This is a genomic window from Fibrobacter sp. UWH4 (assembly GCF_900142475.1).
Classification (GTDB): Bacteria; Fibrobacterota; Fibrobacteria; order Fibrobacterales; family Fibrobacteraceae; genus Fibrobacter.
On the sequence record NZ_FRAY01000008.1, the window covers coordinates 1 to 57,671 of the forward strand.

The following is a 57,671-nucleotide window of genomic DNA, read 5'->3' on the forward strand; positions in this document are numbered from 1 at the left end:
TTAAAGTCTTGGTCCCGTTAATCACGTTCGTATCATTGACTTTCCAAGAATCCTCTTGGACCCGTCACTAAGCACATCTCCGATTCCTTCAATCTTCCCGGAAGCCTCTCGTGCTTCCGTCCCGCGTCCGTTTCAGCTCTTCAGCCCTCTCGTTCGCGGGTGAGGCCAATTATAGAACTTTCCGCGACCGTTGTCAAGGGTTTTGGGCGAAAAATTTCAACTTTTTTCACTTTTTTGCGAAATAACGGGATTCATTCCACATTACATCCACTTTATCAACATATTATTCACAAAAATCTTTTTGCGGGAGGGATAGTGACCCGGACGGGCGGACCATTGGTCCGTTACAAGAGCCGCGTGCGGGGGCAAACGCCCCCGCAGACGGCCTTGTAATATAGCCCGACCCCGCCATTTAGTGCAATTTAGGCAGGTCCAGCGGACCTGCCTGCTTATTTATTGGCGGGGGCCCGCCCTTTTCCTATATAGTTTCCTAGATCTCCACCGTCATTCCGGTATACATTTGCTCGGCACGATCGCCCAGGACTTCGCGCAGAATTTCAAACGCGCGGTTTCCGGTACAATGGCCGGTGTAGATTTTCTGGACATCAAGTTCGCGCAGGCGCGCCGCAAAGGCCCGCACCACCTCGTCCTTGTAGCGGAACAGGTGGAATCCGCCGAGAAGCGCGTAGATCTTTTTGCCGGGAAAGGTCGCCTCGATTTCTTTGACAATGTTGTCTGCACCGCCGTGACTGCAGCTGTTCATGACAAACAGGCCCTGGGGTGTGTCGAACACGAGACTTTGTTCGTGATCAAAACTGTCGTAGCGGTACTTGCCGTTTTCCTTGACCGAAAGGTGCGCGCGTTCGCCGATCGAGGAGAGGCCGGGCGTCTTGTGCGGAACCAGGTACACGTTGGGCGCAATCTGCATGTCGCCTTCGCCAAAGCGGATGCGGTCGGCAAAGCGTTTCAGGAACCCCTTGTGGATTCCGATGTATTCGTGGTACGTGAAGCGACCAATTAATTTGTGCGCATGGTAGCAGTTCTCGCCAGCGCCTTTTCGCAGATAGAAGGGAGCAGTCCTGTTGAGCGCGAAGAACTTGGCCATGCCGTCGCTGTGGTCAAAATGCGCGTGGCTCAAAATGCCGATGTCCACTTTCGAAAGGTCCACGCCCATCACGCCAGCGTTCTTGGCGAACAGGTGCGACGCCCCCGTGTCGAGCAGGTAGCGCACGCCCTCGAATTCCACGTACACCGAGAGGCCCCACTCGCCAAAGAGCTTGCGGGAACCGCTTGTGCCAGCGACATTGTCGATGAGGACCTGGACTTTCATTTCGCAGATTCGCTAAAGCGTCTTGCCGTCGCTGAAGGCGTTGCCGACACGGCGTTCCATTACATAATAGCCGTGACCAGCGGAGTCGTAGCAGACCGGGGCGAGCTTTTCGACCGAGAGTTTTCCGTTCTCGTCGAGTACCGATTCGTCGGCGGTCACGTTCACGATTTCGCCGAGCAAAAGTTCGGAATTTTCATCGTAGCTCACGAGCTTGCATTCCAGCGCGAGCGGAAGTTCCGCAATCAGCGGAGCATCGACATGGGCGCTCTTGACAGACGTCAGGCCGGAATGGACAAACTTGTCGGCCACCTTGTTGCCACTGGTGACACCCAGATAGTCGATGGCCTTGATGTTCTTCTCGTTCGCCATACTCACGGTAAACGCCTTGCGCGCAAGAATGTTCGGCATGGTCTTATGGCTGTGCGCCACGTAAATGGCCACCTGGTTCGTGTCGCTGATGGAACCCCATGCGGCCACCATCGCATTCGTGGAACCGTCCTCGTTATAGGTCGCAATGACCAATGTCGGCTGCGGGTAGAGATAAGCCTTGACTCCAAGATCCTTACGCATGGGAAAACTCCTTTTTTTAGAGATGAACTCGGTTATGCCTCTTGACAAGATACAAAAATTTTCGATAGCATCGCACTGCAGCCCGCATTCACGTCGTCCCAGGTCGCCTGAAAGTCGCCGGTGTACCAGGGGTCCGCCACGTCGCGGCGCTCGCCTACCCAATCCATGAGGAGGGAAACTTTACGGCTTGTGGAGTTTTTAGCGGGACAATGCGTCAAGTTATTAGCAGGAGAGCCCGCGCCACCTGTTTCACGCGTGTACACGTCGGCAGGCAAAATCCAGCGGAGGTTGCGCAAATTGTTACGGTCCATGAGCACAATGTAATCGTAATACTCGTAGTCGCGAACCGTCATCTGGCGTGCCGTTTTCCCAGAGCAATCGATTCCGTGCATAGCAAGCATGCGGCGTGCCGGCGGGTAAACCGGGTTCCCGATTTCTTCGGTGCTTGTCGCGGCACTTGCAATTTCGAATTCTACATCCACTAACGATTCAGCAGGTAAATCCCGCACCAACTTTTTCATCACGAATTCAGCCATCGGGCTTCGGCAAATGTTCCCGTGGCACACAAACAGAATCTTGATCTTCATGCAGACGAACTATTCCAATTAATTTATTTAAGCCGAACCATTTGCAAGTTGCTACCGATACGCACCAAGTAGTTTCCTGCACGTTCGACCATCACGGCAAAATTCGACGATTCAACCTGCCCCTGTTTCACGATGCGGCCCTGCAGATCGAGCACCGCATAGGCAGCTCCCACACGGGCGTTTACCACCTGAATTTCGCGACCGGCGACCATGAGAGAGAACTGCGGAACAAAGCCATCGGCGACAATCGCATCCTTGCCCATGCTGGAGCTGGACTTGGCACCTGCAGAACTGCTAGAGGACTTGGCGGTACTGCTAGAAGATTTTGCGTTGCTTGAGCTGGACTTTGCTTCGCTGGAACTGGATTTAGCCGTGCTGCTGGAAGAAGCCGCTACACTGGAGCTGCTCGGGATAGACTTCCATTGCGCCGATAGGATCAAATTCCCGGATGCCGTGGCAGGAATTTCTGTCACCAGCGCATCACCAAATTCCCAACCCAAGAATGTTTGGTCACTCAGAGAGGGTGTGGGCAAGGGCATCTCCTGTCCGGGCGTATAGAAAAGAACATAACCATACGGTTCCTGCGTTTTGGACACATATAACCAAGCAACATTGCGCGTTTCGCTGTTGGTCAATACGGGATATTCGTCGCCCTGAATCCAGTTCGCGCCATAAGCACTGCCCGCTATCTCATTACCGAGAGCATCCTTTTGCACATAGTCGTGCAACGCCTTTGTAACAGTTCCATCTTCAAACGCCAAAGCTTCGACCGGAGTCCCGATGCTGTCGCGAGACAACGTTCCATCCAGATAGAAGTTGTTATCGAATATCACTACCCAATAATAATCCAGCTCCGAAGGCACACCGCTGATAATCGAGCCCTTGCTATGGTTATTAAGAACAAAGGATTGCTCGGGCCTGACTGGAGCCCTTGCATGAATACGTTGATCGGTTTCAACATAATAGCCCCCTATCAAGCCATTAACATAACAATCATGACAATCAAAGTCGGCAGCATTGTAGTTATTCACTATGAAAAAGTGCGTCGAAACTTCTCCAACAAGGCCTCCAACATATCCTCTGGTGGGGAATTGGGTTTCTTTTTCCTCATCGCCGACAAAGCGACCTTCATTGGAGTTCTGTATAAGGAACGTATAGTAGTCGGAGAGTCCCACAAGGCCTCCGGCCGCACCGTCACCTGCCCCAACATCGATGAGTCCACGATGGCTGCTATTTCTTATAATCAACAGATTGTGGGCTTCTGCAACCAATCCACCGACATGAGCATTCAAGTAACCACCGGGTACCACTATGGTTCCGTCAAAATGCGTATTCTCAATTTCTATATGGGCATAGGCATTGGAATGGCTGCCAATAATTCCACCCACACTGACACTGAGATGCCTCGAAACGAAGGAATCCCGTACTTTCAAGTTATGGATAACGACTTTGGTTGCAGCATACTTATATGGTTGCCCCGTGTAGAACATTCCATCGGCATCTCCCATATAAAGCCCCGAAATCGTGTGACCCTGCCCATCAAAAAATCCATTATATAGAACAATCTCCTTCCAGGGGATAAATTCGTTTATCCGCGAACTATCGAGCGTACCATCACGCTTCAAGACATTCTCGTTGACCACGATATCCTTCGTAAGCTTGCCACAAACATTAGCCAGACGCTCATCCTCATTGTATTTTCCTGTGGTAAACGATCCGTCTACGAGTGCCGAAAATCCATAAAGTTCCGCAGCATTCGAAATGATGTAGCAGCCGTCCGCAGTATCTATCGCCGGTCTCTTGTATTCGTACCACTTCGCATAGAAATCCTTGTCGCCCTTGTCACTCGTTGTAATAGAGTCGACAGGATCGCCCTCCAATTCCTCGTTGTCGTACCAGCCGAGAAACATGCTGCTGTCACGATAATAACTATCACGCAGATTGCTCCCAATACCTCCCAGATAGCAGGAAACATCGCCAGTCAGTATGAGTGCATCTTGATAACTCTTGTTTGGATTGCCACAACCAATATAAGGCCCAAGATTTTCCATCTTACCGCCATTGGGATGGTAGGTTACCTTGTAACGGTCATACATCTTAGCCCAGTATTCAAGATCGCCCGTTGTCGTATTGGAAATTGCCGTATCGTTTTCTCCGCTGAATTCGGCATCCCTATACCAGCCGCCAAAAACCAGGTTTTCCTTGGACGTTCCCTTAGGAAGCATCGTAATAAGGCCGGCAACATAATTGTCAAGATATCTAGCCGTATCACTATCGAAAGTATGGAATGTGACATTGTACCTATCCGCAATGGAATTCTTGAGTGTCCCAGTAAAAATCGGATAGGGATCACGGTCGACATCCTGCCCCCAAATGGAGCCTTCTGCATTTTCTCTCAATAGAAATGTCAACGCACCATTAAACAATGCAGCCGTATCCACCAATGTTCCATAATCGATATTTTTAGAGGAACTCAGCTTTACCGCATAACTGTTGATGACATTGAGGGATTCATTACTACTCCTTGTATAACCCAGCAATCTGGAATCATAGTTATTCCCATTATCTACAAGGTTTGCTACACTATAGCAGTTTGTCAAGGTCAATGATGCATTGCCGCTTACATAACCCACGACACCTGCGATATAGGGATTGCTTTTCGTGGACTCGATAGTGGAGAATGTATAGAAATTGGTTATCTGGGTCTTTCCAGGCCCGTAGACAGAATTTACAAGAACGCCAAGATAAGTCGTCGATGAAAAGTACGAATCAAGTATTCCCAGATCCCGGACAACGACAACGGAATTCTCCGGAGATGTGATCGACTCAAAAAGACCCGCACTGTCAGGTGAATACAGCCCCGAAATCGTATGACCATTCCCGTCGAATTTTCCCGCAAAGTCAACCATCGGTTTCCATACGGCTAAGGTCTCGGCGCTGTCACTATTGAGCCGGTTCCACTCATTCAGGACGTTTTTGTTTACAACGATATCCTTCGTGAGTTCACCGCAGGCGGAAGTATTTGCCGCGGTAGAATCGTGTCCGTTTACAATTTCGGCAAAACCGTAAAGTTCCTCTGCGGTTGAAATCTGGTAGCATCCGCCAGAAAGCTCCGGAACCTCGGAAGTGATCTCCTTGGCAGAAACCGCTGCAGCACCTGCAATAAAGGCAAGCGCCATAATAGCAAAGGAAAAAGGCCCTAATTTCATGATTTGTGTTCCTCTCCTGAAAAATCTTTTTTGCCTAATAAAAATAATAACTAATTTTCAACACATGCCAACCCGTACCCATGTAACGCACGAATTTCCGGCCCTATACGACCGCGAATCCCGCGTGCTGTTGCTCGGCTCCATACCCTCGCCCAAGTCGCGCGAAATGGCATTCTACTACGGGCACCCGCAAAACCGCTTTTGGAAAGTCATGGCTGCCGTACTCGGCGAGGCGACCTTGAGCGAAATCGCAGCGGGCAAAGGCGCACCCGAAACCATCGCCCAAAAGAAGGCCATGCTTAAAAAGCATCACGTGGCGCTATGGGACGTTCTGGACAGCTGCACCATCGTGGGTGCAAGCGACACAAGCATCGGAGACCCAGTTGTGAACAACATAAAAGAGCTCGTTGAAAAATCCAAAGTCACGCGCATCTTTTGCACCGGCGCCACCGCTCACAAACTGTACCAGAAACTCTGCGCCAAAGACGTCGGAATAGACGCCGTCAAGCTCCCCTCCACCTCGCCCGCCAACTGCGCCGTATCGTTGGAAAGGCTAGTTGAGGAATACAAGGCGATATTGGGGTAGGAAAACGGTTTAAACCTTATAGTCATTCGGCGAATCTTCTGCAACCTGTCCGTATTCTTGAGATTCCTCACCCGGAGCAAAGTATAGCAGGTTGTTGGCCGCGGTATTTTCTACACTCGCTTCGAAATCATCCATATTGTCCGTCCACATCTCGCATTGGCTGATGACAGTTTTTAGTGCGTCTTCTTGGCCTTCGGGCGGATACTTGTATTTCTTGAGCAGGCGTTTGATGAGCCTGCGCATGTTGGCGCGGGCGCTTTCTTTACGCTGCCAGTCGATCGTCCTATTTTTGCGGAGGAGCTCCGTTAGTTCGCGGGTCATGGCGACCAACTGATCGTTGCTATAGAAATCTTTTGCGGCTTCGGGCTTGGTGAGCGCATCGTAAAACGCGACTTCTTCTTTTGTCAAGCCTAGCTTTTCGCCTGAGAATGCGGCTTCCTTAATTTGCTGTGCCAAATTGAGCATTTCTTGAATGACTTGCTCGTTGGTCAGCATTCCGTTCAAGTAACGGTTCATCGCCCCTTGGAAAAGTTCAGAGAATTTCTGCGCGTTTACCACATTCGTGCGCGAATAAACCTTAACCTGTTCCGCAATCAACTTTTTCAGGATTTCAACCGCGATGTTCTTCTGCTTCATCTTGGCGATGTCTTCAAGGAATTTCGGGTCAAACAGCGAAAACTTTTCACCGACATCGCTAAACAGGTTCAATACGCCATCTGATTTAACGCTCTGTTTCAAGAGTTCGTTAATGCGCTCGTTGACTTCCTTTAGGCTGAACTTTTTGTCGCCGCGACCGTAGAGAAAACGCATAATTTGCACGCGGACCGCTTCGAAAAAGTTCGCCTCGGCCTGCATGTTCTTCGGCACAATCGAAGAACACAGCGAAAGTGATTGATGCAACATCAATCCTTCCTTGATAAACGATTTTTTCTGTTCTTCGCGGCTCGGGTCCAGAATAAAGTTCAGTGCATCGGTAATGCACATGCCAATTTGCAATGCAGAACCCGTAAAGAATTTGGAGTAATCGAATCCGTGGAACAGACTGCGGCAAATTTCCAGTTTTTCTTGGAACTTGGGGAACGCTTCCTTAGCAATATCCATATCACCGTAGCGTTTTCTGTCGCGAACGGTATAGTCGTTCATTGCGCGTTTGAGCGCACTTGCAATTCCGATGTAGTCAACAACGAGACCGCCTTCCTTGTCTTGGTAAACGCGATTCACGCGGGCAATGGCCTGCATCAGGTTGTGGCTTTCCATCGGCTTGAAAACGTACATCGTGGCAAGCGACGGAACATCGAATCCAGTAAGCCACATGTCAACGACAATCACAATCTTCAAGGGGCTTTCATTATCCTTGAAACGAACAGCAAGTTCTTGGCGGTGAGTTTTGTTGCCTACAATCGGTCGCCATTCTTCCGGATCCTTGTTGCTTTCCGTCATGACCACGGCAACCTTTGCATCATCACCGGGAACTGCAACCACCTTTGAGCCGATTGTCACTTGCGATGTTGTCCCCGCCCATTCAGGGCGAAGTTCCAAAATTCGCTCGTAAATTTTCATTGCGATGTTGCGGGAGTATGCAACAATCATCGCCTTGCCCGTATAAAGGTGTTCGCGATGTTCTTCGTAATGTTCAAGAATATCATCCACCAGCGAAGCAATCGTCTTGTCGTTCCCGAGGACACTTTCTAGCTGGCCCAATTCTCGCTTGCTCTTTTCGATGACTTCCGGGTCCGCATTACCGGCGAGCAAATCGTATTCATCGTCAATTTGCTTGAGGACCTTGTCGTCCAAATTGAGTTTGACAACGCGGCTTTCGTAATAGACAGGGCGAGTCGCACCATCTTCGACCGCCTGCGTCATATCGTAAATGTCGATATAGTTGCCGAACACTTCGGTGGTGTTGCGGTCGTCGCGGCTGATGGGCGTCCCCGTGAATCCGATAAAACTAGCGTGCGGAAGGCTATCGCGGATAATTCGTGCCGTACCCTTGACCCTGTGCGCAATCAAATTGCCCTGGTCATCCTTCGTTGTCTTGATTTTTTCAGTCAAGCCGTATTGACCACGGTGCGCTTCGTCTGCAATCACGATGATGTTGCGGCGGTCAGAAAGCGGCTCGTTCGATTCTTCAAACTTTTGCATCGTTGTAAAGATGATGCCGTTCGCCTTGCGCCCGTTCAGCAGCGATTTCAGATGCTCGCGCGATTCCGCCTGAACAGGAACCTGCCGCAGAAAATCCTTGCAGTTGGCGAATTGCGTATAAAGCTGATTGTCAAGGTCATTGCGGTCAGTAATCACCACAATCGTCGGGCTTTCGATCGTCGATTGTAGCAAGTGCGCATAAAACACCATACTGAGCGATTTACCCGAGCCTTGCGTATGCCAGAAGACGCCGATTTTACCGTCGCCCTGCACGGCCTGTTTCGTGCGGACAATCGCCTTGCGGACTGCAAAATACTGATGGTACCCCGCCAGAATCTTATAACTTTTCAGCCCTTCGTTGTTGAAGCAGATGAAGTTCTTGATGATGTCCAGCAGCCGTTCTTTCTGGAAAATTCCTTCGAAGAAAGTCGTGAAATCGGCAAGCGCAGTCGTTTCCTTGTTACCGTCCTTCGTCTTCCATTCCATAAAGCGGTCGTCACCGCTCGTAATCGTACCCGCCTTGGAAACAAGCTGGTCCGACATCACGCAAATGCAGTTGTATATGAACAGGCTCGGGACTTCTTGCATGTAATTACGAATCTGCAAGTAGGCTTCGCTTGCATCAGTCTCTTCGCGGCTTGGAGACTTGAGCTCAAACAGACAAATCGGCAGCCCGTTCAAAAACAGCAGAACATCGGGTCGCTTGTTGGACTTCTCGATAACCGTCCACTGGTTCGCAAAAATGAAGGAATTGTTCTCGACATTCTTGTAATCGACCAGGTAAATAATATCGGCCTTTGTTTCGCCATTCTTTGAATAAGTGACCTCGACACCGTTCTGGATATAATCCATGAACAAGGCGTTCTGTTTTACAAGGTCGTTATTTTCAAAATGACGAATCTTGTTCAACGCCTCTGCGATGGCATGCGAATCCGCCTTCGGGTTAATTCGGCAAATCGCTTCTTCAAGCACCGGCTCGTAAAGCGGGTCTCGAAAATCCCTCTCTACATCGGGCCCATAGCAATAATCCCAGCCCAGGGTATCCCTGAACAGCTCAATAAGGCATTGCTCGTAGGCGTTCTCGTTGTAGAAAGACATTGACTAAATTCCTTTGTGAGAAATTTAATCAAAAAAGGCGACAATAGCTCAATTTTGCGTTTCTGAAAGGCTTTTTTCGATGGATTCCAGGAGCTTATAGACTCCCGTAGAGGGATTTCTGCTTTCAGTCAGCGATTTTGCCCTCTGGATTGCCGTAGAACGGTTGCTCCAAAGCAGGTTCTTTTGAGTGGCACTCAATTCGCCCTTTCGGTAGTGACCCCATTCGCTTGCAGAATTTTGCAATGCCTTGACGCATTCTTCAGAACCGAGACTTGCCTTCTGGTCACGAGAATGCAGAAGAAACCACAATTCAACACAAGGATTGGAACAAATCATTGTTCCGTCGCATTTATCCAATTTGACATTTACTTCAGGAACGTCACGGTCGTACATCAAGAACGCTTGGATGCGGTCAGTTGGCGACACTTTCTCTTTCTTTATTTCACGGCAAACAAGTGCGTTCGAAATGGATTGGCCCTCGCAAATAGGCACAATCCTAATCGGAGATCTATAGCGTTGACGCAGTTCCTGAACGTAGCATTCTTCCGTTGGACCCTCGCAAAAAACGAGGAACGCCTGCTTCATCTTTTTAGGGGTTCTTTCTTCTCTACCTCTTGGCATGGACTACCCCTCCGCAAGCATTCTTTTCAGGCTTTCGACAGTAGACGTGACAATGGGTATCGCATCGAAGCGGCCCTGCCTGTAAGCCTTCTCTGCATCCATGTTTTCTCGGAAGTCCTTGTAATCGTACAGTGACTGGACCTCGGTAGCGCCATTTTCGTTCTTGGTCACAAAAACAATCTGGTCTTTCCGGAACCGATTCATATTAATCAGGCTCAAATTGTGCGAAGAGAACAAAAGCTGCGACTGCGACGATGCGTGAATCAAGTCAAGCAAAAACTCAGAAATACTGGCGTGCAGGCTCGTGTCAAATTCATCCAGCATAACAGACTTCTTGTTTTTCACGACATCAATCATGCGCAAGAGAATACTGAACAATCTTTTTGTGCCTCCGGATTCTTCGTCAATATCAAACGGAACATTCGGGGCAATTTTGTGGTAAGTCACAAATCTCACGAACTCACGATTCATAACGCGACCGGGAGCACCGAACGGATTTCCAGGAACGGGCATGGGCATAGCCACCGTTTCAATCTTTTTTTCAATATCGCAAATGTCGCTATCGCATTGTTGCAATGCGGCAAGAATCAAAGGCTTGTTCGTATCAAAATACGACTCGATATTCATGTCTTGCAACGGAATCAATCCGAGCATAAAAGTCGACAAGAAATAACGGTAAAGCTTTTGCGCCAACTCGCGGTTCATTGAGCTTGCACGGCTAAGGAAAAGATTCTTGTCGCTGGTATTCACGGCAATATCATTGGGCCTAGCAAGAACGCCTTCTGCAAACTTGTATTCGGAACCGTCCCTTTCAAAAACACGGGCACGGCGATCATTGGGATAATAGAAAAGACTTTCCGAAATAATCTTGGACTTCAACAACGAAAAAGAATATTCGTATTCCACATCGTCGCAAATGAAATCAATCAAAAAACAACTTGGCTTTTCCGGATAGCCTTCGAACTTGAACGGGGCGTAATTGAAGACGGAATTCTCGTTGTGCAGGTGCGATTCAAGAACCATGCGACAGCAGAAATTTATCGCCTTCAAAATGTTGGACTTGCCAGACGCATTTGCGCCGAAAAGGCCTATCGATTTGAGGAGCTTTAAGCCGTTCCATTCAATAACATTGTCAGCCAATTTCTTGGATTTGGCTGTTTTGGTGTTCCCGGCCCTAAAATCGATACAAATCCGATCTCTTATGGAGAAAAAGTTCTCTAATTCGATTTTAACCAGCATTAAGCCCTCGTTTTTGTAGAATTTCTACAAAAATACAATATAAAACCGAAAAAAGCAAGGGGTAGGGGAAGGAATTACCCAAACCGTTCAAAAAATGGAGATCTTTAACGAAAAAAAGACTTGCGGACGCATTTTTTACATAATCAAACACATAATCGACATTTTCTATATCGATTTTGTGTTTGGATGATGAATTTTCTGGAACAACGGAAGAATCGTGTTAGTTTCCGGGGATCTTTTTATTTTCCTAACGGATTAAATTTTCCGGCATTAAGAGCCTTGATTTTCTTTATTCCCTCATCAGCAAAACGCTGTATTGCAGTTCTGTCGGCAAAATGCTTTTTATGTTCATCCAAAGCAAAGAATAAGCTTCTTTCTTCAGCATATGACGAAATAAATCTCTTAATTGTATCCTGAATAAATTCAGCATTGAATAGTTTCTGCATGGATACCGCACGATCCCAGAAAGTTGGCAAGAGAAGAAGCATATACTTCAAACCCGCTGTTTTTACAGCAACCCCAGCATTCGGTTTGAATTTTCCATTTGCATCTGGGGCGAATGTGAAATCAACTACGTCTTCCCACGCTATTAAATACGTGCAAATAACATGGATAATTTCATCTTCAGTCAATGGTTCGGAATCGATGGCCAAATCTCTAATTTTTATCTGCTTCAGGAATCCCATTAATTCCTTTGCTTTAACCCCATTCTTGACCTTTTCTGCATTCATAATAATGTGTCCCTTTAGGGGATATTCATTACTTAATTTGGACACAATGCTATAAAGAAAGATTTCATCATCTCTAAGCATGCCTAATTTTTCCTTGAGCCACATCAGCAGATTGCTGCTAACTTTTTCCTGCTTTTCGTTGCAACTGATAAAAATTTGTCTTCGATCGCTTAAAGACGGACGGATAAACAAAGTGAATCCTATTTCAAATTTTTCATCATCTTGAATGAGTCTTTGTTTCTCAGCGAAAGAATACAATCTATGTTGCCCGTCCATCACATCAATAGATTCTGCATACTGTTTAAATTCATCTTCAGAATCAGGAAATTCAATGTAATAGAGTTCCTTAAATGATGAATGTTGACGTATCTGATAGAACTTATCCTTGGTTGCCAGGGTCAATGTATTAGGAAGAATCCCTTTTTTCTCACTTACATATGAAGCAATTTCCTTTATACGTTTTCCGTTTAAAGGTCGTTGTGCGTCCTGAACCTTTGCAATTTCAATCTTTGTCGCAACGCGGACTAGATCACGAGGATCAATGCAACCGATATAGCATTCGATATCATGCTGGGTAATCTTTTGTAGGTAAATTTTGCGCATCGAAAAAGCCTTTTATTTAGATAAGTTTCATGATTCTTTTAAAAATATAGTCTGTTTTTGCACTTTTACACTCGTTACAGGTTTCGCAAAGCGCTTGGAAATTGTTTTTAAGTTCGTCCCCAACCAATTTCCAGGGAACTATATGATCGATATGAATTTTTGAAGGGTCGTTTCCGAACAATTCCCCACAGACCGCACAACAATTTTTCTGTTTTAAGACAAGGTCTTTTCTTATCTCATTAGAAATAGGCTTTCTTCTGGATAATTTATGGAAATTTGCTTCAAACCATTCTAGCATAGCTATTGAATCCTTTTGAGACAAATCACAATCTGTATGCTTTTTCACAATGACTCGTGTTGTTTCTACTTTATCAAAGGATTCTCTATAAATTTTACGGATATGAAGCTTAAATTTTTCATCCTTATCCATCTTTGAGCAGATTTTTTGAAAAAGATTCAAAAGGAAGGCTTTGCGATATTCCATTCTTACTTCTTCATTATCAAACAAATTTTCCAAAGAATCCATATACAATCCTTTTTTGAAAAAAATTACATTTTTAAGCTATTCAAATACCAATCAAGGGTGTGCAGATGAGCTACAAACCTAGGCCCATCTTCAATTAGATGACTACCGTCTTCACTGACGGTCCCGTCATCATTACCAAAAATTACTTTTTCTCCAGTTTCTTCAATTATCCTTTTGACGGTTTCGGTCCCGATGCCATAATGTGTATAGCCGGAATCTATTTCCATATGCGTTATTAAGTGGCTATTAGAACCATCAGCTTCTTCTATGTCACGCCACAAAAAATATCCAATTTTCTCACCGTCGTACAAAATATCAACGCCAGAAATATTGAAATCAAATGACACTTCGCTTAAATCAATTGGCATGACTAACCTCTTTTATTTGTTTTTCCGTCAGTTCTTCCGGCAATTAAAATGACTGAGGGAGAATTAGATGCTCTTACATGATATTCTTTTCCGCATTCGGGACAATAATATTCCTCAGACTCTTCATGTCCTTTTTGCCCAGGAACTGTTACCCTGAAAACTGCTCCGCAATTGTCACAGGTTTGTTCAAAATCATCTTTTAAGTAGCCATGGGCTGCTTCGTAGGCGTTGCTCATAATTAATTTCCTTTGTTTGTTATTTATGATGTAAACTAAAATAAATTATAAATAGAATAAGAAAAATTATTTTGTTCTTACATTTTCAAACAAAGACGTTGTACTATAAACAGGAATTTAGAGGAGCAAGCTCAGGCTCTATTCAAGAATTGGTTCATCGATTTTGAACCATTTGGTGGAGTGATACCAAGTGATTGGGAAAATGGAAAGTTATCAGATTTAGGAACTATTGTCGCCGGAGGAACACCATCTAAAGCTCGTAGCACATATTACACTGATAACGGAATTGCATGGATTACACCAAAAGATTTGTCTTTACACCCAAATAAGTTCACATCAAAGGGTGAAATTGACATCTCGCAAGAAGGTTATGATAATAGTAGTGCCAAAATCATGCCGAAAGGAACAGTTCTTTTTAGTTCAAGAGCTCCCATTGGCTATATATCCATTGCACAAAACGAATTGTGCACCAATCAGGGATTCAAATCTGTCATTCCCAAAGTAAATGTTGGTACTCCGTATGTTTACTTTTACTTGAAAAATCATACTGAAGAAATTGAAAACAAAGCGTCAGGTTCTACATTCAAGGAGGCTTCTGGCTCGCTTATGAACGGCTTAGAGGCTATAATCCCATCCAATCAAATACTCTCTAAATTCAATTCGCTTTGCAATCCTATTTTTGAACAACAGGAATCTTTAGAATTAGAAAATCAGCGACTTGTCTCATTACGAGATAATCTTCTCCCAAAACTTATGTCCGGAGAAATAGATGTTGCTGATGTAAGAATTTAGGCCGCTAAATTCCTGTTTATGGTGCTATCATTGGGGTTTTCTTTAACAAAGGATGGCCTTATGGTGCAAAATCTTATTTCGCAGGTGGTGTTGGCGATGCAGCCGCACTTGGATAATGTGCAGGCAAAGCTGCTTCAGGATACGTTGGGAGCGGTGTTTGAGCGGTTTGAGGTGCGGGCAAAGTCCGAGGTTCGGGAGCTTGCGGACGACAATCGCTTGATTGATGCGTTTTTGGCGGCAAAGCGAACGGAGGGGTGTTCGCCGAAGACGTTGAAGTATTACAATACGACGATTCTTATCGCAAAGGCGAGTATCGGAAAATGCATCAAGGATATTCAGACAGATGACTTGCGGAAATACTTGACGAGTTATCAGCAGGGTAAGAATTTGAGTAAGGTGACGGTGGACAATGTGCGGCGGATTCTTTCTAGTTTTTTCAGTTGGCTTGAAGACGAGAATTACATTTTGAAGAGTCCTGTGCGACGAATTCACAAAATCAAGACGACGATTTGCATCAAGGAGACTTATTCTGACGAGTCCTTGGAGCAGATGCGCGACGGGAGTCCACAACTGCGGGATGTCGCGATGATAGACATGTTCTCTTCGACGGGAGTTCGTGTGGGCGAAATGGTCTTGTTGAACAGGGACGACATTGATTTTGAAAATCGGGAATGCATTGTTCTGGGTAAGGGCGACAAGGAACGGATTGTGTATTTTGACGCACGAACCAAGATTCATTTGCAGGAATATCTGAACAGTCGGAAGGACGAAAATCCGGCGCTGTTCGTGTCGCTAAAATCGCCGCACCGACGGCTTTCTATCAACGGAATCGAGAGCCGATTGCGGAAATTGGGGCGAAAACTCAAGATTCATCGGGTGCATCCGCATAAATTCAGGCGAACCATGGCAACGATGGCGATTGACAAAGGTATGCCTATCGAACAATTACAGCATTTATTGGGCCACCGACGCATCGATACGACGTTGCAATATGCGATGGTCAAGCAAAACAATGTTAAATTTGCTCATAGAAAATATATCGGGTAATAAAATGAGCGAATGGAAAGAATGCACAATAGGAGAACTCTGCTCTAATATTTGTAGTGGAGGAACGCCGAATAGAAGTAATGATTCTTTTTATAATAACGGCAATATTCCTTGGCTTAATACAAAAGAAGTTTCCTTCAATCGTATTTACCAAACCGAAAATTTCATTACTGAATTGGGTTTGAAAAATTCTGCTGCAAAATGGATTCCGCAGAATACAGTCGTTGTTGCCATGTATGGTGCGACTGCAGGAAAATCTGCTATTGTCAAAATTCCCGTTACAACAAATCAAGCATGTTGTAATTTAACCATTGATGGCTCAAAAGCTGATTATAGATTTGTTTATTACTCATTGTTTAATCGCTATGAACATTTGGCTTCATTGGCGAATGGCGGAGCCCAGCAAAATTTAAACGCAGGCTTAATTCGCGAATTCAAAATTAGTGTTCCTGAATTAGAAACTCAAACGAAAATTGCAGATATTTTATCATCGTTAGATGATAAAATTGAGTTGAATAATCAGATAAACAGGAATTTAGAGGAACAAGCCCAAGCAATCTTCAAGAACTGGTTCATAGATTTTGAACCATTTGGCGGTGAAATGCCGAAGGATTGGATTAATGGGAAATTAGGAGATTTTGTAGAAATAAAACGAGGTGGTTCTCCTAGACCAATTCAAGAATTCCTTTCGGATTCCGGCTATCGTTGGCTTAAAATATCAGATGTAACGGCATTAAATTCGCCATTTATTTTGCAAATTGCCGAACATATCAAGGAATCGGGCTTAAACAAAACTGTATTTCTGAAAGCTGGTTCACTTGTATTGTCCAACAGTGCTACACCTGGAATACCTAAAATTCTTGATTTAGATTCCTGCATTCATGATGGTTGGCTCTATTTTCCAAAATCAAAGCTTTCGAACGAGTTCCTTTACCTCTTTTTTAGAGATATTCGGAAAGACCTTGTAAATTTGGGTAATGGAAGTATTTTTACCAATCTTAAAACGGAAATTCTGAAAAATTTTGATACAGCATTACCTTCGAATAAAGTTTTAGATGATTTTCAAAAGATTGTTGAGCCTCTTTTCAAGCAAATGCTTAACATTCAAAGAGAAATCCAAAACCTCAGTACACTCCGAGACTTATTGCTTCCGAAGTTCATGACAGGAGAAATAAACTTAAGCTGCTAAATTCCCGCGTTCGCGGGCATTTACGGCTGCACCTCGGCATAACTCAAACTTCGTTTGGTTCTGCACTCGGTTTGCACGTAAATTCCTGTTTATCGCATTGTTGAGTTCGATTTTGTCGTCAAGTGAGGATAGAATTTTAACTATTTCTTTTTGCTTTGCAACAGGCGGTACGCTGATAGTCAATTTTTGAAAAGTTGATGTCGGTCGTGCTAAAGAAGGAACGCCCACTTGAGAGGCGTTAGACAATAATTTGTGCTGACCTAATCTTGAATGAAAATAGTAAACCAGGTATTCAGGAATTACTTTTTCATTGCATCGCACTCTAAACTGACTTTGCGAAATGACGTATCGACTGTATTTGGAATTCTGCGGAATATAAACAATTTGCCCCAATGTGCCACGATGTGTAATCACAATATCGCCACGATAGGCGTTCGCTTTTCCTAAAGATGTAGCTTTCTCTTCTGTAACATAGTTGAAGGAGTCTTCGTTTAATCGAAAGCCAACAAGATTACTTCCGTTGAGAACAGGCACTCCGGAATCCGTGAAACATTCAACTTTAATATTCGATCCGAATGGACCCATAGAAATTTCTTCTATGAGTTCAGACATCTCGTATTCTTTCCATTCCGTTTTGCTCATTCTCTGTTCTCTTCAATTCTTTTTGGCTTTGGATCCTTCGACTTCGATCAGGATGACACTTGATGAGTTCTTTATGGATTCTATCCCCTTACAGGGTCCAGAATGACAATTTACTTATGCATTCGGGGCTTTACATCTTGAATCCTAGACCCTCCAGATTTTTCTTGATTTGTTTTTCGAGGTCGTGGCTTTTCGCGAACATTTGGGAGAGTTCGCCGGTGAGGCGGGTCATTTTCTGCTCGAAGGGTTCGTCGTCTTGCACGGAGTCTTCAATGCCGACGTAGCGGCCCGGAGTGAGGATGTAGTCCTGCTTGGCGATGTCTGCGGTTTCGACTACGGCGCAAAAGCCTTTTTCGTCTTGGAGTTTGCCTTTCTGGAATTTTTCAAAGGTGCTTGCGAGGCGTTCGATGTCCTGTTCGCTGAGGTCGCGATGCTTGCGGTCCACCATGTGGCCCATGTTGCGGGCGTCTATAAAGAGCGTCTTGCCTTTCTGCTTTTTGCCGCGGCTTATAAACCAGAGCGTGACGGGGATGGTGACGCTGTAGAAGAGCTGGGTGGGCATGGCGACTATGCCTTCGACGAGGTCCGCTTCAATAATGCGTTTGCGGATTTCGCCTTCGCCGCCGGTTTGCGTGCTGAGTGCGCCGTTCGCAAGGACGAGCCCGATTTTTCCGCCGGGCGCGAGGTGGTAGATCATGTGTTCGATCCATGCAAAGTTCGCGTTGCCTGCGGGCGGGAGGCCATATTGCCAGCGCGGGTCTTCTTGCAGTTGTTCCTGGCCCCAGTTTTTAAGGTTGAAGGGCGGGTTCGCCATGATGAAATCGAAGCGTTCGTTGGCGTGCAAGTCGTGGAAGAACGTGTCTTCGTGGTGTTCGCCGAAGTTCGCGTCGATGCCGCGGATGGCCATGTTCATTTTCGCCATTTTCCAGGTGTCGGCGTTGGCCTCTTGTCCGTAAACGCTTACGTTGTTGCGGTTGCCGCTGTGGTCCTGGATAAACTTGATACTCTGCACGAACATGCCGCCGGAGCCGCAGCACGGGTCATAGACGCGTTTGCCTTCGCTCGGTTTGAGGATGCTCACGATGGTTTTCACGACGCTTGCGGGGGTGTAGAATTCGCCGCCCTTGACGCCTTCGTAGCTTGCGAATTGCGCGATGCAGTATTCGTAGGTGCGACCGAGCAAATCCTTGCTCGCTTCGGTGTCGCTCATGTCCATGTTGCTGAACACATCGACCACATTGCCGAGCACGCGCTTGTCGAGGTCGGGGGCCGCGTAGTTCTTGGGGAGCACACCTTTGAGTGCCTTGTTGTTCTTCTCGACTTCGATCATCGCCTGGTCGAGAATCTTGCCGATTTCAGGAGTGTGGGCGGCTTTTGCGATTTCGGGCCAGCGGGCGTTTTGCGGAACAAAGAAGATGTTTTCGCTCACGTATTCGTCGAGGTCTTCTTCAAAGCCTTCGCCTTCGGCAACGAGTTCGTTGTAGCGTTTTTCGAATGCGGCCGAAATGTAGCGCAAGAAGATGAGGCCGGTGAAAATTTTGCGGTAGTCCGCTGCGGGGATGTGCCCCCAGAGTTCGCAAGCGGCGTTCCAGATTTGCTGTTCAAAGCCGAGAGTTGCCGAGGATTGCGACGATTTCGAAATACGTGCCATGTATTAAAGCCTTTTCTTTTGGATGCAATATAAATAATTCACTCATAGTAATCCTCGTAAAAAGGCCGTAAATGCAGGGATTTCATCGGCTGTGGAACAGGCCGTTCTCATGTACCGGTTGAACAATAGCGCCTTGAAGCCTTCGGGCATAACCGGGGGATTACTTCGTTGAATCAGTTTTATATCCCAATTTGGAATAAGCAACTTTTGACCGCAAAACATTTTATTATTTTGTCAAATATCACGGAGATGCCTATGTTTGAATCCCTTCATAATGTCATTACGACTCTCAGCGATTTTCTCTACCAGCCCTTTATCGTGCCCTTGTTTTTGGTGGCGGCGGGCCTGTTCCTCTCGATTCGCATGGGGTTCCCGCAAATCCGTCTGTTCGTTGAAACGCTCCGAGTCCTCAACGAAAAACCGGTGCAGGGGAGCGGCATTTCTTCTTTTGGCGCCCTGATGGTTTCTACGGCATCCCGCGTGGGCACAGGAAATATCGTGGGCGTGTCGTCGGCGATTTGCATGGGCGGCCCCGGTGCCGTTTTCTGGATGTGGCTGATTGCAGTCATCGGCAGCGCATCGGCATTTGTGGAATCGACGCTCGCCCAGATTTACAAGCGCGAAGACCTGGTGACGGGGCATTCCTACGGCGGTCCATCTTACTATATACAGACAGCTCTGGGACAGCGCTGGCTCGGAATCATTTTCTCGGTGTTCATTTTGCTCACCTATCTGGTCGGCTACAATCTTCTGGCCTCTTATAACGTGCAGACCAGTTTTTCGGGCTACAGTTTTTATAGCGAAACCAAGACGCCCATTATCATAGGCGCAGGGCTTGCAATCCTATTTGTGCTTTGTGTGTTCGGCGGCGCCAAAAAACTCACGAAAATCACGAGCTACCTTGTCCCTATCATGAGCATTACCTACATCATCGTAGCCTTAGGCGTTATCGTGTTCAATTTTACCAACATCCCCTCGATGTTCATGACCATTTTCAAGGACGCCTTCTCGTTTGAAGCGGGTGCCGGTGGCTTTGCCGGGAGTTGCATCATGTACGGTATCAAGCGCGGCCTTTATTCAAACGAAGCCGGTATGGGTTCTGCTCCGAACGCATCTGCCAGCGCAAGCGTTTCGCACCCGGTCAAGCAGGGACTGGTGCAATCGCTTTCCGTATTTATCGACACCATCGTGATTTGCTCCGCGACCGCCCTGATGTGCCTTTCCACAAGCGTTACCCCTTCTAGCGAAATATCGGGTATTCCGTATGTGCAGGCATCGCTCCACTCCGTTTTCGGAGAACTAGGCCCGGTATTCATTACGGTGGCGATTCTTTTGTTCGGTTTCACGACGCTTATCGGCAACTACTACTATACCGAAGGCTGCCTGCGATTCATCATAAATCGTCGTCCGGGCAAAATCATCATGACCGTGTTCAGAATCATCGCCTCTATTATCGTGTTTGCAGGCGCCCTTGCAAGCGCCGGCTTTGCGTGGGATTCGGCGGACCTTTGCCAGGCATTGATGGTGGTCGTCAATATCCCGTGCATCTTGATTCTTTCTCCGATTGCCATCAAGGCGCTCAAGAACTATACGGAACAACGCAAACAAGGCAAGGAACCCGTTTACTACGCCAAGGAATGCGGCGTCAACCAGGACACCGATTTCTGGAACCGGCTAGATCAATAAATTACACCGACTTCTTTACGCTCCAACTGCCCATGGTCTTGCCATCATGGGCAATTTCACATTCATGAAACGTCTCGAAACCGCATTTGGTGTAGAACGCAATATTCTTCTCTGAATTCGTGAACAGCGTCAGCTGCTTACCGCCGCGTTCGCGGACATAGTCTCCTGCAAACGCAATCAGATTGGTACCAATGCCTTTTCCCTGAAACGGCGGATCCACCGTCAGCGAGCCCACGTACCAAATATCCGGACCACTTTTCTTATAATCGTGGCACGGCTTGCCGGCAGCTTCATCCATAGCGAGCCAAGTTTGCATTCGCCTAAAATTCACGTCAAAATAAACCTGCAGCCAGCCGTGAATCAAAAACTGAAAAACCGACGGTCTCTTGAAATGCGGGGGCTCAAGCTCCGCAAGGCCCACGATTTTGCCATCTAACCGAGCCGTCAAGAAATGCGCCTGGCTAAAATACGTCAGCCAGCCCCTGTACATCACGGCCCAAAGTGCCTTAAGCCGTTCCTTTGTATCAGGGAAATAATTTGCAAAATACGCGTAATCTTCATAGGCACGAGCTGACATTTCTACAGCCTCTTTCAGATCTTCGCGTTTCAATACCCCGTATTCTATATTCAAAATACGCTCCTTTTTTTTACCCAACTTTCCTTAAACGGAAATCTCCATAATGTAATATACATTATACAATTCGATAAAGTAATAGATTTTTCCTATATTGCATTGCATGAAACCGAATATATTTTTTGCTCTCGCCAGCGCCATCATCTTTATGGCCGGCGCGACAACCCACGCCGCCACCAAAAATGCAGGCCAGATCTACAACGAAGACATCAAAATCGTCAAGGTAAACGACAGCAATTTCGAAAGTGAAATTCTAAATTCCAAGAAGCCGGTCATCCTGGAAATTTCTTCAACCAGTTGCCCGCCGTGCCTTATCATGATTCCGACGCTTATCGGCATCGCGAAAAACTACAGCGACATCAAGATTGCCTCGGTCGGCATCGACGAACCGGGCATCGAAAGAATCAAGGCGTCGCTCCCGATCCAGGCATTCCCCACCTTCTTCCTCATCAAGGACGGTAGAATTGTAAATAAATTGGTCGGCGCAGTCAAAGAAGAGGAACTGCTCGCAGCTTTGCATTACACGCCCAATAAGAACGCCGCCAAGCCCGTCAAAGCCAAGAAAGCAAAAAATTCTCCGAAGAACCTGGTGTGCAAGACGCCCGGACAGTTCAACGGCCTCAAGAACCTGGTGACCATCTCGTTCGTATTCGGCGCCACCGAAATCGAAAATGTCGATATCGTCACCGACGTTTTCGTACCGCCCGAAATGAGTGACAGGCGCGAACAGATGATTGAACATGTGCGTGCAAGCGGCAAGGGAGAGGTGGAGCCCACCATGACAGGCTTCCGCATGCACATCGACAACGATTGTCGATTCATGAAGGCGATGGATATGAAACGCACCTCGACTTACGGCGAGATGCGTGCAGGCCTTGAGTTGCAAGGTTTCAGCTGTCAGTAAAAGCGGCTAGCAGTGAGATCCCCGCGGGGATGACAGGCGCCTCCGATGTCATCGATGACAATGGGTGTGTTACCTTTTTTCGTACCTTACATACGCGAAGCGCTTGCTGTCGGGGGCCCACGAGTTCACGTTGATCGTTCCCTGGCCGCCGAACAGCTTGAGGATCGTACGCGGCTTGCTCCAGCCGGTTTTATCGCTGCCGGTCATCAGGCGGATTTCCACATTCTTGTTCGGGACATGTTCGCCGGGGCGCACGTCACGCTCATGGTAGGCGAGCATCACGACCTTCGTGCGGTCGGGCGAAATGTGCGGGAACCAGGTGTTCCAATGCGCATCGAATGTCATCTGCGTCTGTTCGGAGCCATCAGCCCTCATGCGCCAAGCCTGCATACGGCCGGTGCGCACCGAATTGAACCAGATGTATTCCCCGTCACAGTCATATTCGGGGCCGTCGTTCAGGCCGAGAGCCGTCGTGAGTTGCATTTCGTTTCCGCCGGCAGTCGGAATGGTGTATATGTCATATTCGCCATTCCGTTCGGCGCAGTAGGCGAGCATCTTGCCGTCGGGAGTGATACCGTGGAGGTAGCTCGGAGCAAGCGGCGTCACCAGTTCCGGCATGCGACCGTCAAAGAAAATCTTATAAATGCGCGAAAGCCCGTCTTCTTTAGTATGGTGGCTCACATAGAGGCCTTCGCCATCCGGAGAAAGCACATGGTCGTTGTTGCAATTATCGACAAAGTAACTCGGCACTTCGTTCACGTCACCCGACGCAATCTCGTATTTATAGATGCGGCCTTCGCTGTTGAAAGTGAGGAACTTGCCGTCGGCGCTCCAGTTAGGAGCCTCGATGACGCGATCAAATTCGTCGAGCACTTCCGACTTGCCCGTTTCAATATCATAAACTTCGAGAATCGACCTGTCGCCGCTGCGGTCCCAGACTTCGCCGGGGCTGAGCTCGAACGGGTAACTTACACCCCACGCGGCACGGAGGCTATCCATCTGCGTCATCATCTGCATCGTCTTCGTATGCGGCATTTCGGGGCATTCCTTGAGGCCCTTCTCGAGAGCGGCCTTGCAGCCCAGCACCTCGTACTCGTAGCAATTTTCGATGCGAGGAGGAATGACGGATTCCACCAGAGTTCCGGCGACATCGAACCGCTGGATTTCCACCATATCGTTCAGGTTCTGTACGCGGATAAATCCATCTTCGCCGTAAATCACGCCTTCGTTCTTGAGCGGCGCCACCATAGAGGTCTTGAGGTGCGCCACCTGGCCATTTTTATAAGTCAAGTCGATCCAGTCCGTAGCATCGACACCCGTATGGAACTTGACGCATTCCGTCTCGGTTTTGACAATATGATTCGCGCCGTCACCATTCAAGAAAATGTCCGCAAAAGTCAGGCTGTAAATGCCCAAGTCCAAAAGCGCACCGCCTGCAAGTTCCGGCTTTTGCAAACGTTCGATATGCGAGAGCGGCATCGAAAAATCGGCCTCCACACTTTTGACCTCACCGATTTTCCCCGCCGAAATCCAGTCCTTGACCATCTGCACTGCCGGCAGGAATCGCGTCCACATCGCCTCGCAAAGGAACACGCCCTTTTCTTCGGCAAGGGCAACAACCTCGGACGCCATCAGCGCATTTGCGGTAAACGCCTTTTCGACAAGCAGATTCCTACCGGAATTCAGACAAAGCAGCACATTGTTGTAGTGTTCGGAATGCGGCGTCGCCACATAAATCAAGTCCACCTGCGAATCATTCGCAAGTTCCTCGTAACTGCCATACGCACGACCGAATCCGTAATCCTTTGCAAACTTCTGGGCCTTTTCCAAGGAACGCGAGGCGACCGCATACGCCTCGACACCCATCCCCTTTTTTTCAAGAGTCTTGACCGCAGCGGCCATCTTTGTCGCGATATGCCCGCATCCGAGAATTGCAAACTTCATAAAAACCTCAATTAACCCCGTAGCCAACCTTGCCCGTGGTCCCCCCAATATACACTTATTTAAGGGACTCGTACAGTGATCCAATCCACAGAAATGGACTCACCTGTAAACATCCGCACTTTACTTATTTTGAGCGCGAGCGGCCTGTTGTTCTTCTGGCGTAGGTTTCGTATCCTCAAGTAGGCGGTCGGCCCATTCGTCCCAGAAACGGCAGCGTTCGCCTTCGAGCTTCATCTTCGCGAACTTCACCGGTTCGGTCTCGACGGCAAGCGTCACCACCGATTCCTTGTAGGCCTGCGGAAGCCCTGCCACGTGCGCCATGCGCTGCTTGAGCTCTGCCACGGTCGCATCGAGGATGTCCACCTCGAATCGGCGTTCGATGTAGCGGCGCGCAATAAATCCGAGCGCCATGAAGTAGTCACCCTGGTTCCCTTCGGCCAGATAATTCTTCTGACGCAGTTCCTTGAGCGCAAGCACAGCCTCTTCGTAAGGCGGAAGCCTTGGCGCCTCGCCCTTCTTCGCAAATTTCTTGTGCAGGAACCAGCCGAGGAACACGAGGAGCGCAACCCCCACGACAATCAGCAAGACGTAAATCCACTGCGGGAGCCTCGGGTCGTCCAGCGGGTCTTCCGCTTCCAGAATGTCGTCTTCTTCGCCGGTGGTACGCGTCGAAACCTTCACGGCCACGGGGTCGGTATTCACCTTGACGGTATCGCTACCCACGACAGCGTTCACCTGCTGCGGCGCAATCAGAAAATCGCCGCTCACGAAGGTGTTGAGCGTCGCGAGCCATACGAACTTCGCGGTACCCTTGGGCATGCCCTCGGTCACCTTTTCGTTCTTCATTTCCTTGACTTCGAAACTTCCGAGGTTTCCGACAAAGCTCGGCAAGTCCACGACGGCATTTTCGGGAGCGGTCACCTGAATTTCGTAGTTGAACATGTCACCCACGAACACCTGGGCGTTATCCACGTTCGCCTTCACCGAGACGTCGAAGGCGAGGGCCGGCACGGCACAAAAGACTGTCCAAATAATAAATGCGGCAAAAAAATGCGAAAAACGGTACATACAAACCTCTTTGCGAAGAATATACAAATTTTGTAGATCAAGGGGCAACCGGCATTCCGTCTTCCAAATAGCCGAACTCGCCGGAAAAATTCCCCCTTCCTGTCGTCAGGACTCACTTTTTATCTATATTCGTTCTAATATGTCATTACGGTTCTTGGCCCAGTTGGTTTGCGCGGTGTTCCTTTGCACTGCGTTTGCCCGCGCGGACGAACACGGTGCCGAAACTCCGGCGACCGACAGTACTCAGGCAAAGAACGCCTCGGATAACGGCGCCGCCCCGGCAGAGGGCAGCACGTTAAAGGTCACGACAGAAAATATCCTTTCCATCGTCTCGATCGTCCTTCCGCACAATGCACTGAAGAACTCCGAATCCCTACACGACTGGCCCTTCCTCGCATTCGCGGTTCCCGCCTGGGGCTACAACCTCAAGCTCCAGCAGGACTACGGCAAGGCGCTTTCGTTGAAGGGGCTTGCGGCAGGCGACGTGAACTTTTCCGGTTTCGGAATCAAGCTGGACGCATCCGTCGAACTGATCCACCTGTTGGAACTGGGCGTGCAGACAAGCCTGGGAACGGCCATCAACTACGGCAAAGCATCAACCTTCATGGGCGTATACAACCCCGAAAAACGGGACTACGAGCAGGACCTCGTTTTCACGGAATACACCTACGGCGTGACCTACCATTCGACGCTGACAATTCCGCTGCTTGCATTCCTCCCCAAGAGCGACTGGACGAAGATCATCCTGAAGGGGTCCGCGGAGCTCACCTATTCCGCCTACACGGGAGCCGACGACAAACAGGTCTGGAAAGCCGGTAACGAAAACTCGGTCAACGGGTTCAAGTACAGGTACGGCGGGACACTCATCTACATGCTGCCTTTTAGCCGCGTGCCCATGGCCATGGTTTCGGCGAACGCGAGCGGTTTCAAGCACGAATATGACTTTGACGAAAGGTACAAGGACTACAATCCAGGATTCGTGAAAGTAAGCATCACCCCCATGGCATCCGTCAAGATTAGCGACAAGTGGAACGGCATGCTGATGGTAAACATCTCGCGCGACCGCGTCTACGAAAACCAGCCCTACCCCTCTACCGAAGAAGTTTTGCAGAAACAGGTCGACAGCGAATGGGAGCTGAAGGCCGTCATGTTCATCGCGAGCCGGAAATTCTAAATTTTCAGGGCAATTTAAAGATAGATTGCCGCGTCGCCCCAAGGCGCCCTGCAATGACAAGCTTTCTTATGGTCGCATAATATGAATATCGCCCTCATCGTTTACCTGGTATTCCTGATTGCAATCGCCGTGCGCAGCGCGCGGCGCGTAAGGGACATTCCCGATTTCTTCGTGGCGCGCAAAGGGGCATCCGCGAAGGCTGTCGCCGGAAGCCTAGTCGCGACGATTCTTGGCGGGTCGGCCGTGATCGGTGCAGTCGATAGCGGATCAAGGCTCGGCGGGGCCGCCAGCTGGTTCATGCTCGTGGGAGCGCTCGGACTTGTCGCGCTGATTCCCTTTGCAGGCCGCGCCTACAGTCACGGCAAATACGCACTCCCCGACCTGGTAGAGAATTTGTACGGAAAAGGCCCGCGGCTGGTCGCCTCCCTGGTGATACCGGTCGCATGGACAGGCATTGTCGCCGCCCAGATTATCGCCGCTGCAAAACTCCTGATGACCTTCACGTCGCTGAACTACACGGCAGCAGCCGTCATCGCCGCAGCCGTATTTACGGGGTACACGCTTGCGGGCGGGCAGCTTTCCATTCTGCGTACCGACTTTTTGCAGGCCTGCCTGATTATCCTTGGGCTTTTGCTGGTAGCGGGCTTTGCGCTCTTCGGCGGAATCCCCGGTGCAGAAGCGCGACCTCTTTCCGAAATTTTGCAGCAAGCCCCGGCATTCCCCTTCAACACGAACTTTTCGCCGCTAGACCTTTTCCTGCTGGTACTTACCTACGGAACCACCTACACGGCGGGCCCCGATATCTTCAGTCGCATGTTCTGCGCGAAGGATACCGCAACCGCGAAGAAGGCAATCGCGATGGCCGCAGCGACACTTGTTCCCGTCGCCTTTGTCATCGGATTCCTGGCGGTATACGGCGTAGGGCTCGCAAACGTGCAGGGAGCTCGCATCACGGCGGTTGCCGCGCAAGTTCTCCCGGCACCGCTGATTCCCCTGATTGCCCTCGCGCTCCTGAGCGTCGTCCTCAGCAGCGCCGATACGACACTGCTCAGCAGCTCCGTCATCTTGTGCGGACTTTTCAGGCTTGACAGGAATAAAGAAAATGCAAATGAAGCCCGCGGACTAGCCAAGGCACGCATCGTGATCCTGCTGAACGGCATCGTGGCCCTGCTGCTTGCACTCGTATTTACCGACATCATCGGCACATTGTTATTGGCACTGGCCGTATACGCAGGCGCCTTCACCGTCCCTATCCTGTGGGGACTTCTCGGACTCCATGCAAAGCCGAAATTCGTGGCGGCCGCCATCGTTACCGGCGGATTTCTCGCCCTTGCGGGAAAAATCTGCCCTACAGGAACCCTCGGGGCGCATACGGGAGACATCCTGATGATCGCCGCATTCGCCGTAAACGCAGCGATACTTGCGCTGGGTCGAACGCGCTAGCCATTCACGCCCTGTTTCAGGACGAAACATTTTCCCGTTGGCACGCAATTTGCTAAATTATCCCCGTAATTTTTAATCAGAGACCGCGGGCAATGCCTTCGGCCGTAAAAAGGAAAAAGATGAGCATAGTCGATACCGTTCTTCACAAGATCTTTGGTACCCCTCACGAACGTAAGGTCAAGCAGCTGCGCCCTGTCATCGAGCAGATCCATAAGGCCCGCGAAGCCCTGGAAGCACTGGATGACGCCGCCCTGGCCGCCAAGAGTGCGGAATTCCGCGAAAAGCTCAAGAATGGCGCCACCCTCGAAGACATCAAGGTCGAAGCCTTTGCCGTGTGCCAGGAAGCCTGCGACCGCCGTCTGGGTATCTTCAATATCTTCAAGCCGGAATTCAACTTCGACTTTAGCCGCCTGGGCCCCGAACTCCAGGAATCGGTGAACGCCGCGAAGGCCGAACTTGCCGCCGGCAAGAACGAATGGGAAGTCTACCTGCCCGCCTCCGTGTACGCGAAGGTCCGCGAACTTTACCCCGAATCGGTGAAGCCGTTCCGCATGATGCCTTTCGACGTGCAGATGATCGGCGGCCTCGTGCTCCACGAAGGTGCCATCGCCGAAATGGCGACCGGTGAAGGTAAGACCCTTGCCGCCGCCCTGCCGGTTTACCTGAACGGTCTTTCTGGACACGGTGTGCACGTGGTGACCGTGAACGACTACCTCGCCGGCCGTGACGCCAAGCAGATGGGCATGGTCTACAAGTTCCTCGGACTCACGGTGGGTCTCATCGTGAACGGCCTGAACCCCGAAGAACGCCGCGTGAGCTACAACAGCGACGTGACCTACGGTACCAACAACGAATTCGGCTTCGACTACCTGCGCGACAACATGGCCGTGGAACCCAGCCAGCTGGTGCAGCGCGAACTGAACTTCTGTATCGTCGACGAAGTGGACTCCATCTTGATCGACGAAGCCCGTACGCCGCTTATTATCAGTGGTCCGGCCGAAGACGCTACCGAAAAGTACGCCAAGGCAAACGAAATCGCGAAGCAGCTTATCAAGAACAAGGACTTCTCGGTCGACGAAAAGGACAAGAACATCCAGCTGACCGAAAAGGGCGTGAACCACATTCAGGAACTCATGCACATTACGAACCTGTACGGCGAACATGCCGACTGGGTGCATTTCCTCGATAACGCCCTCAAGGCCTGGTACCTCTACGAAAAGGACGTGGACTACATCGTCCGCGATACCGAAATCATCATCGTCGACGAAAACACGGGCCGCCTCATGGAGGGCCGCCGTTACAGCAACGGTATGCACCAGGCGATCGAAGCCAAGGAAGGCGTGCAGATCCGTCGCGAAAACCAGACGCTTGCGACGATTACGTTCCAGAACTACTTCCGCATGTACAAGAAGCTTTCGGGTATGACGGGTACCGCCGAAACCGAAGCCACGGAATTCATCAAGATCTACAACATGAACACCTGGGTGATTCCGACCAACCGCCCCTGCATCCGCAAGGACCTGCAGGACATGGTGTACAAGTCCGAAGATGCCAAGTGGCGCGCCATCGTGGCCGAAATCAAGGAACGCCACAGCAAGGGCCAGCCGCTCCTCGTTGGTACGGCATCCATCGAAAAGTCCGAACATTTGCACGGCCTCCTTGAAAAGGAAGGCATTCCGCACGAAGTCCTGAACGCCAAGAACCATGGCCGCGAAGCTGAAATCATCCAGTACGCCGGCCACAAGGACAAGGTGACCATTGCAACCAACATGGCCGGTCGTGGTACCGACATCGCCCTTGGCCCGGGAGTTACCGAGCTCGGTGGCTTGCACGTGCTCGGCACCGAACGCCATGAATCCCGCCGTATCGACAACCAGCTGCGCGGCCGTTCCGGCCGTCAGGGCGACCCGGGTTCCAGCCAGTACTTCCTCAGCCTCGACGACAACCTGATGCGTATCTTCGGTGGCGACAGCGTCAAGAACCTGATGACCCGTTTTGGCGTGGGCGAAGACGAAGTGATTACCCACCCGATCGTGAGCCGCTCCATCCGTGGCGCACAGCGCCGCGTGGAAGGCCAGAGCTTCGATATCCGTAAGCACTTGCTCGACTACGACAACGTGATGAACGAACAGCGTAAGGTGATTTACGGACTCCGCCGCCGCATTCTGAACGGCGAAGACATCAGCGAAGAAATCATGAACCGTATCGAGGACGCCTGCGACATCAAGGTGTCCACCTACATTCCGGCAAAGAGCTACGCCGAAGCCTGGAACCTCGAAGGACTCCACGTCGACCTGCAGCGCAGCCTCGGCATGGAATACAGCCTCACGCTCGAAGACGCCATGAGCAAGACGCCCGAACAGGTGCTTGACGAAATCATCGCGCTCTGCAAGGCCCGCTACGAAAAGCTCGGCAAGATCATTCCGGAAACCGACTTCCGCCAGATCGAACGCCGCTTCCTGTTGATGACCATCGACCAGGTATGGAAGGAACACCTGTACGCCATGGACCAGCTGAAGGATTCTATCCGTTTCCACGGATACGCCCAGAAGGACCCGCTGATGGTCTACAAGAACGAAGGCTACAAGATGTTCGAAGGCTGCATGGAAAAGATCGCGACGCTCACCGCGCTCCGCATCCTGAACATCCGCATCACGCTCCCGAACGGCATGACCGTTTCGCCGGACCAGTTGCAACTCAAGAGCCAAGAACAGATTGACGCCGAAAAGAAGGCCGCCGATAGTTCGACAAGCTCACCAACCGATAAGGTCCCTGAGCCTGCCGAAGCTCCGGCTGAAGCCCCTGCCGAACAGATGAGCGCCGACGGTGCAAAGCCCGCAGGACTCGCAGGTACAGCAGCCTCCTCTGAAACGAACGCGATTTCCGAAGAACAGCAGTCCCAGCCGATGCCGCAGTCCGCTCTTCCGGGAACGCGCCCGACGGTGCGCCGTACTTACACGAACCCTGCCATCGCCGCAGCCGCCCGCCGCGCCCAGCAGCAGGCCGCCGCAAAGCTCGGTCGCAACGATCCGTGCTGGTGCGGTTCCGGCCTCAAGTACAAGAAGTGCCACGGCAAAGACATGGAATAATTCCCGGAACTAGATATCGCCGTAAAGGCGGTCCCTAGATTTCAAACAAATTAGAACCCGGTGCCCAAACGGCGCCGGGTTTCCTTATAAGTAAGAAAAAAACAAGAAGTATTTTAGGGCACGGGATGTTGTGGCATTGACAACGGCCATCCCAATTATTTATATTTGGCGCGGTTTTTTGGGTTGTGTAGTTAGCTGTAACTATGCGGGGTTAGAATGTGCGCACCTACTGACTACTTGACAACAATTTTGTTGTTTAAGCTTCTGTGCATTGCGGGGTTGGAAATCATCGCATTGTTTTATATCGACTGGCTTTTCAAGCATGACCGCAACAGCGATTACCTAGAAAAACTCACGCCTAACTATAATCCACCCAGAACGCCGTTGACAAAAATTTTCATCATGGCAAAATACTCCATTAGGCACTATTCCCGAAGAATCAAGATACTCTTCCACAAGCTGATTCCGGCCTAAAACAAAACTCCTTAGTGTGTTGGTTGCACACGGGACCTGCCTAGAACCTAGGCAGGTCTTTTTATCGGAGTAGTCCTTTACTTTTTCGCGATAGTCGACTTCACGAACTTGACCACATCCTTTCTGGTGCGGTTGTAAAGATCGTCCCAGATATCGGAAACTTCGTTCACGAGCGAAAGGTCATCCATCGCGAACTTGGAATCCACCTTGGGAGCGACGCGGCAGACATTTTCTTCGCCGATATTGGCGCACGCTTCGAAATAGCCCGAATTGCCGGTACGCGCGACCCATTCGTCCATGACGTACTTGCCCCAACCGACAATGCTCTTGTCCTTGGGAGCGTTGTTCGGACGGACCATTCCCGTATTGAAGGAAAGAATCTTGTAATTGCCCTTGAATTCCTTGACCTTGTTCAAGCCGGATTCCAGCACCATGATGGGGTCGTTCGCCCACATGCCGCCATCGCAATAGATTTCTTTCTTGCCGTCCTTGTTACGGCTGACCGTATCGAAATACGTCGGCGCAGAGCAACTCGAAAGGACTGCGAACCACTGGTCCGTCATGCCGTCACCACGGTCCCAAACCTTCTCGACACTTTCGCCATTCATGAAAGTCGCCGGGATATAAATCGGCTTCTTGAATTCGTACATCTTGTAGCGGAAGGTACGCTGCAGGAGCTTCTTGAGCTTGGAATTGTCGTAGCGGTAATAGTTGTTCGTCAGAATCTTGGCGGCGCTCACCTTGGTGAAAATGGCCGAAAGGTTTTCACGGTACAGGTCGTAAAGCTCCGCGGCAGTCATGCCGGAGCAAAGTCCCGCGGCAACAATAGAGCCCGTAGAGGTCCCCGCGAAGGCCGCTCCGAGATTGGCCAGGCTTTCGCCGAGATCTTCCTCGAGCCTGCGCATAAACTGAAGGGGACCGATACCGAGGGCACCACCGCCGGAAACAGAAATCGTAAGTTTCATTCATTTCTCCTTTTATAGATAAATTTATTTCTTGGTGTAGAAAATAGTTTATTCAAATCCAACAGGCAAAGACATTTTGGTAAAATATTGTCCATAAAGTTTTGTACATTTGCAAAGATGGAATTCTTGAGCAGGACATTCAGGGCCGCTTGCGCCTTTGTATTCGAAAAGGCCGCATTCGCACTCCTGTATACAACAAGGTGGAAACGGAAGGTCGTACTGGCAAACCGCTCCCTGACGCAAGGCGAAAGCAATGTAGAATCGGAACGTTTTTACAGACAAATGCTCAAGAACCTGACCCGCCACGCCGCCGATATCATTTTCCTGTTCAGGGATTACAAGAAATTGCCCCAGGATACCGCCGAATATCCCTTTCAAGACGGGCATGGCTTCACCTACGCCCTTGCGGAAGGCAGCGCACCCGTCCTGCAGAAAATGCGCCAGGGCGGCATCTTCCTCACCGCCCATTACGGCAACTACGAGGCGATAGGTCCGTGGCTATGCAGGCTAGGAATCCCGCTCAAGGCAAGCTACATCCCACTGAAACCCGCGTGGCTCAACCGCCTCGTCGAAAACCGGATGCGTGCCGTCGACGGGAAAAGCTACGCCGTTAATGCGAAGACTCCCCGCGAATTTTTGCGGCTGCTCGACGAACGCCAGCTTTTTTGCCTACTCTCCGACCAGGACAGCCGCATTCCAAGCGCCGGGAAAGGAACATTTCTCGGCAAGGCGGTCCACGTGAATCCGCTCCCCGACTTTCTGTACAGGCACCGCCCCGACGCCCCCCTATACATCTGCTGGATGGAGGAGCAGCCCGGCCGCAAGTTACTGCATGCCGAAGAAATCCCAGTAGCCCCTGACGCAAAAGTCATGGATACATTCAACCGCTGGCTCGAAAATAGAATCGCCGAAAATCCCGCCCTGTGGTACGGATGGACGCACCGCCGTTTCTACAGCTGCAAGCCGGAGATTTACTAAGCAAGCCATCCGACAAGGCGCTCCACCCCGTCAAGGATCTCGGCAGCGATTTCTACAAGCCGCACGCCGGAACTCAAGTGCCTGTTGAAGGAATAGGCTTTAAAGAAATCAAGCACTGTCCCGCACGGACTTCGGAAGACTCCTTCACGAAAACCTGCGATACCATTCCAGCCGCCCCGGCAATGACGGGAATCTCGGTCTTCATGCTTTCGATAATGGCTATAGTGTCGCCTTCCTTGACCTCATCGCCCACCTTCTTCATCATTTTCCACAAGGAACCAGCAACGGTTCCATAAACACCCTCTTCATCTTCAGCGAGAGTGATCTCGGCGACCGGAGCAGATTCCGCACTGTGACTTTCAAAAGTAAACTGTCCATTCGCAATCCAGCGTTCCTTTTCTTCTTCGAAAGCCTTGGTACGCTTTTCTTCGAAGGCCGAAATGGATTCCGCGTTGACCTCAAGGAAGCGTTCGTATTCTTCGATGTCAAAGGAGCTGTTTTCCACGACAACATGGAACTTGCCGGCGACAAAATCCTTACGCATTTGCAAGAGTTTATCGGCGCTCACTTCGTAGAAGCGAATCTGGTCGAAAAAGCGCAGCAGATACGGCAGCGGGAAATCGCTTGTTTTCTTGAAACGGTTCCACATCTGCACCGTACGGCCGACGAACTGGTAACCGCCGGGGCCTTCCATCCCGTAAACACACATGTACGCACCACCGATGCCCACCGCATTTTCGGGGGTCCATGTACGAGCCGGGTTGTACTTGGTCGTGACAAGACGATGCCTCGGGTCAAGCGGTGTCGCGACAGGCGCACCCAGGTACACATCCCCGAGTCCCATCACAAGGTAATCCGCGGCAAACACGATCTGTTTCACATCCTCGATCGAATCGAGGCCGTTTACACGGCGGATAAATTCGATATTATTGGGACAGCACCAGGGGGCATCCGGCCTGACGGTCGTCACATACTTTTCAATTGCGATTCTTGTCTGGGGATCGTCCCACGAAAGCGGCAGGTAGATGGTACGGGTAGGCACCTTCGTAAGCTTATTTTTCCGCAGGTGTTCCGCCAAATTCCAAAGACGCTCAAGAACGCCTTCCTGACGGATTTTCCGAACATCATAGTGAATTTGTATAGAACGGATTCCCGGCGTGACGTCGATCAGGACATCGCGAAAGTTTTCCTTGACGGCAAGCATCCAGGCGTGCGCCTTGAAACGAAGCCGCAAGTCAATTTTCGCAGGGCCAAATTCAACAAGTACATTGTCATCGCCGTCGGCACGCACGACGATATGTTCCATCTCGGAATCGGTATTGAATTCTGCGATGACAGGCGTGGTCACCGGGGATGCAACAAGCGCAGGTATCGGCTTTGATACATTTTCGGGAGCGGCAAGCATTTCTTCGCGGACAAGCCTGATTTTCTCGGCTTCTTCGGCAGAAAGCGGAATGAACCGGACCTTATCTCCGCTACGGAGCTGGCCCATCTTCCAGAGCTCCGCAGAAACGATCGTCACGGGGCAGGCGAAACCACCGAGACTCGGGCCGTCAACCCCCAAAATAATCGGCATATCTCCCGTAAAATCCACGGTACCCACCGCGTAGGCATTGTCGTGCAAGTTCGAAGGATGCAAGCCCGCCTCGCCACCATCGGGGCGAGCCCACTTGGGCTGCGGACCAATCAGGCGAATACCCGTTCTCGAAGAGTTGTAATGCACTTCCCATGTCGCAGCAAAAAATTCCTTGACATCCTCTTCCGTCAAGTAGTCCGGCGCTCCATGGGGACCGTACATCACGCCAATTTCCCATTCCGTGCCAATAGAAGGTAATGCACATTCCGACGGAATGACGGATTCCCCCGCGATATCGTTTCCGATATGCAGGACATCCCCGGCAGTCAGGGCACGGCCACCATGTCCGCCAAAACCGCCCAGCGTAAAGGTCGATTTGCTTCCCAAATATTCAGGAACATCAATGCCACCGCGAATCGCCAAATAGCAACGTTGTCCCGCCTTGCTTAAGCCGAACTTGAGAGTATCACCCTTATGCACGTCTACCGGAGTATTCTTGAGGCATGGCACATCATTGATCTTCGCTGGAAAATCACCTCCGGTAAAGGCGACAACGGCATCGGTGTGGAACAGGAGCGTACACCCGGAATGGGTCATCTCGATTCCGGCGGCATTCTCTGCATTACCGACAATCTTGTTCGCAAGCCTGAAACTGTAATTATCCATCGGGCCGCTAGGCGGAATGCCGACATCCCAATATTTCAGGCGGCCAGGATAATCTTGCACCGTTGTCTGCAACCCCGGAGCAAGAACCTCGAAAATACGGTTGCTGTACTTGTAATCGTTCAGAATCCAGGTTGAAACATTTCCTGAAACGAAATCGGCCATATCCAGCACATCACGCAGAAGCTTGATGTTTGTCTCGAAACCGTATAGCCGAACTTCTGCAAGAGCATTCTTTGCATTCTTGATGTTTTCTTCGCGGTCCTTTCCCGCGACAATCACCTTCGCAAGAAGCGGATCGTAAAAGGCACTCACTTCGGTTCCACGGGAAATCCAGGTATCCACACGGATTCCTTCGGGGAATTTCACCTCGGTCAACAGACCACTACTCGGGCGGAAATTTTTACCGGGGTCTTCGGCGTAAACACGGAATTCCATCGAATGACCATGCGGAACGAACTTCGCCCCGATTTCAAAGGGGCGCGTTCCTGCAGCAAGCTCGATCATCCAACGCACCAAATCTACATCGTAGACTGTTTCGGTAACGCCGTGTTCCACTTGCAAGCGCGTGTTGACTTCCAAGAAATAGAACTTGTCACTCGGGGCGTCATAAATAAATTCAACGGTCCCTGCAGAACGATACGCAACACCCTGCACAAGCCGGAGCGCAGCAGAATGGAGCGCCTCGCGCGTTTTTTCGGGAAGGTTCGGAGCGGGAGTCTCCTCGATCACCTTCTGGTTACGGCGTTGCACAGAACAGTCGCGCTCTCCGAGCACAACGGCATTTCCTTCGCCATCGCCAAAAATCTGGACCTCGACATGGCGACCGCGCTCCACGTACTTTTCTACAAAAAGGCCTGCGTTCTTGAAGTTGTTCTCGCTCAGTCTCTTGATCCTATCGAAACTTTCAACGAGTTCCTTGTCGCTACGGCAGATACTCATACCGATGCCGCCACCGCCCGCCGTACTCTTGAGCATCACCGGGTATCCGATCTCTTTGGAATGTGCCAGGGCATCGTCCACATTTTCCAACAGGCCCGAACCGGGAACGAGCGGAACATTAAATTCCTGCGCCAGTTCCTTACTACGATGCTTGAGGCCGAATTCTACGAGATGTTTCGGAGTCGGTCCGATAAAGGCAATCCCGTTTTCTTCGAGGACTTTCGCGAATTCTGCGTTTTCACTCAAGAAGCCGTAACCCGGATGAACCGCCTCGGCCCCCGTCGACTTGATTGCATCCAAAATCGCGGGAACATTCAGATAGCTATCCTTGACCGGTGCGGGCCCGATACGCACGGCCTCGTCGGCCATCAACACATGGGCGGCCGTTTCGTCAGGATCTGAATAAACGGCAACAGATTTCACTCCCATTTCTTTCAGGGAGCGGATAATACGACAGGCTATTTCGCCACGGTTTGCTACAAGTACCTTGTTGAACATAACTATTTCCTCTTACACTTTGTCAGTTGCACCAGAAGTTGCGTCAGCGATCCTTCCGGGTCTTCGAGTTCCTCAAGAATCGTAAAATGGTTCTGATTCGAAAGCAGGTTGAACGAACCGGAAATTCCGTCTCCCGCACGGCGCATCGCAAATTCGATGCTGTGCCTACGAAGTTCCGGAAGCTCGTCGGCGCCGACCACCACGACCACCGACTTTTTAACAAACGGTTTACGCAGCGGACTGAACAGGAGAATTTCACTTTCGGTCAGCTGAAGTTTATCGTTTAAGTAACACTTGGAAATCGGTTCTAGGTCATAGATGCCACTAATCGCAAGGGCTCCACAGACCCCACGTTCGTCAAGCATATTGACCGCCAAGTGAGCTCCTGCCGACCAACCCGACACGAAAATATGCGTCGCATCGAACCCTAGCTCATCATTATGAAGACGCAAGTAACTAAACGCACTGCGGAGACTTGCGATAATACCACGCATATCCCTATCGGGAGCGAGCGGATAACCGATATTGACGACATCGAAACCGTGCGCCAACGGCCCGCTCGCAACAAAGCGAAACATCTCCTTGTTACGCATCTGCCAATATCCTCCATGGATAAAGACAAACAGCGGAGCGTTCCTTTTTCCACAACTAAAGTAATCTAATGTTTCCCGTGGATGCCGACCATAACGCAAATCCAGCGTATCCTGGAAATTAGTGGCAAGCTTGGCGCTTCGCATATAGAAGATTCCGAGCAAGTCATTACTGTTCTTTACCGCCTTGCTATTGTCGTAAGCCTCGTCGAGCGCTTCCTTGGTGAAATTTCGATATACGTAGCCGTTTTCCATGAGTCCATTCCAAATAAATTATTTTTCAAAAACCAGCAAGCGAATCGGAGTCGGATTGTAGTCATTGCAGGGATTGTTTAACTGAGAACAATCCGAAAGCAGGAACATCACGTCCATATCGGCACGCAGTTCTATGTACTTGCCCGGTCCCGAAATTCCATCGGCAAATTCCAGGTGCCCCTTGTCATCCAGAATAACCTTTGTGAAAAAATTCAGGTTACAAGTCTGATCGCGCTTGCTCATCCCATAATTTTCAAGCGTACGCACGAACGTGTCACGGCAGCTGTGCATATAGCGAGTCTTGTCCGTATAGCGCACCACGTTTCCTTCAGCGGAGCATCCGCTTCCAAGCGTATCGTGTTCTCCGCAAGTATCCGCAATCACCGTAAGCATTGCATTTCCACAATTGCTGCGAATGACCGTGCCGAGCTCAATCATCGTATTCGCCTGTGCCGTAATCGTATTGTTCGCATTATAACGTTCCGTCGGATCGTTCGCGTTGTAAATCTGCACATCGCCGGACTGATTCCCTTCTACATCGACCATGCGGAGCACCTGTCCCTTCTTTAGGGGAAGCATATAGCCGTCGCCCGCAAGCACCGTCACATCGAAGACGGCGTCCTTCAAGTCATGGGAACTTTCAAGAAGTTTTGAGTTCATACAGACTCCTTGTCCCACACAATCATCCTGACCGGGGTCGGATCGTAAGCATTACAGGGATTGTTCAGCTGCGGACAATTACTCACGACCGCGAGCACATCCATCTCGGCACGCATTTCCACGTACTTTCCCGGCGAAGAAATCCCGTCAGCAAAGTTAAGGTTTCCCTGTTCATCAAAAGGAACGTACATGAAGAAATTCAGGTTGTTCACCTGGTCGCGCTTGTCCAGATTCGGGGTTTCAAGCAGCACCTTCAAGAACGATTCACGGCAAGCATGCATGTAACGTTTCTCAAGCGCATAGCGACAGGTGTTGCTTTCGCAGGAGCAAGCACTTCCGAGCGTATCGTGGTCACCACAAGTATCGGCAATCACCGTAAGCATCACGTTATCATCGTTGGAATAAAGCTTCGTCCCTACACCAACAAGGCAATTCGCCTGTCTTTGCACCGTCTGCTGAACGCTGTAGCGTTCCGAAGGATCATTCGCATTGATAAACAATGTATCGACGGCCTGATTTCCCTTGAGATCCAGAATACGGAAAATCTGACCTTTTTTTATCAAATGCAGCCAGCCCTTCCCGGCAGCAACATCCTCGACATAGCAGGCATCTTCTTCCTTGAGCGAACTTTCCAAATACTTCGTAAACATGATAGACCTCTTACAAGTTGTAGTTTGCCGTGTTGATGTAACCACGGCCGTTTTCGGGGCACCAGGTAAAGCACGGGTCTTCGGCGCCGGCGACATCGCAAGTCATAAGTTCCACTTTCACGGGCTTGCGTAGATATTCCTTGCTCGGGTTCAGCGGGTGCATACCCGTATCGATAACCACCAGGGTATCCATTTCGGCACGCAGTTCCACATAGTCGCCCGGCTTGGAATTATTTTCGACAAAAGTCATCTTACCGTCGGAAGTCACCACAACCTTGCTAAAGAAATTGACCAGTTCCGTAAAATCCCTCTTGGTCATGCCGTGCTTGCCGATTTCCACCAGCAGGGAATCGTAGCCGTTACGGTAAAAATCGTTGTGTGCGCTCTGGTAATCCTTCTCGCCAAAACGTTCCTTGATCAAAGCCGCATGGGTGCATCCACACAGAGGGTCGTGCCAGCCCACGGAATCTTCGACGACACTCAACAAGATGCGTCCCATATCGCCGTAAAGGCAACAATTCTTCGCGATGCGGCAGATATGCTGAATTTTCAGGGTATCGCCCAAGTTGAAGCGCTCGGTAAAGTTGCGTGCGTTATAACACATGAGCGATGCATTCGCGCCGCCCTCCAAGTCCGTGAGGCGAATTTTCTGACCACGCCTGACAATGCGCGAGTAGTTCCAGCCACCCGCAATAACATGTTCGCAAAGTACTTTAGATTCAGACATAATAACTCCTGATTTTTATGGTTGCATCCCAACCATGTTGACGATTTTAAAATCCTCTTCGGCAACTTCGTTCACCTTCGGCGGGCGAATCAGTTCTTCGATATGTTTCCGCGTTTCGTTAAATTCGCGCAAACTTAGACTTCCCTTGTTACGGGGGCGCGGAACCGGCACTTCGACCATCTCCTTGACCTTTCCGGGATTCGCCTGCAAAGTCAAGATGCGGTCCGAAAGGAATACGGCTTCGTCCAGATCGTGCGTCACGAAAATGATCGTGATGTCGATGTTCTTCCAGACTTCAAGCAGATACCTCTGCATCTGCGTCCTTGTCTGCGCATCGAGCGCACCGAACGGCTCATCCATCAGCAGTACACGCGGCTGAGGCGCCAGCGCCCTCGCGATGGCGACGCGCTGCTGCATGCCACCCGAAAGCTGCTTCGGGAAAAATTCACCGTACTTTTCGAGACCTACAATTTCAAGCCACTGCTCGGCAACCTCTTCGGCCTCATCGCCTCCGCGCCCTGTCGATTCGAGGCCAAACATCACATTCTGCTTGACCGAAAGCCACGGAAAAAGGGAGTACTTCTGGAACACCATTCCCCTTTCGGCACCAGTCCCGCGGACCACATTTCCGTCGAGCAGAAACTCGCCGCCGGTCGCCGTCTCGAGGCCCGCCGCAATACGGATGAGTGTCGACTTTCCACAACCGGAAGGTCCGATCACCGAGAGGAATTCGCGACGGCGTACGCGGAACGAGATATCGTCCAAAACACGGTGCATTCCCCTGCCGGAAGAATTCTCGAAATCCTTTACGATATGGCGCGCTTCCAGAATGCAGTCATCGAAAACATCTTTAGAACCTTCCATGGTATTTCTCCTTGAGCGCCTTTTCTTCGGGAGTCAGGCGGAACGAAAACACGGTATCCTTAGGCGCAAAAATTTCCTTCTTGATCTTGGAGGTCACACCGACATGACCACCTTCCCAGGCAAAGAAATCGCGACTGAGGAAATTGAGCACAAGATCGCAACCCAGCCCGATAATTCCGAGAATGATAATCGCCGCATAAACATTGTCGAAATTGCGGTACTTCGCCTGCTGATTGATGAACCAGGTGATGCCGGAACTCGTGCCGACCACTTCAGCCACAATCAGGTAGGTCCACGCCCAACCCAGCAAAATGCGCATATCCTTGTACATCTTGGGAGCAATCTCGGGCAAGATAACCTTGAACATGATGCGTCGAGAAGAGGCTCCCAACGTGCGAGCGGCTTCGATCAAAGTCGAATCGACACGGCGGGTGGTGGCGCACAGCATAGGGACCTGCTGGAAAAACGTACCGATGATGATAATCGCGATCTTGGGTGCGTCGCTGATTCCGAGAATAGCAACGGCCAATGCACCGAATACCGGCGCCGGAAAATACCGGAAAAACTCAATGAAGGGACCAGTCAACTTTTCAAAGAACGGGACCGCGCCGCAAATAATGCCCAGCGGCACGCCGACGAGACTCGACAGCAAAAAGGCCAGGAATACGATTTTTACAGAGTGGAGTATACTTTCGTAAAACCAGACATCGCCATCGCGCCTCGGTTCCGTCATAAAAGCCGTCACTAGAGCTTTGGCGACCTTATGCGGAGCCGGGAGATAGGCGGGGTTGATGCGCACACCCGTCATCGCTTTCTCGCCCGCGGCCAGCAGGGACTTATTTTCTTCCTCGAAATTGACGCGTTCGATTTCGTCGCCCGGCTAGCAAAACATGCTGCCACCGGCATCGACCACCTTGACGAGCGGGTGGTACACGAAAGGTACGTAGCTTACCACGCTCCAGACGGCAAGGGGAATAATGAACGAAAGCACTGCTAGCACCACCGTCCACTTCTTTCCAACATGCTTTTGAATTCCAATCGGGTTAATCATAACGTTTCCAATTTCGGGGTTTTACTTTTTCGCCTTGACGAATGTTTCCGTGAACGAAGGGATAATGTAACGGTTCACATCCACATTCTTTTCATAAACCTTGTTCTTCACGAAGAACGCGTCGACATTCTTGCTAGACCCATAAACCGAACCGTAGCCATCGCCCTTCTTGAAACGGGCCGCCGCTTCTTCTGCCGTCAGGAATCTGGTCCCACCCATAAACGTGGCGTATTTCTTTTCGGAGATACCCACGCGGGCGGCAAGAATCTTGACAGCTTCGGCCTTGTTTTTCGGATCGTTCAGGAAATCGATGACATCGTACCAGGCGGCTACAACCTTTTCCCATTCGGCCTTGTTTTTCATCAGCGACTCCTGCGATACCGCGAGAACGTCGTAGATGATTCCGGGTTCGTTCGCGCTAGAGTAAAGTTCCTTGGCTCCTTTGACCACTTCAAGCGCGTTCACGGAATGCGGAACCCATGCGACCACTGCGGAGACCTCGCCGCTTTCAAGGGTCTGTACCGCCTGATGCGTCGGCATATTCACAAGCGACACGTCGGATTCTTTCAAGCCCATTTTCGTAAGGGCGTTGATCAGCAGCGCATGCGAAAGGCATCCGAATTCGACCCCCACCTTCTTTCCCTTGAGATCCTTGATGGAGTTGATTCCGGGAGCACCGACAATCTTGTCGTTTCCGTTACTGTAGTCGTTGATCAAGATGATAGAGTTGCGGGCGCCCGTCGCGTTAAGCATCATGGCATCGCCATTCGCCACTCCCACGGCATCCACCTGCTTTGCGGCAAAGGCATCCATAGAAGGGCCATAATCAAACCATTCCAGCTTGACATTGACATCATGCTTTTTGAAGAAGCCCTTCTTATCGGCAATTTCCCACGCGGTCCATCCCGGCCAATCACTGTAGGCAATTTTCAGCAGGGGCTTTTGAGCATATACGGCAGCAACGGCCGCAGTAACACATACCAGAAGTATTTTTGTCAAATTCATAATATCCTCACTTGTTTGCCAAGGATGTAGCAAAAGGTGTGCCAATTTTCAAAATGGGCCAAATTTTGAAAAAAAACGCATTTTCAAGCGACATAAGAACTTTGCAACATTTTTATAGTTCCGCAATTTGTAAAACACTTTTAAAAAGTCCATCTGCATTTCAAAAAAATGTAAATCCTGTAATTTGTGTAAATTAATGAATTTCGGATAAACTTGAAAAAATCTTTTCAAAAAAACTTTTGTAACCTCTTTACAAAAGTGAAGCCGCGTCACTATATTTTAAGGTATGAAACAAACGAACACAACAGCGGAATTAAAAAAACATAACACACGTGCCGTCAAGACAGCGCTGCTTTCACTCGGTGCAGCCACGAAGGCGGAGCTTTCGCAGGCGACTGGACTCAGCGTCGTCACCTGCGGCACCATTTTGAACGAATTAACCGCTGCAGGCGAAATCACCGAAGAATCCCAGCGCATTTCTAGCGGCGGGCGCCCCGCCATAGCCTACCAGTACAATCACGAATGGGGCAAGTCGCTCTGCATATACGCCTACTCCGACAACGAAGAAAAGCTTCTGCATTTCCGCGTCCAGGATATCTGCGGCAACATCAAGCAAAACGGGACCTTCAGGGAAAGACTCATTTCTCCCGAAGTCATCATCTCCAATATCCGCAAAATCCTGAAAAAGGAAGCCGACATCAAAATCATCGTTATCGGCGTACAGGGTTGCGTCAATAACGGCATCATCGAGTTTTCAGACATCGAGGAACTCCGTGGAACAAATCTGGCAGAAAGAATTGAACACGCGCTAAAAATTCCGACCGTTGTCGAGAACGACATGAATACCATTGCGTTAGGTTATTCAAAATCAAACAGCAACGAGAAAAACGTGGCGCTCCTCTTTTTCCCGAAAAGGAACACGCCCGCAGGCGGCTTTATCGTCGACGGGAAAATCCTACGCGGCACCTCGAACCTTGCCGGCGAACTTTCGTACTACCCCTTCAATTTTAACAAAAGCAGCCAAACGGCGGCCTTCAGCGACATAGAGTACGCGATGCCTATCGTAAACCAGCTTGTCACTGCGGCAGTCGTCTTCCTTGACCCCGCTCAGATCGTGCTTACCGGCGGGCTTGCATCCGAAATGAACGAGCAGGCCATCGTCCAGCACTTGCGCAGGCATCTGGACCGTTTGCAGCTGCCCCGAATCATCATCAAGCCCAATACCGAAAGCGAATATTTCGCAGGGCTCTACAACCTTGCCGTGGAACATCTTTTGGAATTATAACAGGAGGATTTATGGACCTCAGAATATCATCCCTCTTAAACGCATACCGCAGCGGGGCGACAACTCCACGCGCCGTCATCGAATACGTCCTTGCCGAAATGGAAAAGGCACCCGCACAAATCTGGATCAGCCGCCTTTCGAAGGAGGCCCTGGAAAAATACCTGGAACCGCTCGAAAAGTTTTCCGAATTTCCCGAAGACAAGCCGCTTTTCGGAATTCCATTCGCCATCAAGGACAACATCGACGTGGAAGGTCTCGAAAGCACCTCGGCATGCCCCGCCTACGCCTATACGGCAGCAAAAAATTCATTTGTCGTAAGCCGCCTGATTGAAGCTGGCGCCATCCCGGTCGGAAAGACGAACATGGACCAGTTCGCCACGGGACTCGTCGGAACACGCAGCCCCTACGGAGCCATTCCCAACAGGTATGCTCCAGAATACATTTCAGGCGGAAGCAGCAGCGGTTCGGCGGCATCGCTCGCCTATGAACTCTGCAGTTTCGCCCTCGGCACCGATACGGCGGGCTCCGGGCGCGTTCCCGCGGCATTCAACAAGCTGGTAGGCGTCAAGCCGACGCGCGGTCTGCTCAGCACAAACGGGGTCATTCCCGCTTGCCGAAGCCTCGACTGCGTCAGCATCTTTGCGCTAGATATTGAAGACGCGAAAATGGTCTTGAACGTCGCACAAGGAGAAGATCCCGAAGACCCGTATTCCAGGGAAGCTCCATGGAACGCCAATGCGGAACTGCGTGCGAGACTCACCGAAAAATGGACCTTCGGCGTGCCCGACACGTTAGAGTTTTTCGGCAACGAGGGCTACCGAGAAGCATTCGAAAAAGCAGTTTGCGCATTCGAAAGGGCTGGCGGTACAAAGGTCGTCGTCCCGTTCGAACCCTTCCTGAAAGCGGCGAGGCTTCTCTACGAAGGTCCATGGGTTTTCGAACGCTACAATGCCGTCGGAAAATTCATCGAGGAGCATTCGGACGAAATTCATCCGGTAACCAAGGCAATCATATCGCCTAAACAAATTCCGCATCCGTCAGAAGTCTTCGAAGGCTTCCATAAGTTGCAAGCATATAAGAAAATTACAGATAAAATAATATCGTCGGTCGATTTTCTGCTTACACCGACCGCAGGGACCATCTACAAGACGGACGAAGTCGAAAGCAACCCCATCGCGTTGAATTCCAATCTGGGTTACTACACCAACTATATGAACCTGCTGGATTATTCGGCTCTCGCCATCCCCGCTGAAGACGCTACAGGCAAAGACGAAAACGCAACGAGCCTTCCGTTTGGCGTAACGCTCGTGGGCAAGGCTTTCGACGATTACAAGCTGCTCGATGCCGCCGAAGCGGCTAAGCCCTTCCTTGAAAAAAGAATACCGCTTGCCGTCTGTGGCGCCCACCTCAGAGGATGCCGGCTCTATTGGGAGCTTTCGCGCGCAACCTTCCTGAAAGGCACTAGAACAGCTCCCGAATACAGGATGTTTACTTTCAACGATCACGGTATTCAAAAGCCCGCACTCGTCTCCTGCCCTAAAGGAGAAGGGCACAGTTTCTACATCGAAATCTACGGGCTCACCGCAGAGGACTTCGGCAATTTTGTAAGCCGCATTCCGAAACCGCTTTGCATCGGCAAAATCAAGACAATCGACGGGACACTTGTTTCGGGATTCCTTTCCGACACCTCTATGGGTGAGTGGATTTACGACAAGAAGGCTGTCGATATCTCGGAGTACGGTGACTGGAGAAAGTATATCGCGGCTACAAAGAAGTAGTTGCGATTTCAAGGCTGCTCTAGCAGAAATTTTGTTATTTTATCGGGTATGACTCCCGCCGAACTTGTCAAGCGCCTGTTGGCCGAACAGGATTTAAAGTACCGCGACTTTCATGCGTCGCTGTTGCCGAACATCGACAAGAAAACGATTATCGGCGTGCGCGTGCCTACCATGCGAAAAATCGCGAAAGAGTTCGCGGATTCTGCAAAGGGCTCCGCGAGGATTGCTGGTTCTGCGGCTGGATCTGCGACGGATTCAACGGTTGCAAAATCCGTGCCGACTGATGTCGCCAAATTTTTAGACAAGCTCCCGCACAAATACTTCGAAGAAAACCAGGTGCACCTTTTTGTGGTCGAGCGCATCAAGGATTTTGACGATTGCCTGCATCGCATCGAGCAGTTTTTGCCCTACATCGACAACTGGGCCGTATGCGACGGTAAATCGCCAAAGGCTTTGCTTAAGGACGAGGCGCGGTTCGTGTCGTGCATCGAAAAATGGCTCAAGTCAAAGCACCCTTACACGGTTCGCTTCGGCGTGAACATGCTCATGAACTTTTTCCTGGACGAGCGATTCGACAAGAAGTTTTCGAAGTGGGTCGCGGCTATCGACGAAAACCTTTTCGATGATGATTCGACGGGGGCAGCACAGCCCCAGAAGCAGGCCGCATCGGTAAACGCCGCCCGTCCCACCGACCGCTACTACGTGCAGATGGTCATCGCCTGGTACATGGCGACGGCGCTTGCCAAGCAGTGGGACGCAACATTCCCCTACATCAAGGGCCGCAAACTTTCGCCCTGGATCCACGCAAAAACCATCCAGAAAGCCTGCGAAAGCTACCGCATCACATCGGAGCAAAAAGAAATCCTGCGTGGGTTGAAATAGAACCGTAATTTCCCCGAAAAAGTCCACATTTGACATTTATTCATTTTGGGGGTATATTTAGGGGTATGATGGGTATTGGTAAAGATTTTAAAGTCTCGGGCGTGGCCCTTGCCGCGTTCTGTTTAGCAGGTTTATTTGCCCCTGCGCATGCACAGACTAAGGTCGTTGTGGACCCCGGCAAAAAGTATCAGGTTTTCGAGGGCTGGGGCACGAGTCTCTGCTGGTGGGCCGTAAAGGCGGGCGCCTGGAGCGAGGCGAACCGCAGCAAGCTTCTGGGTGCGATTGCCGACCCGGACACGGGTCTGGGCTACACGATTTTCCGCTACAACATCGGCGGCGGCGACCAGCCGGGCCATAATCACCTCACGAAGGGCGACGGCGGCGCGAACGTTCCCGGCTACAAGCCTACCGAAAAGGGCGATTTCGACTGGACGGCAGACCCGTACCAGCGCACGATCGCGGTTGAACTTTCCAAGCGCGTAAAGGACCCGATTTTCGAGGCGTTCAGCAATTCGCCCCCGTGGTGGATGACCAAGAGCGGTTGCGTCTCGGGCTCTAGCGACGGTAGCGACAACCTCAAGGAAGACTATTTCGACGACTTCGCGGACTACCTCTCCGAAGTGGCGCTGCACTTCAAGAAGGAATGGGGAATTACGTTCCGCACGGTGGAACCGTTCAACGAGCCGAGTGCCGGCTGGTGGAAATCGAACGGCGGGCAGGAAGGTTGCGGCTTCAAGAACAACCAGACGAAAATGATTGTGGAACTCGGCAAGGCGCTTCAGAAGAAGGGCCTGTTCCCGGAGACTTCGGTGAGTGCCGCCGACGAGACGAACATTGGCGATGCCTTGAACCAGTTCAACAAGTACAGTTCCGAAGCGCTTTCTTACATGTTCCAGGTGAACACGCACAGCTATTCCGGCGGCGACAACCGCGCCAAACTTTTCAATGCGGCGTTCGCGAAAGACAAGAAGGTGTGGCAGTCCGAAACGGGACCGCTTCACAAGAGCGGCGACGAGAACATTGCACTCTGGATGGCGGGCGTGATTCTTGCGGACCTGCGCGACATGAAGGCGAGCGCCTGGGTGGACTGGCAGATTGGCGACCCGGCCGAGAACTGGCGTAGCCTCGCGCTGAACCACAGCAAGCAGACTTTCAGCCCGAATGCGCGCTACTACATGCATGCCGCATTCAGCCGCTACATCCGTCCGGGCTCGCGCATTATCGACAGCGATAACGGCAATACGCTCGCGGCGCTGCGAGAAGATGGCGCCTTGGTGCTCGTGGTTCGTAACAGCGGCTCAAGCGACGTGAGGTATGAATTCGACTTGCGCGGGTTTGACAAAATCGGCGCAAGCGCGAAGGTGGTACGGTTCGAATTGCCGGGCAGTTTAACGACGCAATCCGATATTGCGGTGTCGGGGAAGACGCTCTCGATGACGGCGAAGTCCAACACGATTACCACGATGGTGATTGACGGCGCCGAAGGTGGCGTCTGCAAGCCGGATTCCATTATTCCGTATTCGAAGATCAACAATAACGAAGGTTGGTCCACCGCAACTGATATCTCGCTTTCCAAGGGCGATTCGCTTTCGATTGGCCCGCACCCGTGGGAAGGCGGGCGCTGGGTATGGAGCGGCCCGAACAACTTTACCTCCACGAACCGCGAAATCCACATCGGCAAGATGGACGGCACCATGAGTGGCTACTACAAGGCGGTCCACACGAACGCCTCGGGCTGCGAGGGCTCCGTGACCTTCAAGGTCGTCGTAGACGATCCGGCGCACCCCTTCGTGGAACCGGATACCACCAAACAGGATTCGACGAGAGATTCGTCGTCGGTAGCGCTGCGCGATTTCGGAATGTACAGGCAGGAAATGTTCCGTCCAGGCGAACCTTTGCAATTATTCGACATGCAAGGGCGCTTCCTCGGCACACTGCCGGCAGGCTCCTGGCAGGCTGAAAACATCGCAGCATCGGTCCGCCAGCATTTCAAGCAGGCGGGAACGTTCCTGATTCGTCAGGGAGTACAGATGCACCGCATCCAGGTGCATTAAACGGCATATCAGGAAGTGCCTTAAGCGGCGCGACCCTGCCCTGCCTTGATTTCCTTGTTCAGGATTTTCTGACTGCGAATCGCAACGGTCGGGTGCTCGCGGTAAATTACCGCAAAAAGCTTCGTATAGGGAATCTCGCTTACGGCAAGGTCGCGCATCGCGGCCTTCGCTACTTTCTTGCCAAGTTTCTCGAAGGCGTAACGGTCCGCCTCGTATTCCTGATGCCAGCAATACAAGTGGAATACCGTACGGAACGGGATTGCCGCCAGGTGCAGCCACAGAACCGCTTCCACAAGCGACATTCCGCGACTCGCCAGCAGAAAGGCAAAGAGCCACACGGCAAGCAACAGCAAAGCGACCTTCGCCAAATTCCGCAAGATGCCGTGCCGCAACTCCGAATGGCCTTCCTCGTGCTTTCGGACAAATTCATTCTCGGTAGGTTCCCTGCGATTCTCCGGCAACGGCACGATATCGTTCACCAGCGGAATCAGGCGGAGCACGGCAAATACACCGCCACGCAACTGCGAAAGCCTCCGCTCGCGAATTTCCAAAGCAAGCCGAGCCATCACCTCGATCACGAGGACCGCAACGAGTATCACAGTCGCCGAGATCATTCCGCCTTGGCCGTCTTCACGATAGACGCCAAACGGCGCAGCTTATCTTCGACTCGGTTCTTTTCCCATTCGGTAAATCCCCTGTCCACGGGATGCGCGTCATCGTAGTCGTCGAAAATCTTTCGGCCACGATCGTTGTCCTTGTCGAGGCCGTGCGTCACGCGTTCAAACCAGTCCTTTTCAAGCTGGCGGTAACGCTTCAGCAACTCGTCGAACGTCTCGGGAAGCACCACCGTGCGCATCACGTCCTTGTTGGCATCGTTGGTCGAAAGGCGACGCAGTTCCTTGACCGGTTGCGACTGCAAATTCGGATCGTTCACCACCAGGGTTATCACCTGTTCCAGCGCATAGCGTTCCAAGTACTCGCGGTAAATCTTGATCGCCTTCTGGCGCACGCGTTCGCGAAGGAAGTTTTCGCCAAGCCCGTCGATATGTTCCTTGGTGTAGAAATCGCGAACTTCCGTCACCTGCAGGCGCTGGTAGGCGTCGTATACATAGCGCAACGTATCGGGACTGAAAATCGTATAGAACGAAGCCGGCACGAACCCCTTGCCACGAATGGAATACTTGTAAAGGTTGCGGTCGAGCGCATAGGCGTTATTCGCATAATTCCAGCCAGGCACAATTTCATTCAGCCGCGGAGCAATGCCGTTCAGCTGCGGGTCCCCCGGCTTGATCAGCGAGAACGGGAACTTGACCCGTTGTGGGAGCGTCGTAAGTCCCGAAGCAATCAGCGTAAAGGGCGACTCGCGGTAATTCGCGGGGAACTTGACATTTACGCCGAGCCCAAAAAACATTCCCTGTCCGGGCATCACTTCCTGATCGGGCATACGGCCGGTATGGTTGCTACCCACGTTCGCGCCGTAGCCCAGGTTGCCACATCCGTCGGGCCAGAGCGCCGCAATCAAAAGCGAATGGTGATGCATCTGCGTCATGGGGCCCATGTACGAACTGTTCACCTCGCCTTCTTCAATATGGCAACACGGAGCGATAATCGACGACTTCACGATCGCCTTGCAGGCAACCGTCGTACGGCTCATCAGCACAGAACCCTGCACCTCCGCGCCCGTATGGATCGTCACGCCCATCTGCACGTTCGAATTTTCAAGAATCACGGAATCGTACACGTGGCTCGGTTCCTCGAGCGACGAAAGCACCACCGAGTTACGGATCTTCTCGGCGCCCTCGATACGCGCATGCGCACCGATCCAGCTGTTACGAATAATGTTCGTATTGCAGATAACCGCACCCTTCCCGACAATGCCGAAAGAAAGTGCGGTCTCTTCGCGGTATGCCTTGAGCTGCTCCGCGAACGCCGTCGCGACATCGGGCTCCGGCTTGTGGAAAAGCTGCAGGTCCACCAGCTCCATATTGATTTCGGGGAACACGAGAACGCTGCGACCGCCCATCTCGTTACCCACGTGCATCGCGTTGCCGACCATGTAGCTGATCTTTCCGCTGCTCACGATTGAGCCCACGTTCTGCACCACCGAACTGCTGCGTACCAGAATGTTGCTGAGCATCGCCACCTTGTGGACAAGAGCGTTCTCCACGAGACAGTTATGCACCAGGCTGTCGTAAATACCCGTCGGGAAAGACACGTCACCCGGCAACAGGAGTGTCCCGAAAAAGCGCGGCAAGTAAACCTCGCCCATGAACGAGCTCCGAATAATGCGGTTCGGGTCGAAGTCGTTTTCGACCATGACCTTCGCCCACGACTCGGAACGGTTGCCGTTCCTTTCGAGAACCTGAATCTCGGCCTCGGTCAATGGACGGTATTTGGACATTGACGCCCGGATCGTCTTGAAATTTTCGACGGAGGACGCCAAAACACTATTCTTGAGCACTTTTTTCAATTTGAGCAAGCGTTGCATGGTCAAAAAATAGACTAATTTTGTGCTGCGATGAAGCAAGAACTCTTCAAATTGATTAGAAAGCACCACTTTAATATTTCTATCTACACCGAAGACATATTCGAAAGGCGGTGCCAGGAAGAAATTATCCGCAGCGACGAGGACAAAAGCTCCTTCGTCTATCTGGAATTCGACTTCTCGGCCATCGAAAAAATCCTGGGAGACAGGGACACCTGCATCCAATTCTGGGACGTATTCCTCACCGCACTCAACAAGAACAGCCGCGGAAGCGACATCCTCGGTTTCCTTGAAAACGGCTCGGGCCTTGGCATGCTGCTGCTCGATTCCAAGATCGAAAGCTGGATCCGCATCCGCGGAAGACTCCTGCAGACCGCGAACGACATGGACTTCAAGGGACTTGCGAACCTCCTTTCTGCCGTCATCAAGCCCATCGTCTACCCTGCCTGCGTAAGCGACGCGCAGGACATCAACGCCATTACTTCCATTTCGCAGGAATTCGCTCCCGCAGCCGCCGGCGAACCTTCCGCATAAACTAAATGGTCCAGAAAGTTCTCGTCATCGGGTCCGTCTATCCGCGTTTTCACGAAGACGCCGAAGTCCCCTGGCTGCGTACCTCCCTTGCGCACCTCAAGAAAGCGGGCCTCGACATCCAGGTTCTCGCCCCCGCATACAAAGGCCTTAAGAGCCACGAAATCGACGGCATCAAGGTGAACCGTTTCCGCTATGCGCCCGCCAACTGGGAAATGCTCACCCACGAAGAAGGCGCCCCCAGCAAGATGGCAAGCAAGCCCTGGCTGCAGCTACTCGCGATCCCTTACATCATCAGCGGATTCTTCAAGTGCATCAAGATCTGTCGCAAGTGGAAGCCCGACATCATCCACGCACATTGGCCGTTCCCGCACGCCTACATCGCCCTCGGTGCCGCCAAGCTGTTCAGAATCCCGCTGGTCCTCAATTTCCACGGGGCGGAACTCCTGCTCATCCGCAAGAAAAAGTGGGTGAAGCCGCTCCTGAAATTCGCCATCGGCCAGGCGCAAGCCGTATTCGCAAATTCAAGTTTTACCGCAAGTAAAATCAAGGCCCTCCGCAATGTCGATGTGGAATGGAGCCCGTATGGCACGACTCTAGAAGGGGGAAGTCTCCCCCTCGCTTCTGCCACGGCATCCGCTACCCCCTCTAGCGGGCGGACAGCACTTAGCGATCCATCGCTTAGTGCGCATGGCCACCAGGGTGGGGACACCCCGCAACGCCCCGTACCGCACCCGATAAACGGTAAGTTCAAGATTCTTTTTGTCGGGCGCCATATCGAACGCAAGGGCATTCGCTACCTCATCGAGGCCGCCAAGTACCTGCCACGCGACCAGTTCGAAATCCGCATCGTCGGCGTCGGCGACCTCACCAAGCAGCTGAAGATGCAGGCAGATGCATTGTGTGATCACAATGGGAAATCCCCAGTCGCGTCATTCTCGACCAACGGGAGGGAATCCAGTAGATGCGGATCCGACGATGCCTTAAATAGCGAAGCCGCACCTCCTGCAGAAATCATTTTTACCGGCAAACTTTCGCCCGAAGCGCTCGCGAACGAATACAAGACCGCTAACGTCTTCACGCTCCCGGCGATTGTCGACAGCAAGGGCGACACCGAGGGCCTCGGCGTCGTCCTCATCGAGGCCATGGAACTCGGCCTCCCCATCGTCGCAAGCAACGTGGGCGGCATCCCCGATGTCGTCGTGGACGGCGTCTCGGGAATCCTCGTTCCCGAAAAAGACCCCGAGGCCCTCGCAAGCGCCTACAAGCGCCTCGCCGCCGAGCCCGAGCTTGTAAAGCACCTGCTCGCCGGCTCCCGTAAGCGCATCGCCGAATGCTTCACCTGGGACGGCATCATCGAGCGCCAAATCGCAGTCTACAACAAGCTCTCGAAATAATCAAGCAAGATATTTCCTTATTCCGGCATTACGTTCTCGTGCGGCTTGAACTTGATAATCCAAAATTCTGAATCGGAGCCGAAACGTACCGGCGGACCCCAGCAGTCAAAGCCGGAACTCACGAGCCAAAAGACGCCGCCAAGCGCCCCCTTGCCGTAAGCGACCTTCCATACATAATTGATAATGAAAGTCACCGGGAAAAACTGCCCATCGTGCGTATGTCCCGAAAGCGCCATGTCCGGGAACCTGCCTACATGCCCCTTCTCGATTCCCTTGGGCTGATGGTCCAGCAAAATCCAGGGGCGGCGCACAACCGTCGTATCGTAGGCAATCCTAGCTGCAGCCGTATCCGCAAGCGAATCAACTACCGGGGCTCCAGCAACGCTTTCATTTGCGGCCACAGCGCCCATCGAATCCTGCGGAATTTCAGTCAACTGGAGCGAATCCGGAATCAGCTCCGCAAGCGGGCGACGAAGTACATCGCGGCCGCGCGCGACCATGTAGTCGGTGCGCCCCGTAAAGCACGCCTTCCCGATACACGCCGTGGAATCGTCCAGCACCACGAAACCCACCTTGCGCATCCAATCATTCGGATTGGAACCCGCGCGTTCCTGCATCGATTCGTGATTCCCGTTGACGGCCACCGCCGCGACCTTCGCCTTCGATGTCAGCATCTTGAACAAACTATCGTAACCCCAGGCATCCAGCTGCTCCATGGACACATCGGCCAAGTCACCGCCGAACAACAAGTAGTCCGGCTTGATTGAATCCGCCTGCGCAATAAAACGCTGCAACTTTTCCGCCTTGAAAAGCGGATCCACATGAATGTCGCTAAAGAAAATCGCGGTGAACCCTTCCGTATATTGAGATGGCAAATCCACCGTCAGGTCCATCATCTTGTAGTCGTCATTGTGCGGCACGCCGTAAGCGAACATCGCAAGCGCAATCCCCACCGTAACGCCCAAAAGCCCGCGGCTCACGCGGCGGACAAAATGCCTGCTCAAGTGGTGCGGCTGCGTGAAGTAGTAACCGATGCGGTAAAGCGTCCAGGGAATGTAGAACAAAAGCGCATTGGGAAGCCACACCGCAAAAAACGCGACGGCAACACTCCCCGCCCATGTATCGCGGAACGTCATCGACAGGAACAGCAGCACCAGCACCGACAGGGCAATAATCCGCCCCGCCTTTCCCTTGGCAAGGGTGCTCAGGTTGACATAGACCAGGGCGAGCGCCGCAAGCAGTACGAATAAAAAAGCGATCATAACGCTCTACTTCAACTCCAGGTAGAACTTGCTCTTGGCGGTCATATAGTACGGATACAGCCACAACGCCGCAATGCCGAAGGTAAAGCAGCACAGCAGCCCCCAAGCCCAGAAACGGGCCTGCAAGCAGAAAAATTCCCAACGGTGACCGTACATCATTTCCTTGCTCGCGGTAATGGCCTGCAGCGGAGTATATTCAGGATGTTCGACAAGGACCAATTCCGTCATCGTGTAGGAATACGATTTCATGATGCCCGGGACGACCAAAAGCAGGAACCACAACATAAGCATAAAGTATTGAATCATTTCCGTAATCACAATCTTCAGGAAATATTCCACGCTGCGGTATCCCAGGAACAGCCGTGCATAAGAAGGCTCAGCCTTCAGCGCCAAATCCAAATAGCAAGCGACAAGTCCTATCCACAAAACCCATGTAAACGGCGTACAGATGATTTCCCAGGCATGATAGATCGCGGAGCCTTCTTCCATAAAGAATTGCGGAGTCGAGATTCCCATAACGACTGCCAGGAACAATATCAAAGTCAAGGCGCCGTAAAGCCAGCGACCGCTCATCGCATTCCAGGCGAATTCTTTAATTTCCCTATTGCTCATGGAGCGAGCGCAGTTCAATTCCGCTCCCCACTGATTTCCTTCGTTTTCCATATATTCCTTTCTTATAGAGGTCGTTATGACAATAAACTTAATAAATTAAATTTTTTCCACAGCCAGCCTTCCCTAAACAGAGCTTCAAATTATCCTTCAAAATAGGCACTTTATCGTCTATTTCTAATTTTATGTTGTTTGAACAGGGGAAATAAATTATCTTGTTGTGCAGAGATGAGCGGAGTATCAAAAAGGGATAGAATGGTGTATTTTAGTCATAAGGTATCCGCGATACCGATTATTTTAGCCGCACTATTCGCTGCAGGCTGTTATGACCATACCTACGACTATTCCGACTTCGACAATCACGATTCCAGAAGAGCCATCGCTTACCACGATTCATCCGATATTTTCACCGCCCTGTCAGGAAATTTTTCGCTGGAGAAGCCCCTGGTTCCCAAGACTCTGACGATTACAGCGCTTGACCAGAAGCTCGACGAATTCGACATCTACGAAGCCAGCATCCACAAGGACGATTCCGGCAGATACACTTTCACATCGGATTCCAGTTTCTATCCAACCTCATTCGCCAAGCTTACATTCACCTGCACACGCAGCGCCTCGCCCGACGCAAAGGAACTGACGTTCGAGGAATATGTCGACTTTGGGCGCTACCCCTCGCCAAGTATCAATCTGCTCGGCGCCCTCGAAAGCAAGCGCGTCAAGTACCTGGTGCAAGAAGACGGTTTTTACCTGAACAATGCCAAGAAAAAGGCCTCGCGCGAAATTTTCAGGATGTTCGGTATGGTGTGGCAAGAGGGAATAGATTTTGAATCCGACAGTGTCAAGTTCGAGGCCCTGAAAATCATGCCCTACATTCTGGCATCAACAGGCGATTCCGACTCGGCGTTTGCGGCCACCTTTGAAACGATGGCAAGTTCGATTGAAAAAAACGAGGTTAACGAAAGCCTCTTCGACGCTCTCCATATTGTAGATGCGTTACTGGCACGCGACTGGAATTTTTCAAAGATCGACAGCACAAGCCTTTCGTACTTTTCAACGCTGTGGCAAGACACCTATGGACTTCCGGCATGCGACAGCATCGGTCTGCAGGCTCAAATCAATCAGGAAGGCAGCGCACAAGACAAGAACTACCTTGTATGCGACATGCGCAGCGATTCCACCTGGTTCTGGAAAAAATTCAATGCACTCGACACTGAATTTGGCACCTGCCACAACGGGAACAAGGATCGTCACGTGAAGAACGACACCGTGTACACTTGCTCCGAAAGCATTCTGGCCTGGGTCCCGGCAAACGACAAGGACGCCATCGAGTACCTGTTCGGCGAATGCGGTTACGGCAACAAGGGCAAGTATCGCGCCTATCACGATCACATATTCACGTGCGACGGTTACGGATTCTCGATGAGATGGACCGACACCATTTCAGGCTTCAACAGGGAACAGGCAAAGTTCGAAGCAAACTTCTATAACATATACGGCGACTGTACCGCAGATAAAGAGAACGAAAAGGCCGCTTACGACAGCAGTTATTTCAAGTGCCACAACGGCAGATGGGAAAGCATTACCGTCCTGGGCTACGTGACCGACGACTCCTGCACGGCAGGCGACACGCTCAAGCTGCCGCCGTCAAGCTACTTCCGCTGCAATGCCAACAATAACTGGAACGGTATCAGCTACTTTGACTACTACGGTATCGCCTGCGGCAAGGAAAATGAAAACGAAGTCGCCTATGCCGACAGCGTCTATTACTGGTGCGTTTTCCGCAACGGCTGGCAATGGAGATGGGAAAGGCTTCCTGCCGACAAGCAGATTCCGCCCATATTGAACCAGGATACCTGCCGCAACGGACATGTCGTCAAATACGACAGCTACTACATCTGCAAGAACGGCGAATGGGAAACTCTCCCCGACAGCGAGGCAATTCCGCCGGTCATCCACGAGGACGGATGCGGCGAACTGGAAGATTCAACCTACATCACGTACGACGGCGAGTACTACTTCTGCGAAAATTCAAAATGGAGTCACGTTCAAAAAAGCCAGGTCATCGCGCCTGTACTCGCGGGCGACTCCTGTACCACCGACAACAAGGCCGAAATCCGGAAGTACGACGATAAATACTTTATATGCATCTCCGGATACAATCAATGGGGACAGCTTGTCAAAAGCCACTGGTCGACCGCGCAACCCGAACAGATAGCAGTTTACGAACGCAACGCCAACCGAAGCGGTTACTGCAAGGCGGGGCAAACCGGAACCACGCTTGAATGGGACGAATCGGCGCAAAGCCTGTTCGGCTGCGTAAAAAACGTCGACGGAACATCCTACGAATGGGCCCGAATCGTCATCGGCGACATGGATCCGTC

46 protein-coding genes and 2 pseudogenes (1 of these 48 running past the window's edge) are annotated in these 57,671 nt (G+C 50.9%); 18 read left to right on the plus strand and 30 right to left on the minus strand.

All coding sequences use genetic code 11. The features are described 5' to 3' along the window. Nucleotides 1-490 precede the first annotated feature (490 nt). From BUA93_RS12885 to BUA93_RS12900, 4 genes are read right to left on the minus strand one after another with little or no spacing between them, the layout of a single operon-like run. Entirely contained in the window at nt 491-1,330 is an 840-nt protein-coding gene (locus BUA93_RS12885) for an MBL fold metallo-hydrolase (protein WP_072980050.1), read from the minus strand. A 12-nt stretch (nt 1,331-1,342) separates the two neighbouring features. Beyond that, complete coding sequence (locus BUA93_RS12890; RefSeq protein WP_072980052.1) at nt 1,343-1,900, minus strand: flavin reductase family protein; 558 nt, start codon at nt 1,898-1,900, stop codon at nt 1,343-1,345. Between the two features lie 32 nt (nt 1,901-1,932). Further along, a complete protein-coding gene (locus BUA93_RS12895) occupies nt 1,933-2,487 on the minus strand; it encodes a low molecular weight protein-tyrosine-phosphatase (protein ID WP_072980054.1) in 555 nt (184 codons plus the stop codon). 23 nt (nt 2,488-2,510) lie between these two features. Further along, nucleotides 2,511-5,666, minus strand: coding sequence for an InlB B-repeat-containing protein (locus BUA93_RS12900; RefSeq protein ID WP_175547448.1), 3,156 nt, complete (start codon nt 5,664-5,666; stop codon nt 2,511-2,513). 94 nt (nt 5,667-5,760) lie between these two features. Between BUA93_RS12900 and BUA93_RS12905 the strand changes: the two genes are divergently transcribed. Further along, the gene (locus BUA93_RS12905) at nt 5,761-6,282 is read left to right on the plus strand and encodes a DNA-deoxyinosine glycosylase (RefSeq protein WP_072980058.1); all 522 of its coding nucleotides are present in this window, start codon (nt 5,761-5,763) and stop codon (nt 6,280-6,282) included. A gap of 9 nt (nt 6,283-6,291) precedes the next feature. On the opposite strand, the gene BUA93_RS12910 is transcribed toward BUA93_RS12905, so the two are convergent. The 7 genes from BUA93_RS12910 to BUA93_RS16025 all read right to left on the minus strand — a co-directional run bounded on the left by BUA93_RS12910 (nt 6,292) and on the right by BUA93_RS16025 (nt 13,846). Then, complete coding sequence (locus BUA93_RS12910; RefSeq protein ID WP_072980060.1) at nt 6,292-9,522, minus strand: type I restriction endonuclease subunit R; 3,231 nt, start codon at nt 9,520-9,522, stop codon at nt 6,292-6,294. Nucleotides 9,523-9,570: 48 nt separating this feature from the next. Continuing rightward, nucleotides 9,571-10,143 (minus strand): RloB family protein, encoded by a 573-nt coding sequence (locus BUA93_RS12915; RefSeq protein WP_072980062.1) that lies wholly within the window; start codon nt 10,141-10,143, stop codon nt 9,571-9,573. Nucleotides 10,144-10,146: 3 nt separating this feature from the next. Further along, complete coding sequence (locus tag BUA93_RS12920; RefSeq protein ID WP_217651008.1) at nt 10,147-11,283, minus strand: AAA family ATPase; 1,137 nt, start codon at nt 11,281-11,283, stop codon at nt 10,147-10,149. A gap of 338 nt (nt 11,284-11,621) precedes the next feature. After that, nucleotides 11,622-12,716, minus strand: a complete 1,095-nt coding sequence (locus tag BUA93_RS12925) for a DGQHR domain-containing protein (protein ID WP_072980066.1) — start codon at nt 12,714-12,716, stop codon at nt 11,622-11,624. A 16-nt stretch (nt 12,717-12,732) separates the two neighbouring features. After that, on the minus strand, nt 12,733-13,242 hold the full coding sequence (locus BUA93_RS12930) for an HNH endonuclease (RefSeq protein ID WP_072980068.1): 510 nt from the start codon (nt 13,240-13,242) through the stop codon (nt 12,733-12,735). Between the two features lie 23 nt (nt 13,243-13,265). Beyond that, nucleotides 13,266-13,610 carry a hypothetical protein gene (locus tag BUA93_RS12935; protein ID WP_072980070.1) on the minus strand — a complete coding sequence of 115 codons (345 nt, stop codon included), beginning with the start codon at nt 13,608-13,610 and terminating at the stop codon, nt 13,266-13,268. 2 nt (nt 13,611-13,612) lie between these two features. Then, nucleotides 13,613-13,846 (minus strand): hypothetical protein, encoded by a 234-nt coding sequence (locus tag BUA93_RS16025; protein WP_139258077.1) that lies wholly within the window; start codon nt 13,844-13,846, stop codon nt 13,613-13,615. A 180-nt stretch (nt 13,847-14,026) separates the two neighbouring features. Here BUA93_RS16025 and BUA93_RS12940 point away from each other — a divergent pair, with 180 nt between their 5' ends. The 3 genes from BUA93_RS12940 to BUA93_RS12950 are packed head-to-tail and all read left to right on the plus strand — an operon-like array spanning nt 14,027 to nt 16,874. Continuing rightward, the gene (locus BUA93_RS12940; protein ID WP_217651009.1) at nt 14,027-14,638 is read left to right on the plus strand and encodes a restriction endonuclease subunit S; all 612 of its coding nucleotides are present in this window, start codon (nt 14,027-14,029) and stop codon (nt 14,636-14,638) included. 60 nt (nt 14,639-14,698) lie between these two features. Next, nucleotides 14,699-15,685, plus strand: a complete 987-nt coding sequence (gene xerA, locus BUA93_RS12945; RefSeq protein ID WP_072980222.1) for a site-specific tyrosine recombinase/integron integrase — start codon at nt 14,699-14,701, stop codon at nt 15,683-15,685. A 4-nt stretch (nt 15,686-15,689) separates the two neighbouring features. Continuing rightward, nucleotides 15,690-16,874, plus strand: coding sequence for a restriction endonuclease subunit S (locus tag BUA93_RS12950; RefSeq protein WP_139258079.1), 1,185 nt, complete (start codon nt 15,690-15,692; stop codon nt 16,872-16,874). Here the strand turns inward: BUA93_RS12950 and BUA93_RS12955 are convergent. Together BUA93_RS12955 and BUA93_RS12960 are read right to left on the minus strand one after the other, a co-directional pair. After that, entirely contained in the window at nt 16,863-17,516 is a 654-nt protein-coding gene (locus tag BUA93_RS12955; protein WP_083597439.1) for a restriction endonuclease subunit S, read from the minus strand. The two genes, BUA93_RS12950 and BUA93_RS12955, sit on opposite strands and share 12 nt — an antisense overlap. A 130-nt stretch (nt 17,517-17,646) precedes the next feature. Then, entirely contained in the window at nt 17,647-19,167 is a 1,521-nt protein-coding gene (locus BUA93_RS12960) for a type I restriction-modification system subunit M (protein ID WP_072980075.1), read from the minus strand. Nucleotides 19,168-19,422: 255 nt separating this feature from the next. Between BUA93_RS12960 and BUA93_RS12965 the strand changes: the two genes are divergently transcribed. Continuing rightward, complete coding sequence (locus BUA93_RS12965) at nt 19,423-20,853, plus strand: alanine/glycine:cation symporter family protein (protein ID WP_072980224.1); 1,431 nt, start codon at nt 19,423-19,425, stop codon at nt 20,851-20,853. Between the two features lies 1 nt (nt 20,854). Here the strand turns inward: BUA93_RS12965 and BUA93_RS12970 are convergent, their stop codons facing one another. After that, nucleotides 20,855-21,484: a GNAT family N-acetyltransferase gene (locus tag BUA93_RS12970; RefSeq protein ID WP_072980077.1), complete on the minus strand. Its 630-nt coding sequence runs from the start codon at nt 21,482-21,484 to the stop codon at nt 20,855-20,857. Nucleotides 21,485-21,590: 106 nt separating this feature from the next. On the opposite strand from BUA93_RS12970, the gene BUA93_RS12975 reads away from it, so the two are divergent. After that, nucleotides 21,591-22,391 carry a thioredoxin family protein gene (locus tag BUA93_RS12975; protein ID WP_072980079.1) on the plus strand — a complete coding sequence of 267 codons (801 nt, stop codon included), beginning with the start codon at nt 21,591-21,593 and terminating at the stop codon, nt 22,389-22,391. A 69-nt stretch (nt 22,392-22,460) separates the two neighbouring features. Here BUA93_RS12975 and BUA93_RS16805 read toward each other — a convergent pair whose 3' ends face one another. The 3 genes and pseudogenes from BUA93_RS16805 to BUA93_RS12985 form a co-directional block, all read right to left on the minus strand. Next, nucleotides 22,461-23,303 (minus strand): TolB family protein, encoded by an 843-nt coding sequence (locus tag BUA93_RS16805; protein ID WP_371359329.1) that lies wholly within the window; start codon nt 23,301-23,303, stop codon nt 22,461-22,463. A 291-nt stretch (nt 23,304-23,594) separates the two neighbouring features. Beyond that, a pseudogene (locus BUA93_RS16810) lies at nt 23,595-24,335 on the minus strand (Gfo/Idh/MocA family protein); the annotation flags it as partial. A 120-nt stretch (nt 24,336-24,455) separates the two neighbouring features. Then, a complete protein-coding gene (locus BUA93_RS12985; RefSeq protein ID WP_072980082.1) occupies nt 24,456-25,403 on the minus strand; it encodes a hypothetical protein in 948 nt (315 codons plus the stop codon). A gap of 139 nt (nt 25,404-25,542) precedes the next feature. Here BUA93_RS12985 and BUA93_RS12990 point away from each other — a divergent pair, with 139 nt between their 5' ends. The 4 genes from BUA93_RS12990 (at nt 25,543) to BUA93_RS13005 (ending at nt 31,583) form a co-directional block, all read left to right on the plus strand. After that, nucleotides 25,543-26,577: a hypothetical protein gene (locus BUA93_RS12990; RefSeq protein WP_139258081.1), complete on the plus strand. Its 1,035-nt coding sequence runs from the start codon at nt 25,543-25,545 to the stop codon at nt 26,575-26,577. A gap of 81 nt (nt 26,578-26,658) precedes the next feature. After that, nucleotides 26,659-28,020 carry a sodium:solute symporter family protein gene (locus BUA93_RS12995; RefSeq protein WP_072980086.1) on the plus strand — a complete coding sequence of 454 codons (1,362 nt, stop codon included), beginning with the start codon at nt 26,659-26,661 and terminating at the stop codon, nt 28,018-28,020. A gap of 119 nt (nt 28,021-28,139) precedes the next feature. Then, nucleotides 28,140-31,109, plus strand: a complete 2,970-nt coding sequence (gene secA / locus BUA93_RS13000) for a preprotein translocase subunit SecA (RefSeq protein ID WP_072980088.1) — start codon at nt 28,140-28,142, stop codon at nt 31,107-31,109. Nucleotides 31,110-31,325: 216 nt separating this feature from the next. Beyond that, on the plus strand, nt 31,326-31,583 hold the full coding sequence (locus tag BUA93_RS13005; protein ID WP_139258083.1) for a hypothetical protein: 258 nt from the start codon (nt 31,326-31,328) through the stop codon (nt 31,581-31,583). 77 nt (nt 31,584-31,660) lie between these two features. On the opposite strand, the gene BUA93_RS13010 is transcribed toward BUA93_RS13005, so the two are convergent. Further along, nucleotides 31,661-32,548 carry a patatin-like phospholipase family protein gene (locus BUA93_RS13010; RefSeq protein WP_072980092.1) on the minus strand — a complete coding sequence of 296 codons (888 nt, stop codon included), beginning with the start codon at nt 32,546-32,548 and terminating at the stop codon, nt 31,661-31,663. Nucleotides 32,549-32,665: 117 nt separating this feature from the next. On the opposite strand from BUA93_RS13010, the gene BUA93_RS13015 reads away from it, so the two are divergent. Continuing rightward, nucleotides 32,666-33,526, plus strand: coding sequence for a lysophospholipid acyltransferase family protein (locus BUA93_RS13015; protein WP_072980093.1), 861 nt, complete (start codon nt 32,666-32,668; stop codon nt 33,524-33,526). A gap of 73 nt (nt 33,527-33,599) precedes the next feature. Here BUA93_RS13015 and uca read toward each other — a convergent pair whose 3' ends face one another. The 8 genes and pseudogenes from uca to BUA93_RS13055 all read right to left on the minus strand — a co-directional run bounded on the left by uca (nt 33,600) and on the right by BUA93_RS13055 (nt 43,007). Further along, nucleotides 33,600-37,205, minus strand: a complete 3,606-nt coding sequence (uca, locus tag BUA93_RS13020) for an urea carboxylase (RefSeq protein WP_072980095.1) — start codon at nt 37,203-37,205, stop codon at nt 33,600-33,602. A 2-nt stretch (nt 37,206-37,207) separates the two neighbouring features. Further along, nucleotides 37,208-38,050, minus strand: a complete 843-nt coding sequence (locus BUA93_RS13025) for an alpha/beta hydrolase (RefSeq protein ID WP_072980097.1) — start codon at nt 38,048-38,050, stop codon at nt 37,208-37,210. Between the two features lie 18 nt (nt 38,051-38,068). Beyond that, complete coding sequence (locus BUA93_RS13030) at nt 38,069-38,710, minus strand: DUF1989 domain-containing protein (protein WP_072800300.1); 642 nt, start codon at nt 38,708-38,710, stop codon at nt 38,069-38,071. Then, complete coding sequence (locus tag BUA93_RS13035) at nt 38,707-39,360, minus strand: urea amidolyase associated protein UAAP2 (protein WP_072980099.1); 654 nt, start codon at nt 39,358-39,360, stop codon at nt 38,707-38,709. Before BUA93_RS13035 ends, BUA93_RS13030 begins: the two co-directional genes overlap by 4 nt. 10 nt (nt 39,361-39,370) lie before the next feature. Next, entirely contained in the window at nt 39,371-40,087 is a 717-nt protein-coding gene (locus BUA93_RS13040; RefSeq protein WP_072980100.1) for an urea amidolyase associated protein UAAP1, read from the minus strand. Nucleotides 40,088-40,102: 15 nt separating this feature from the next. Beyond that, nucleotides 40,103-40,951: an ABC transporter ATP-binding protein gene (locus tag BUA93_RS13045; RefSeq protein ID WP_072980102.1), complete on the minus strand. Its 849-nt coding sequence runs from the start codon at nt 40,949-40,951 to the stop codon at nt 40,103-40,105. Between the two features lie 106 nt (nt 40,952-41,057). Further along, nucleotides 41,058-42,002 (minus strand): annotated as a pseudogene (locus BUA93_RS13050) (ABC transporter permease subunit); the annotation flags it as partial. A 21-nt stretch (nt 42,003-42,023) separates the two neighbouring features. Further along, the gene (locus BUA93_RS13055) at nt 42,024-43,007 is read right to left on the minus strand and encodes an ABC transporter substrate-binding protein (protein WP_072980106.1); all 984 of its coding nucleotides are present in this window, start codon (nt 43,005-43,007) and stop codon (nt 42,024-42,026) included. A 286-nt stretch (nt 43,008-43,293) separates the two neighbouring features. On the opposite strand from BUA93_RS13055, the gene BUA93_RS13060 reads away from it, so the two are divergent. The 4 genes from BUA93_RS13060 to BUA93_RS13075 all read left to right on the plus strand — a co-directional run bounded on the left by BUA93_RS13060 (nt 43,294) and on the right by BUA93_RS13075 (nt 49,006). Then, complete coding sequence (locus BUA93_RS13060) at nt 43,294-44,292, plus strand: ROK family transcriptional regulator (RefSeq protein ID WP_072980108.1); 999 nt, start codon at nt 43,294-43,296, stop codon at nt 44,290-44,292. Between the two features lie 11 nt (nt 44,293-44,303). Next, nucleotides 44,304-46,070: an allophanate hydrolase gene (gene atzF, locus BUA93_RS13065; RefSeq protein ID WP_072980110.1), complete on the plus strand. Its 1,767-nt coding sequence runs from the start codon at nt 44,304-44,306 to the stop codon at nt 46,068-46,070. A 48-nt stretch (nt 46,071-46,118) separates the two neighbouring features. After that, nucleotides 46,119-46,952, plus strand: a complete 834-nt coding sequence (locus BUA93_RS13070) for a DNA alkylation repair protein (RefSeq protein ID WP_072980112.1) — start codon at nt 46,119-46,121, stop codon at nt 46,950-46,952. Nucleotides 46,953-47,017: 65 nt separating this feature from the next. After that, nucleotides 47,018-49,006 carry a glycoside hydrolase family 30 protein gene (locus tag BUA93_RS13075; RefSeq protein ID WP_254793988.1) on the plus strand — a complete coding sequence of 663 codons (1,989 nt, stop codon included), beginning with the start codon at nt 47,018-47,020 and terminating at the stop codon, nt 49,004-49,006. Nucleotides 49,007-49,026: 20 nt separating this feature from the next. Here BUA93_RS13075 and BUA93_RS13080 read toward each other — a convergent pair whose 3' ends face one another. Further along, nucleotides 49,027-49,605 (minus strand): M48 family metalloprotease, encoded by a 579-nt coding sequence (locus tag BUA93_RS13080; RefSeq protein ID WP_175547449.1) that lies wholly within the window; start codon nt 49,603-49,605, stop codon nt 49,027-49,029. A gap of 11 nt (nt 49,606-49,616) precedes the next feature. Next, a complete protein-coding gene (locus BUA93_RS13085; RefSeq protein ID WP_072980115.1) occupies nt 49,617-51,494 on the minus strand; it encodes a DUF4954 family protein in 1,878 nt (625 codons plus the stop codon). A gap of 30 nt (nt 51,495-51,524) precedes the next feature. Between BUA93_RS13085 and BUA93_RS13090 the strand changes: the two genes are divergently transcribed. Continuing rightward, a complete protein-coding gene (locus BUA93_RS13090; protein WP_072980117.1) occupies nt 51,525-52,025 on the plus strand; it encodes a hypothetical protein in 501 nt (166 codons plus the stop codon). Nucleotides 52,026-52,030: 5 nt separating this feature from the next. Further along, on the plus strand, nt 52,031-53,419 hold the full coding sequence (locus BUA93_RS16615; RefSeq protein ID WP_254793989.1) for a glycosyltransferase: 1,389 nt from the start codon (nt 52,031-52,033) through the stop codon (nt 53,417-53,419). 17 nt (nt 53,420-53,436) lie between these two features. Here BUA93_RS16615 and BUA93_RS13105 read toward each other — a convergent pair whose 3' ends face one another. Continuing rightward, on the minus strand, nt 53,437-54,681 hold the full coding sequence (locus BUA93_RS13105; RefSeq protein ID WP_072980119.1) for a metallophosphoesterase: 1,245 nt from the start codon (nt 54,679-54,681) through the stop codon (nt 53,437-53,439). Nucleotides 54,682-54,687: 6 nt separating this feature from the next. After that, nucleotides 54,688-55,344 (minus strand): DUF975 family protein, encoded by a 657-nt coding sequence (locus BUA93_RS13110; RefSeq protein ID WP_072980121.1) that lies wholly within the window; start codon nt 55,342-55,344, stop codon nt 54,688-54,690. A gap of 201 nt (nt 55,345-55,545) precedes the next feature. Here BUA93_RS13110 and BUA93_RS13115 point away from each other — a divergent pair, with 201 nt between their 5' ends. Beyond that, on the plus strand, nt 55,546-57,671 hold the 5' portion of the coding sequence (locus tag BUA93_RS13115; RefSeq protein ID WP_072980123.1) for a hypothetical protein. 715 nt of this gene lie beyond the right edge of the window; 2,126 of the gene's 2,841 nt are visible here — the first part of the coding sequence; the start codon lies at nt 55,546-55,548; its stop codon lies beyond the right edge, outside the window.

Coding starts and splice junctions, on each gene's coding strand:
- xerA (WP_072980222.1), top strand. CDS start 14,699: ATGGTGCAAAATCTTATTTCGCAGGTGGTGTTGGCGATGCAGCCGCAC.
- BUA93_RS13090 (WP_072980117.1), top strand. CDS start 51,525: ATGAAGCAAGAACTCTTCAAATTGATTAGAAAGCACCACTTTAATATT.
- secA (WP_072980088.1), top strand. CDS start 28,140: ATGAGCATAGTCGATACCGTTCTTCACAAGATCTTTGGTACCCCTCAC.
- BUA93_RS13035 (WP_072980099.1), bottom strand. CDS start 39,360: ATGTTTACGAAGTATTTGGAAAGTTCGCTCAAGGAAGAAGATGCCTGC.
- BUA93_RS12900 (WP_175547448.1), bottom strand. CDS start 5,666: ATGGCGCTTGCCTTTATTGCAGGTGCTGCAGCGGTTTCTGCCAAGGAG.
- BUA93_RS12915 (WP_072980062.1), bottom strand. CDS start 10,143: ATGCCAAGAGGTAGAGAAGAAAGAACCCCTAAAAAGATGAAGCAGGCG.
- BUA93_RS12995 (WP_072980086.1), top strand. CDS start 26,659: ATGAATATCGCCCTCATCGTTTACCTGGTATTCCTGATTGCAATCGCC.
- BUA93_RS12885 (WP_072980050.1), bottom strand. CDS start 1,330: ATGAAAGTCCAGGTCCTCATCGACAATGTCGCTGGCACAAGCGGTTCC.
- BUA93_RS12985 (WP_072980082.1), bottom strand. CDS start 25,403: ATGTACCGTTTTTCGCATTTTTTTGCCGCATTTATTATTTGGACAGTC.
- BUA93_RS13040 (WP_072980100.1), bottom strand. CDS start 40,087: ATGTCTGAATCTAAAGTACTTTGCGAACATGTTATTGCGGGTGGCTGG.
- BUA93_RS16025 (WP_139258077.1), bottom strand. CDS start 13,846: ATGAGCAACGCCTACGAAGCAGCCCATGGCTACTTAAAAGATGATTTT.
- BUA93_RS12965 (WP_072980224.1), top strand. CDS start 19,423: ATGTTTGAATCCCTTCATAATGTCATTACGACTCTCAGCGATTTTCTC.
- BUA93_RS13075 (WP_254793988.1), top strand. CDS start 47,018: ATGATGGGTATTGGTAAAGATTTTAAAGTCTCGGGCGTGGCCCTTGCC.
- BUA93_RS16615 (WP_254793989.1), top strand. CDS start 52,031: ATGGTCCAGAAAGTTCTCGTCATCGGGTCCGTCTATCCGCGTTTTCAC.
- BUA93_RS13030 (WP_072800300.1), bottom strand. CDS start 38,710: ATGAACTCAAAACTTCTTGAAAGTTCCCATGACTTGAAGGACGCCGTC.
- BUA93_RS13045 (WP_072980102.1), bottom strand. CDS start 40,951: ATGGAAGGTTCTAAAGATGTTTTCGATGACTGCATTCTGGAAGCGCGC.
- uca (WP_072980095.1), bottom strand. CDS start 37,205: ATGTTCAACAAGGTACTTGTAGCAAACCGTGGCGAAATAGCCTGTCGT.
- BUA93_RS12895 (WP_072980054.1), bottom strand. CDS start 2,487: ATGAAGATCAAGATTCTGTTTGTGTGCCACGGGAACATTTGCCGAAGC.
- BUA93_RS13085 (WP_072980115.1), bottom strand. CDS start 51,494: ATGCAACGCTTGCTCAAATTGAAAAAAGTGCTCAAGAATAGTGTTTTG.
- BUA93_RS13105 (WP_072980119.1), bottom strand. CDS start 54,681: ATGATCGCTTTTTTATTCGTACTGCTTGCGGCGCTCGCCCTGGTCTAT.
- BUA93_RS12955 (WP_083597439.1), bottom strand. CDS start 17,516: ATGAGCAAAACGGAATGGAAAGAATACGAGATGTCTGAACTCATAGAA.
- BUA93_RS12975 (WP_072980079.1), top strand. CDS start 21,591: ATGAAACCGAATATATTTTTTGCTCTCGCCAGCGCCATCATCTTTATG.
- atzF (WP_072980110.1), top strand. CDS start 44,304: ATGGACCTCAGAATATCATCCCTCTTAAACGCATACCGCAGCGGGGCG.
- BUA93_RS12925 (WP_072980066.1), bottom strand. CDS start 12,716: ATGCGCAAAATTTACCTACAAAAGATTACCCAGCATGATATCGAATGC.
- BUA93_RS12935 (WP_072980070.1), bottom strand. CDS start 13,610: ATGCCAATTGATTTAAGCGAAGTGTCATTTGATTTCAATATTTCTGGC.
- BUA93_RS13015 (WP_072980093.1), top strand. CDS start 32,666: ATGGAATTCTTGAGCAGGACATTCAGGGCCGCTTGCGCCTTTGTATTC.
- BUA93_RS12890 (WP_072980052.1), bottom strand. CDS start 1,900: ATGCGTAAGGATCTTGGAGTCAAGGCTTATCTCTACCCGCAGCCGACA.
- BUA93_RS13010 (WP_072980092.1), bottom strand. CDS start 32,548: ATGAAACTTACGATTTCTGTTTCCGGCGGTGGTGCCCTCGGTATCGGT.
- BUA93_RS13005 (WP_139258083.1), top strand. CDS start 31,326: ATGTGCGCACCTACTGACTACTTGACAACAATTTTGTTGTTTAAGCTT.
- BUA93_RS12960 (WP_072980075.1), bottom strand. CDS start 19,167: ATGGCACGTATTTCGAAATCGTCGCAATCCTCGGCAACTCTCGGCTTT.
- BUA93_RS12950 (WP_139258079.1), top strand. CDS start 15,690: ATGAGCGAATGGAAAGAATGCACAATAGGAGAACTCTGCTCTAATATT.
- BUA93_RS13110 (WP_072980121.1), bottom strand. CDS start 55,344: ATGGAAAACGAAGGAAATCAGTGGGGAGCGGAATTGAACTGCGCTCGC.
- BUA93_RS13070 (WP_072980112.1), top strand. CDS start 46,119: ATGACTCCCGCCGAACTTGTCAAGCGCCTGTTGGCCGAACAGGATTTA.
- BUA93_RS12930 (WP_072980068.1), bottom strand. CDS start 13,242: ATGGATTCTTTGGAAAATTTGTTTGATAATGAAGAAGTAAGAATGGAA.
- BUA93_RS13060 (WP_072980108.1), top strand. CDS start 43,294: ATGAAACAAACGAACACAACAGCGGAATTAAAAAAACATAACACACGT.
- BUA93_RS12990 (WP_139258081.1), top strand. CDS start 25,543: ATGTCATTACGGTTCTTGGCCCAGTTGGTTTGCGCGGTGTTCCTTTGC.
- BUA93_RS12905 (WP_072980058.1), top strand. CDS start 5,761: ATGCCAACCCGTACCCATGTAACGCACGAATTTCCGGCCCTATACGAC.
- BUA93_RS13055 (WP_072980106.1), bottom strand. CDS start 43,007: ATGAATTTGACAAAAATACTTCTGGTATGTGTTACTGCGGCCGTTGCT.
- BUA93_RS12910 (WP_072980060.1), bottom strand. CDS start 9,522: ATGTCTTTCTACAACGAGAACGCCTACGAGCAATGCCTTATTGAGCTG.
- BUA93_RS13025 (WP_072980097.1), bottom strand. CDS start 38,050: ATGGAAAACGGCTACGTATATCGAAATTTCACCAAGGAAGCGCTCGAC.